This window comes from Clostridium sp. CTA-6 (assembly GCF_054768115.1).
Genome location: NZ_BAAAAU010000010.1, coordinates 1 through 57,671, shown reverse-complemented (window position 1 = coordinate 57,671; position 57,671 = coordinate 1). Strand labels below are relative to the sequence as shown.

Annotated in this window: 51 protein-coding genes; 42 read left to right on the top strand and 9 right to left on the bottom strand. The window is 27.8% G+C overall.

Translation table 11 applies throughout. The features are described 5' to 3' along the window. The first annotated feature begins 165 nt into the window (after positions 1–165). The 4 genes from ACYUDJ_RS15910 to ACYUDJ_RS15895 all read left to right on the top strand — a co-directional run bounded on the left by ACYUDJ_RS15910 (position 166) and on the right by ACYUDJ_RS15895 (position 3,399). The gene (locus tag ACYUDJ_RS15910) at positions 166–582 is read left to right on the top strand and encodes a flavodoxin (protein WP_003484293.1); all 417 of its coding nucleotides are present in this window, start codon (positions 166–168) and stop codon (positions 580–582) included. A 363-nt stretch (positions 583–945) separates the two neighbouring features. Beyond that, positions 946–1,926, top strand: coding sequence for a UDP-glucose 4-epimerase GalE (gene galE / locus ACYUDJ_RS15905; protein WP_003484295.1), 981 nt, complete (start codon positions 946–948; stop codon positions 1,924–1,926). 37 nt (positions 1,927–1,963) lie between these two features. Next, entirely contained in the window at positions 1,964–3,253 is a 1,290-nt protein-coding gene (locus ACYUDJ_RS15900; RefSeq protein ID WP_003484297.1) for a DUF5050 domain-containing protein, read from the top strand. A gap of 20 nt (positions 3,254–3,273) precedes the next feature. After that, positions 3,274–3,399, top strand: coding sequence for a hypothetical protein (locus tag ACYUDJ_RS15895; RefSeq protein WP_265203001.1), 126 nt, complete (start codon positions 3,274–3,276; stop codon positions 3,397–3,399). A 66-nt stretch (positions 3,400–3,465) separates the two neighbouring features. On the opposite strand, the gene ACYUDJ_RS15890 is transcribed toward ACYUDJ_RS15895, so the two are convergent. The 4 genes from ACYUDJ_RS15890 to ACYUDJ_RS15875 all read right to left on the bottom strand — a co-directional run bounded on the left by ACYUDJ_RS15890 (position 3,466) and on the right by ACYUDJ_RS15875 (position 6,414). Then, complete coding sequence (locus tag ACYUDJ_RS15890; protein ID WP_003484301.1) at positions 3,466–4,359, bottom strand: polysaccharide deacetylase family protein; 894 nt, start codon at positions 4,357–4,359, stop codon at positions 3,466–3,468. A gap of 19 nt (positions 4,360–4,378) precedes the next feature. After that, complete coding sequence (locus tag ACYUDJ_RS15885) at positions 4,379–4,615, bottom strand: hypothetical protein (protein ID WP_042384512.1); 237 nt, start codon at positions 4,613–4,615, stop codon at positions 4,379–4,381. 263 nt (positions 4,616–4,878) lie between these two features. Further along, entirely contained in the window at positions 4,879–5,229 is a 351-nt protein-coding gene (locus tag ACYUDJ_RS15880) for a hypothetical protein (protein WP_003484304.1), read from the bottom strand. A gap of 12 nt (positions 5,230–5,241) precedes the next feature. Then, positions 5,242–6,414, bottom strand: coding sequence for a cation:proton antiporter (locus tag ACYUDJ_RS15875; RefSeq protein ID WP_043032223.1), 1,173 nt, complete (start codon positions 6,412–6,414; stop codon positions 5,242–5,244). 186 nt (positions 6,415–6,600) lie between these two features. Here ACYUDJ_RS15875 and ACYUDJ_RS15870 point away from each other — a divergent pair, with 186 nt between their 5' ends. From ACYUDJ_RS15870 to ACYUDJ_RS15855, 4 genes are all read left to right on the top strand, one after another. After that, a complete protein-coding gene (locus ACYUDJ_RS15870; RefSeq protein ID WP_042384513.1) occupies positions 6,601–6,978 on the top strand; it encodes a hypothetical protein in 378 nt (125 codons plus the stop codon). A gap of 612 nt (positions 6,979–7,590) precedes the next feature. Next, a complete protein-coding gene (locus ACYUDJ_RS15865; RefSeq protein ID WP_043032222.1) occupies positions 7,591–9,546 on the top strand; it encodes a DNA gyrase/topoisomerase IV subunit B in 1,956 nt (651 codons plus the stop codon). Positions 9,547–9,621: 75 nt separating this feature from the next. Continuing rightward, on the top strand, positions 9,622–12,492 hold the full coding sequence (locus tag ACYUDJ_RS15860; RefSeq protein WP_043032221.1) for a DNA topoisomerase IV subunit A: 2,871 nt from the start codon (positions 9,622–9,624) through the stop codon (positions 12,490–12,492). 48 nt (positions 12,493–12,540) lie between these two features. Then, positions 12,541–13,104, top strand: a complete 564-nt coding sequence (locus ACYUDJ_RS15855; RefSeq protein WP_003484313.1) for a glycerol-3-phosphate responsive antiterminator — start codon at positions 12,541–12,543, stop codon at positions 13,102–13,104. Positions 13,105–13,386: 282 nt separating this feature from the next. Here the strand turns inward: ACYUDJ_RS15855 and ACYUDJ_RS15850 are convergent, their stop codons facing one another. Beyond that, complete coding sequence (locus ACYUDJ_RS15850) at positions 13,387–13,938, bottom strand: DJ-1 family glyoxalase III (protein WP_043032220.1); 552 nt, start codon at positions 13,936–13,938, stop codon at positions 13,387–13,389. 67 nt (positions 13,939–14,005) lie between these two features. Next, complete coding sequence (locus ACYUDJ_RS15845) at positions 14,006–14,416, bottom strand: GtrA family protein (RefSeq protein ID WP_043032219.1); 411 nt, start codon at positions 14,414–14,416, stop codon at positions 14,006–14,008. Positions 14,417–14,841: 425 nt separating this feature from the next. Between ACYUDJ_RS15845 and ACYUDJ_RS15840 the strand changes: the two genes are divergently transcribed. Continuing rightward, positions 14,842–16,059 (top strand): M16 family metallopeptidase, encoded by a 1,218-nt coding sequence (locus ACYUDJ_RS15840; protein WP_043032218.1) that lies wholly within the window; start codon positions 14,842–14,844, stop codon positions 16,057–16,059. A gap of 143 nt (positions 16,060–16,202) precedes the next feature. Here ACYUDJ_RS15840 and uvsE read toward each other — a convergent pair whose 3' ends face one another. Continuing rightward, positions 16,203–17,474 carry a UV DNA damage repair endonuclease UvsE gene (uvsE, locus tag ACYUDJ_RS15835; protein ID WP_043032217.1) on the bottom strand — a complete coding sequence of 424 codons (1,272 nt, stop codon included), beginning with the start codon at positions 17,472–17,474 and terminating at the stop codon, positions 16,203–16,205. Positions 17,475–17,960: 486 nt separating this feature from the next. Here uvsE and ACYUDJ_RS15830 point away from each other — a divergent pair, with 486 nt between their 5' ends. Beyond that, on the top strand, positions 17,961–19,364 hold the full coding sequence (locus ACYUDJ_RS15830; RefSeq protein WP_003484318.1) for a thioredoxin-like domain-containing protein: 1,404 nt from the start codon (positions 17,961–17,963) through the stop codon (positions 19,362–19,364). A 21-nt stretch (positions 19,365–19,385) separates the two neighbouring features. On the opposite strand, the gene ACYUDJ_RS15825 is transcribed toward ACYUDJ_RS15830, so the two are convergent. Next, a complete protein-coding gene (locus ACYUDJ_RS15825; protein WP_042384514.1) occupies positions 19,386–20,204 on the bottom strand; it encodes a TIM barrel protein in 819 nt (272 codons plus the stop codon). Between the two features lie 190 nt (positions 20,205–20,394). Between ACYUDJ_RS15825 and recJ the strand changes: the two genes are divergently transcribed. Together recJ and ACYUDJ_RS15815 are read left to right on the top strand one after the other, a co-directional pair. Further along, positions 20,395–22,176, top strand: coding sequence for a single-stranded-DNA-specific exonuclease RecJ (gene recJ / locus ACYUDJ_RS15820; RefSeq protein WP_043032216.1), 1,782 nt, complete (start codon positions 20,395–20,397; stop codon positions 22,174–22,176). Between the two features lie 808 nt (positions 22,177–22,984). Next, a complete protein-coding gene (locus ACYUDJ_RS15815; protein WP_043032215.1) occupies positions 22,985–25,093 on the top strand; it encodes an ATP-binding protein in 2,109 nt (702 codons plus the stop codon). A gap of 113 nt (positions 25,094–25,206) precedes the next feature. Here the strand turns inward: ACYUDJ_RS15815 and ACYUDJ_RS15810 are convergent, their stop codons facing one another. Next, positions 25,207–25,371 (bottom strand): hypothetical protein, encoded by a 165-nt coding sequence (locus tag ACYUDJ_RS15810; RefSeq protein ID WP_003484322.1) that lies wholly within the window; start codon positions 25,369–25,371, stop codon positions 25,207–25,209. 328 nt (positions 25,372–25,699) lie between these two features. On the opposite strand from ACYUDJ_RS15810, the gene ACYUDJ_RS15805 reads away from it, so the two are divergent. The 30 genes from ACYUDJ_RS15805 to ACYUDJ_RS15660 all read left to right on the top strand — a co-directional run. Beyond that, entirely contained in the window at positions 25,700–26,764 is a 1,065-nt protein-coding gene (locus tag ACYUDJ_RS15805) for an undecaprenyldiphospho-muramoylpentapeptide beta-N-acetylglucosaminyltransferase (RefSeq protein WP_042384517.1), read from the top strand. A gap of 631 nt (positions 26,765–27,395) precedes the next feature. After that, entirely contained in the window at positions 27,396–30,974 is a 3,579-nt protein-coding gene (gene nifJ, locus ACYUDJ_RS15800; protein ID WP_043032214.1) for a pyruvate:ferredoxin (flavodoxin) oxidoreductase, read from the top strand. A 639-nt stretch (positions 30,975–31,613) separates the two neighbouring features. Next, a complete protein-coding gene (locus tag ACYUDJ_RS15795) occupies positions 31,614–32,015 on the top strand; it encodes a DUF1292 domain-containing protein (RefSeq protein ID WP_003484330.1) in 402 nt (133 codons plus the stop codon). 159 nt (positions 32,016–32,174) lie between these two features. Next, the gene (locus ACYUDJ_RS15790; RefSeq protein WP_043032213.1) at positions 32,175–32,816 is read left to right on the top strand and encodes an HAD-IB family hydrolase; all 642 of its coding nucleotides are present in this window, start codon (positions 32,175–32,177) and stop codon (positions 32,814–32,816) included. 124 nt (positions 32,817–32,940) lie between these two features. Continuing rightward, complete coding sequence (locus ACYUDJ_RS15785) at positions 32,941–33,774, top strand: aminotransferase class IV (RefSeq protein WP_003484334.1); 834 nt, start codon at positions 32,941–32,943, stop codon at positions 33,772–33,774. A gap of 254 nt (positions 33,775–34,028) precedes the next feature. Further along, positions 34,029–34,856: a PRD domain-containing protein gene (locus ACYUDJ_RS15780; RefSeq protein WP_003484336.1), complete on the top strand. Its 828-nt coding sequence runs from the start codon at positions 34,029–34,031 to the stop codon at positions 34,854–34,856. A gap of 82 nt (positions 34,857–34,938) precedes the next feature. Then, a complete protein-coding gene (locus ACYUDJ_RS15775; RefSeq protein WP_460289663.1) occupies positions 34,939–36,894 on the top strand; it encodes a glucose PTS transporter subunit IIA in 1,956 nt (651 codons plus the stop codon). Positions 36,895–37,137: 243 nt separating this feature from the next. After that, positions 37,138–39,171 (top strand): flagellar assembly protein A, encoded by a 2,034-nt coding sequence (locus tag ACYUDJ_RS15770; RefSeq protein ID WP_003484339.1) that lies wholly within the window; start codon positions 37,138–37,140, stop codon positions 39,169–39,171. A gap of 15 nt (positions 39,172–39,186) precedes the next feature. Continuing rightward, the gene (locus ACYUDJ_RS15765; protein ID WP_003484341.1) at positions 39,187–39,633 is read left to right on the top strand and encodes a chemotaxis protein CheW; all 447 of its coding nucleotides are present in this window, start codon (positions 39,187–39,189) and stop codon (positions 39,631–39,633) included. 16 nt (positions 39,634–39,649) lie between these two features. Then, a complete protein-coding gene (locus ACYUDJ_RS15760; protein WP_003484344.1) occupies positions 39,650–40,138 on the top strand; it encodes a chemoreceptor glutamine deamidase CheD in 489 nt (162 codons plus the stop codon). 22 nt (positions 40,139–40,160) lie between these two features. Continuing rightward, entirely contained in the window at positions 40,161–41,225 is a 1,065-nt protein-coding gene (locus tag ACYUDJ_RS15755) for a protein-glutamate methylesterase/protein-glutamine glutaminase (protein WP_042384520.1), read from the top strand. A 14-nt stretch (positions 41,226–41,239) separates the two neighbouring features. Then, the gene (locus ACYUDJ_RS15750) at positions 41,240–42,010 is read left to right on the top strand and encodes a CheR family methyltransferase (protein WP_043032211.1); all 771 of its coding nucleotides are present in this window, start codon (positions 41,240–41,242) and stop codon (positions 42,008–42,010) included. Positions 42,011–42,022: 12 nt separating this feature from the next. After that, positions 42,023–44,098: a chemotaxis protein CheA gene (locus tag ACYUDJ_RS15745; RefSeq protein WP_043032210.1), complete on the top strand. Its 2,076-nt coding sequence runs from the start codon at positions 42,023–42,025 to the stop codon at positions 44,096–44,098. A gap of 25 nt (positions 44,099–44,123) precedes the next feature. Further along, positions 44,124–44,723, top strand: coding sequence for a chemotaxis protein CheC (locus tag ACYUDJ_RS15740; protein ID WP_003484353.1), 600 nt, complete (start codon positions 44,124–44,126; stop codon positions 44,721–44,723). A 27-nt stretch (positions 44,724–44,750) separates the two neighbouring features. After that, entirely contained in the window at positions 44,751–45,110 is a 360-nt protein-coding gene (locus tag ACYUDJ_RS15735; RefSeq protein ID WP_003359271.1) for a response regulator, read from the top strand. 99 nt (positions 45,111–45,209) lie between these two features. Next, positions 45,210–45,605, top strand: a complete 396-nt coding sequence (locus ACYUDJ_RS15730; RefSeq protein WP_003494998.1) for a chemotaxis protein CheW — start codon at positions 45,210–45,212, stop codon at positions 45,603–45,605. Between the two features lie 27 nt (positions 45,606–45,632). After that, positions 45,633–46,628, top strand: a complete 996-nt coding sequence (fliM, locus tag ACYUDJ_RS15725; RefSeq protein WP_003484358.1) for a flagellar motor switch protein FliM — start codon at positions 45,633–45,635, stop codon at positions 46,626–46,628. Continuing rightward, on the top strand, positions 46,621–47,781 hold the full coding sequence (gene fliY, locus ACYUDJ_RS15720) for a flagellar motor switch phosphatase FliY (protein ID WP_030036053.1): 1,161 nt from the start codon (positions 46,621–46,623) through the stop codon (positions 47,779–47,781). Before fliM ends, fliY begins: the two co-directional genes overlap by 8 nt. Before the next feature lie 594 nt (positions 47,782–48,375). Next, entirely contained in the window at positions 48,376–48,657 is a 282-nt protein-coding gene (flgM, locus tag ACYUDJ_RS15715; protein ID WP_043032209.1) for a flagellar biosynthesis anti-sigma factor FlgM, read from the top strand. After that, positions 48,657–49,061, top strand: a complete 405-nt coding sequence (locus tag ACYUDJ_RS15710; RefSeq protein ID WP_043032208.1) for a flagellar protein FlgN — start codon at positions 48,657–48,659, stop codon at positions 49,059–49,061. Before flgM ends, ACYUDJ_RS15710 begins: the two co-directional genes overlap by 1 nt. Before the next feature lie 194 nt (positions 49,062–49,255). Continuing rightward, positions 49,256–51,148: a flagellar hook-associated protein FlgK gene (flgK, locus tag ACYUDJ_RS15705; RefSeq protein ID WP_043032207.1), complete on the top strand. Its 1,893-nt coding sequence runs from the start codon at positions 49,256–49,258 to the stop codon at positions 51,146–51,148. Between the two features lie 86 nt (positions 51,149–51,234). Then, positions 51,235–52,392 (top strand): flagellar hook-associated protein FlgL, encoded by a 1,158-nt coding sequence (gene flgL, locus ACYUDJ_RS15700; protein WP_043032206.1) that lies wholly within the window; start codon positions 51,235–51,237, stop codon positions 52,390–52,392. A 132-nt stretch (positions 52,393–52,524) separates the two neighbouring features. Further along, a complete protein-coding gene (gene fliW / locus ACYUDJ_RS15695; protein WP_043032205.1) occupies positions 52,525–52,956 on the top strand; it encodes a flagellar assembly protein FliW in 432 nt (143 codons plus the stop codon). Continuing rightward, positions 52,956–53,174, top strand: coding sequence for a carbon storage regulator CsrA (gene csrA, locus ACYUDJ_RS15690; protein ID WP_043032204.1), 219 nt, complete (start codon positions 52,956–52,958; stop codon positions 53,172–53,174). Before fliW ends, csrA begins: the two co-directional genes overlap by 1 nt. Positions 53,175–53,189: 15 nt before the next feature. Further along, on the top strand, positions 53,190–53,546 hold the full coding sequence (locus ACYUDJ_RS15685) for a flagellar protein FlaG (RefSeq protein ID WP_043032203.1): 357 nt from the start codon (positions 53,190–53,192) through the stop codon (positions 53,544–53,546). A 55-nt stretch (positions 53,547–53,601) separates the two neighbouring features. Then, on the top strand, positions 53,602–53,901 hold the full coding sequence (locus ACYUDJ_RS15680; RefSeq protein WP_043032202.1) for a hypothetical protein: 300 nt from the start codon (positions 53,602–53,604) through the stop codon (positions 53,899–53,901). A gap of 36 nt (positions 53,902–53,937) precedes the next feature. Next, entirely contained in the window at positions 53,938–54,327 is a 390-nt protein-coding gene (fliS, locus tag ACYUDJ_RS15675) for a flagellar export chaperone FliS (RefSeq protein WP_043032201.1), read from the top strand. A gap of 53 nt (positions 54,328–54,380) precedes the next feature. Continuing rightward, positions 54,381–56,819 carry a flagellar filament capping protein FliD gene (fliD, locus tag ACYUDJ_RS15670; protein ID WP_043032200.1) on the top strand — a complete coding sequence of 813 codons (2,439 nt, stop codon included), beginning with the start codon at positions 54,381–54,383 and terminating at the stop codon, positions 56,817–56,819. A gap of 26 nt (positions 56,820–56,845) precedes the next feature. Beyond that, positions 56,846–57,187 (top strand): flagellar protein FliT, encoded by a 342-nt coding sequence (locus ACYUDJ_RS15665; RefSeq protein ID WP_043032199.1) that lies wholly within the window; start codon positions 56,846–56,848, stop codon positions 57,185–57,187. A gap of 260 nt (positions 57,188–57,447) precedes the next feature. After that, positions 57,448–57,671, top strand: a 224-nt coding sequence (locus tag ACYUDJ_RS15660) for a flagellin N-terminal helical domain-containing protein (protein ID WP_460289662.1), incomplete at its 3' end; no start/stop codon positions are given.

Sequence of the window (57,671 nt, the reverse complement as noted above, 5' to 3'; positions counted from 1 at the left end):
AATAGATAGTTATAAAAACAAAGTATTTTAAATATTTTTATAACTATTTATTTTATTTAAAAATACTTTTTATTTTTTTTATATTATCTGTTGACAAAAAATGAAAATGATATATAATATTAATTGTAAATGAAAATCGTTTTCGTTAAATAAGGGAGTGATATAATGGCAAAGGTAAATATAATTTATTGGAGCGGTACTGGTAACACAGAAAAAATGGCTGAAGCTATCAAAGAAGGACTAGCATCAGCAGAAGTAAAATTATTATCCGTATCTGATGCAACTACAAAGGATGTAGAAGAAACAGAAGTAGTAGTTTTAGGTTGCCCATCTATGGGAGACGAGGTATTAGAAGAAGGAGAAATGGAGCCTTTTGTAGATTCTATAAGCAATATAGTTAAAGGTAAAAAAGTAGCTTTATTTGGATCCTATGGCTGGGGAGATGGTCAATGGATGAGAGATTGGGAAGAAAGAATGGAAAGCTACGGTGCAGAAATAAAAGCTGAAAGTTTAATACATCAAGGGGAACCAGATGATTCAACAATAGAAGAATGCAAAGCTTTTGCACAAAAGTTAGTATAACAATACACAATAGGTAAAATTAATATTATTATATAAATAGTTTTTAATTAGTTGTTAAAACTAACATATATAACATATAGTTAAAATAAGTTAATAGTTCATAATTAAATTACACATAAAGTTTAAAACAGTGCATATTTTAATATTTTATATAGGATAACTGTCCTCCAGACAGAGTGTTGTATAGTTGAAAAATAGTTATCAAAATAACCCCTATATAAATATTAAAAATGCACTGATTTTTATTTTTTGTCAATAATTTTTAACTAATAAGTTACTTTTATTTAATAGAGTAATATTAAAATAATGTGTATAATTAATAATATATACTTTATTGTTAAATTTAGATTGGAGGGATATTAGGTGGCTGTATTAGTATGCGGAGGAGCAGGATATATAGGAAGCCATGCTGTGGCAGCTTTAATTGAGAAAAATGAAGAAGTAGTTATTGTAGATAATTTAGTTACAGGTCATGAACAAGCCATATGTGGTGGTAAATTTTATAAAGGTGATTTAAGAGATAAAGAATTTTTAAATAAGGTTTTTGTCCAAAATAAAATAGATGCAGTTATTCATTTCGCAGCTTTTTCTTTGGTTGGAGAAAGTATGGAGGAACCTTTTAAATATTATAATAATAATGTATGTGGAACATTAAGCCTATTAGAAACAATGAAAGAACATAATGTACAGAAAATAGTATTTTCATCTACAGCAGCAACTTATGGAGAGCCAGAAAATATACCCATATTAGAAGAAGATCTTACAGGACCTACTAATGCTTATGGTGAAACTAAACTTGCAGTAGAAAAAATGCTTAAATGGGCAGAAATGGCTTATAATATAAAATATGTTGTATTAAGATATTTTAATGTAGCAGGAGCTCACGAAAGCGGTAATATAGGGGAGGCTCATAAAGTAGAAAGTCATCTGATACCTATAATACTTCAAGTAGCATTAGGACGAAGAGAAAAAATAATGATATATGGAGATGATTATAATACTAAAGATGGTAGTTGTGTAAGAGATTATATTCATGTAATGGATTTAGTAGAAGCTCATATTCTAGCACTAGAAAAATTAAGAAGAGATAATACTAGTGCTACATATAATTTAGGTAATGGAGAGGGATTTAGTGTTAAAGAAGTTATAGAGATATGTAGGAAAGTTACAGGACATATTATACCATCAGAAATAGCTGCAAGAAGATCAGGAGATCCGGCTATACTTATAGCATCATCTGAAAAAATAATAAAAGAACTAGGTTGGAAGCCTAAGAAAGCTTCTTTAGAAAGGATAATTGATAGTGCTTGGAACTGGCATAAATCCCATCCAAATGGATATTAAAATATTAAAGAAATATAAGGGAGTGTAGTTTGAAATTATGGAAGATAAATTTGTAGATTTGAATTTAAAGTTTAATGAAGAAATAGATGAAAAATCCATACATTCAAATATTTTAGTTGTAAAAGACACTAGGGGAAATATAGTAACATCTCATATAAAAGTAGAACAAAAGAATATACTTAATATAAAGATAAAAGCAGATAAAGAGTATATTGATAATGAATATATGTTGGAATTTAAAGATTGTATATATTCAAAAAATGGAAATGCTTTTAAAGAATTAGATAATATAAAATTTTGTTTAAATAAAGGTAAAATCGAAAATAATGGTACAAGGGTAGTAAAAGAAGACAATTGGATTTATTATAGTGGCAATGAAAAAATTTATACTTACATGGATTATAATCCTCATGGAGAAATAAGAAAAGTTAATCTTGATGGGTCTTTAAATATAAAACTTTGTGATGACTTTGCAAGTAATATTTGGATAAATGGGCAGTGGCTGTATTACATAAATCATAGAGGAGGCAATGAAGAAAATTGTCTTTATAGAATAAAAAAGGATGGAAGTTCAAGAGAAAGGTTAACAGATACTACTGTATATTCTTTAGTCTTTTCAGATAATTATATTTTTTATTCACAATATATAAGTTCGTCTAGTAAGGATAATTATAAAATATACAGAATAAAAAAGGACGGATCTAATAAAATAGCTTTAAGTAATGTAAGAGGCACAAATCTTATAATACAAGGGCCTTTTTTATATTATTTAAATATAGAGGATAACTATTCTATATACAGAATTAGAGTAGACGGATTAGATATGAAGAAAATAAATAATTATTCTAGTAGAAATTTTATGAAAATAAAGGATGGATGGATATATTATATTAACGAAGAACTAGGAAATAATTTATATAGAATAACTTTAGATGGAAATTACGAAGAAAAATTAAATGATGATAGTTGTATAAATGCTGTGATGGACAATAGACATATTTATTATGGAAAGGATATAGATAGTTATAAAACTTATTTATATAGAATAAATATAGATGGATTAGAAAGAAAAAAAATATGTGAAGAAGACTGTTCAAGAGCTATAGTACTCACAAGAGATAACATATATTTTTCAGGAAATAGTAAGGAAGGAATATATAAAATAAGAAAAGAAGGAGGAGAGTTGTGTATTATAACAAAGGATAATGCTCTAGGATTAGATATAGTAGGGCCTTGGGTTTATTATTACAAACTTAATCTAGAGGAATTAAGTTTAAAGCTACATAGAATAAATTTATATGTTAACAAAAAGCAGGAAGTTTTATAATAATATAATATGTGTGTTGTGTGAAAAAAAGTTGTTTTAAAATTTTTACAGAGGCCTTATTAGAAGCCTTTGTTTTAAATTTACTAGTATACTGGGTAGTAGTACTATCCATCGCAGAAGAGTTAAGTAAATTTGTAATAGGATAAAAGAGACTAAAATCAAATAAATGGATAAGAAATATAACAGTTTAAGGAAAGTGCATAGCACTTTCCTTATTTTGTGAAGCTTATTTGTGGTGTATCTTTAGTTATTACATCAAATATAAAGCCTTGTTCTTTTAAGCCTTTTATTACCTCTGGTAAGGCCTGGACAGTTGTAGTCTTAGGATCAGTATCATGCATTAATATTACAGCCTTATGCTGACCACGACTTTCAGTTAAAACAGAATTTATAATTTTATCTTCTCTTTGACGAAAAGCTGAAGCATCAGTTGAATCTACATTCCAATCAAAATGCATGTAACCTAATTTATTCATATGAGGTATTATTTGTTTCATTACACCAGGTCCACCATAATTATGGCTTACTGTATTATTAGAACCACCAGGATATCTAATAATATGACTTGGTTTTTGTCCCACAGTTTCCTCAATATATTTATCTAATTTTTTTATATCTTTTTCAAAGTTTTCAGGAGACATATAAACTTTTTTATAGTCATGACTATAGGTATGATTAGCTATAACATGTCCATCTTTTGCTATAGCTTTATATAAGTCTTCTAAACCTGGATGTCCATTAACAAAAAATGTAGCCCTAACATTATTTTCTTTTAATATTTTTAATATTTCTCTAGTATTTTTAGATGGCCCATCGTCAAAGGTTAAATATGCTATTTTTATATGCTTCATTTTTTCTTTATATGTTTCATTTTCTTTATCTATATTAGACATAAGTTTTATATTTTCATTTTTGATATTTTTATTTTCTGAAGACATATTAGTAATTTTTTTTGCTAACATATTATTTTGAATTTTAACTTTTAAAAGCCTTCCACCGGTTATAAAAGTGCTTATGATTGAAAAGAATAATAAACATATAGTTACTGTATTTCTTAAATCATGATGTCTTTTTTTACTGTAAATATTTTTTCTAGAATTTCTCATAGCCAACCCCTCGTTTTTATTAAACTCCTTTTAAAGTAGAAACTTTATTTTTTATTTCTTTATGTTTTTTATCTAACTGTTCTTTTTCCGAACTTAATTTTTGGTTTTCTGTTTGTAAGATTTTTAAGTTATTATTTAAATTTTCATTTTTATTTTTATAGGTATTTACTCTGTTTATATTAATAAAAGAAAATATAAATAAAATAACCGTCACAGTTAGTAATAAAATTAGTTTAGATTGAGATTTTTCTCTCAAGGTCATCTCTTCCTTTCAACAAAATTTTTATAAATTAATTGTTTTTTACAACAATATATTCCTTTATTCCTTATATTTTATATTATACATATAAAATTTTGACATTTGTAACAATAAAGTAACAATGTAAAAAAATAAAAGAGGATATATCAAAATTAAATCTATTTTGATATACTCTCTTTTATATATGATATATTAAGTAATTATTTCTTTAAGATAGAGCTACTTTTTAGGAAGTACTTAATGTTAAATACTTTAGTGTATTATTCATAATGGTCAGTTTTAGCACCAAAGCATTCAATTACAGGAAGTATAAACATAAAACCTATACCAGGTTTATTATCTATATCTAAAGTCTTTCTTATTCTGTTAGTTATTATATTTTTCTTTTCCTCAGAGTTTATTACACTTATTATGGTTTTGTTATAAGGAACATCACCTTCTATAAGCTTTCTTAGACCAGCAAAAATAGGTACATCTAAATTGTTTTCTAATAGAATTTTTCCAAGACCTCTACTGTTTATATTAGTTGCTCCACAATTTTCTTCATAAAATATTTCGTTTACTTCGTGTAGTTTTTTTACGTCATTAAGTATTAAAACAAGAGCGTACATAAAAAGCCTCCTTTATACATTTGCTTCTTTAGCTTTTATTATAGCAGTTTTTGTAGATAGTGGTCCTATTATTTCTGTAATAATCGTAGTTGCTAAAAGTATAGTTAAAACTTTTGTATCGAGACCAGTTCCTTTAAATTCTCTACTCACTATAATGGCTAAGCCTACAGCTACACCTATTTGCGAAAATAGACCATAGCCTATGTATTTTTGTACAGGTTTAGGAGCCTTAGAAATTGCAGCACCTAAAGAAGCACCAGATACTTTTCCTATCATCCTAAATATAAGATAACAGATACCTAACATACCTATTTTAGGTATCATTCTTATATCTAATCTAGCACCAGCTAAAACAAAAAATGCTGTTATAACAGGTGAAGCAAAATTTTCTATAGTAGCAAAGACGTCATCACTATGGGTAGATAAGTTTGCCACAGTTATACCTAAACACATAGAAGCCAAAAGAGAAGATAAATTAAATTTTATACATAGTCCTGTAAGTATTATAATAGCGCCTAATGTTAAAGTTTGAATTTCTGAATCTCTGGAGCATTTATTAAGTATATAAATTAAGATTATGCCTAAAACAAAACCCGCTAAAAGAGAAAAGAATATTTCTACAATGGGTGGAACTATTATAGAGTAGGCATTAATAGGTTTATTTGCAATAAAAACCTTTGCCAAAGAAGAGGCTACTGAGTATATCATAAGACATATAGCATCATCTACTGCGACTACTCCAAGTAAAGTAGTAGTTAAAGGCCCTTTAGCTTTAAGTTCCTTAAGTACCATTACTGTAGCTGCTGGAGCTGTTGCAGAGGCTACTGCTCCTAATATTAGTGCAGTATATATTTTTTCACCTAATATTAGTGTAATTATAGTAACTGCAGCAAAGGCTAAAGTAGCTTCGAAAAATGCAATTATAAAAATAGGCTTGCCCAATTTTTTTATGACAGATACTTCTAATTCACTACCTATATTAAAAGCTATAATTCCTAAAGCAAAATCTCCTATAAAGGATAATTTTTCAATCATTATATTATTTTCTAGATTAAAACCCGACACTCCAAGTACTAATCCAGCAATGATATAACCCGCTACTGCTGGAATTTTGAATCGATTCATTATCTTTCCAAAAAGTACACCAACAATAAGAGCAATACCAACTCCTATAAATGGATTCATTGAATATTCCTCCCTAAAATAAAATCTATTAATTTTAAAATTTATATAAAAAATTTAAAATTTTTGTTTTCATATTAAGTATACAACAAATGAATAGAATATATCAAATTTATAAAGAGTCCATATCCAAAAAAAATATGCAGCATATAAAGATAGTAAGAGGATTATTAAAGGAGCGTGGGTATTTTGAGATATATAGTAGCACAATATATATTAATAATTATATTAATAATAGCCATAGGTTATTTTTTATATTTAATTAAAAATAGAAGTGATGATTATTTAGAAAATTATTATGGACTTTCTGATATAATAATAAATACAGATTATGAAGAAGAAAAAAGTAGGGAAAATATAAAAATTATATTAAGAGCTATAGCTTCTTCTGTCTATTATGTAGAAAAGAATTTTAAAAAGGAATCTAACAATATAAAAGAAAATAAAGCTTTAGAAAAGGTAGAGGAGCTACTAAAAGAATATAAATTTAAAGGAAAAATAAATGAGGATACTTTAAGATATTTAATAAGAATAAATTGTGCTTTAATGAATGAATTATATAAATAATTTTATATAATTATAGATGAAATATTTAAAATTATTATTTTTTAATATATAATAACTAGGGTAAATATATATACTATTTTAATATGCAGATATTTATATATCAGCATATTATTTTTTAGGTTTGAAAATAAGAACGTTTGTTTTCAAAATCATTGTTTGTTATAATCAATATAATATTAGCAAGATAAATTTATAAGTTAATATTTTGCTCATATATTATTAAAACTACAATAAGTAGGTTTTTTAAGGTATAATAAACAGTAAAGAATTACATGGAATAAAATGTAAAAATAAGTTAATAACTATTTATGATTAATATAAAATCATGTTTAGACTTAGTAGCAGTTTATTTATCCGATGACTACCAGCTCTAATACTCCCATCTTCTTTAAAGTGGGAGTAAAGAGCGGGTACGTCCCTGGATAACGATTTCTAAACTTCAGATGGAGCAAAAACTCCATCTGAAGCCAAGAACTCTGTTTATGAGGAATACATTTATTAAGCTGAGGTTTACAGATATTTTTATTTAGACAGATAATAGTGGTTATTTCTTATTTAAATAGAAACTGTAAGTAATAAGATAAACATTAAGTATAGATTTGGAGGATAAAAATGGAGGAAAGAATAGATAACACAAAAGATTATGATGTTACCAAGTTAACCTCTTTGGAAAAATTAGAACCTGTAAGGGTAAGACCTGGAATGTATATAGGATCCACAGGAACCAAGGGGCTTCATCACTGTATTTGGGAGATATTAGACAATGCTATCGATGAAATTTCAAATGGATATGGAAATACTGCAGAGGTTATATTAAATAAAGACAAAAGTGTTACAGTTGTAGATAATGGAAGAGGAATTCCTACAGGTATACACCCCATAAAAAAGAAATCTGGTGTGGAGATGGTTTTTACAGAACTTCATACAGGAGGAAAGTTTAATAATTCAATATATAAAACTTCTGGAGGACTTCATGGTGTTGGAGCATCAGTAGTTAATGCTTTATCTGAGTGGACAGAGGTTGAAGTTTTTCAAAATGGTAAAATATACAAACAAAGATTTGAATATGCCATAGATAAAAAATTAAATAAAAAAATGCCAGGAACTCCTGTAACAAAACTTAAAGTTATACAAGATACAGATAAAACTGGTACAAAAGTTACTTTTAAACCAGATAAAGAAGTGTTCTCAACTATAGATTTTAAATTTGATGTTATAGATGAAAGACTACAAGAGTTAGCTTTTCAAAACAAAGGAATAACGTTAAAACTTATAGACAATAGAAAAGAAGAGCCTGAAATAAAAGAATATCATTCTGAAAGAGGACTTTTAGATTTCATAGATTATTTAAATGAAAGTAAGACCCCAATACATAATCCAGCAGTATTATTTGAGGGCGAGAAGGAAATAAATAATTTAAAAATGGAAGGAGAAATATGCTTCCAATTTACAGATTCTTCAACAGAAAATATAGCAAGTTATGTAAATAATATTCCAACCACAGAGGCGGGAACCCATGAAACAGGTTTTAAAACAGGTATGACTAGAGCTTTTAAAGAAGGAGCAAAAAAATTAAATCTTATAAAAGAAAAAGATAAAGAATTTGATGGTGATGATCTTAGAGAAGGAATTACAGCTATAGTTAGAATAAAAATAAGTAATCCTGTATTTGAAGGGCAAACAAAAACTAAGCTTGGCAACAACGAAGCTTATACCATGATGAATGATTTAGCTTATACTAAATTTTTAGAATGGATAGAAGATAATAAAGAAATTTCTACATTGATTATAAATAATGCTTTAGCTGCTGCAGCTAGAAGAGAAAAAATAAAAAAAATAAACGAAGCAGAAAAGAAAAAGATAGGTAAAGGACTAGCGCCATTAGCAGGTAAAATAGCTGTCTGTACTTTAAGAGATTCCAATGTGACAGAATTTATAGTAGTAGAAGGAGATTCTGCGGGAGGTTCCGCAAAACAAGCAAGAGATAGAAGATTTCAGAGCATAATGCCTTCTAAGGGTAAAATAATGAACACAGAAAAACAAAAAATAGAAAATGTATTAGGTAGCGAAGAATTAAAAATATTTAACACGGCTATAGGGACAGGAGTGTTAGATAATTACAAAGAGCAAGATTTAAAATATGATAAAATAATAATATTAAGTGATGCGGATGTAGATGGATATCATATTAGGACTCTATGGATGACTTATATATATAGATATATGAAATCTTTAGTGGCTAATGGACATCTTTATATAGCTATGCCACCTTTGTATAAAGTTTACAAAAAAGATAAAAAAGGTGAAAAATCAATTTACTGTTATAATGATGAAGAATTAGAAAAGGCTAAAAAGCAAATTGGAAAAGGATACTTAATTCAAAGATATAAAGGCTTAGGAGAGATGAATCCAGAACAATTATGGGAAACTACATTAAATCCTGAAACAAGAACTCTTCAAAGAATAACCATAGAAGATGCAGCAAAGGCTGAAAAGATGGTATCTTTACTTATGGGAGACGTAGTAGAACCACGAAAGAATTACTTATATAAATACGCAGAATTTTAGATAAAAGGGCTAAATAATTTATATATTTAGCCTTTGTCATGTAAATAAATATAAAAGCACAGGGAGGACTTTTGTATGGCTAAAAAAATAGTAATACCTAAAGACAACAATATAGTAGCATTTCCATTAGAAGAGGCTATGCCAGAGAATTATTTGCCTTATGCAGTAGAAGTAGCCAAGGAAAGAGCATTACCAGATGTTAGAGATGGATTAAAACCAGTACAAAGAAGAATAGTGTATGGCTCATATATGTTAAAAGCTTTTCCAGATAAACCTTATTATAAATCTGCCAGAATAGTAGGAGATATTTTGGGTAAATATCATCCTCATGGAGATTCTTCTGTTTATGATGCTATGGTAATATTAGCGCAAAGTTTTACCACAAGGATGCCGATTATAGATGGGCACGGAAATTGGGGAAGTCAAGATGGGGATAGTGCAGCAGCCATGCGTTATACAGAAGCAAGGCTTACCCCCATTGCCATGGAAATGATAAGAGATATAGATAAAGATGTAGTAAATATGGTAGATAACTATTCAAATTCAGAAAAAGAACCAGAAGTATTACCAGCAAAATTTCCAAATATACTTGTAAATGGGGCATTTGGAATAGCTGTAGGGCTAGCAACTAACATACCACCTCATAATTTAGGAGAAGTTATAGATGGAACTTTAGCTTACATAGATAAAAATGAAATAACTACTAAGGAGTTATTAAATTACATAAAGGGGCCGGATCTTCCAACAGGAGGAGTAATAATAGGTAAAAATTCCATGTTATCGGCCTATGAAACAGGAGAGGGAAGAGTAACATTAAGAGCTAAAACCACTATAGAAAAATTAGAAAATGGAAGACTAGCCATTGTAATTACAGAATTTCCTTTTAGAAAGAACAAAGCAAAACTTCTTCAATTTATATCAGAAATGACAGCAGATAAAAAACACTCTAAAGCTTTAGAAAATATTACAGATATAAGGGATGAATCTGATAGAAACGGAACAAGAGCTGTAATAGAATTCAAAAAAATAGTTACTGAGGATGTAGTAGAAAAAACTTTAAAATATTTATATAAAAAGACAGATCTACAGAGTAACATATCCTTTAACATGGTAGCCTTAGCAGAGGGAAAACCTAAAACTTTAGGTTTAAAAGCTATGTTAAAATATTATGTAGAACATCAAAAGGAAGTAGTTACAAGAAAAACTAAAAGAGAATTAGAAATAGCAGAAAAAAGATTTCATATAGTAGAAGGATTTATAAAAGCTATAGGAATAATGGATGAAATCATAAAAACCATAAGAGAATCAAAATCTAAAAAAAATGCAAGGGAAAATTTAATGGAAAAGTTCTCTTTTACAGATATTCAGGCAGAGGCTATATTAGAACTGATGTTGTATAAACTTACAGGTCTTGAAATAGTAGCTTTTGAAAAAGAATATAAAGAATTAGAAAAGCTAATAAATAAGCTTAAAAAAATATTAAGCAGCGAAAAAGAACTTTTAAAGGTTATAAAAAAAGAATTAATTGAAGTTAAAGAAACCTATAATGATAAGAGAAGAACATCTATAATAGAAGATGATGAAAAAGCAAAAATAGATATAGAAGAAATAATAGTGGAAGAAGATGTGGTAGTAACTTTATCTAATGAAGGATTTACAAAGAGAATAGCTCTTAAATCCTATAATAGATCTAGTGCTAATGTAGAAGATATAGAGTATAGGGAAGGGGACTTTAATAGGTTTTTAATTCAGTGTAATACAAAGGATACATTGTGTTTAGTAACTAAAGAGGGTAATATGTATCAAATAAAAGTTATAAATATACCAGAATTTAAGTGGAAAGAAAAAGGTGTTAAACTAGATGAAATAATTAAAACTATAGATTTATCTGAAACTATAATAGAAGCTTTTTCAATAGATGATTTTACTGCTCAAAAGGATATGTTATTTATAACAGATAGTGGATATATTAAGAAAACTACATTAGACAAATTTAATACAAATTATACCAAAATAATGGCTTTAAAGCTTAAAAAAGAAGAATCACTTCTTAAAGCCGATTTGGTAGACCGAACTAGAGAAGAGAAATTCTTTAATATAAAAACTCAAAAAGGACTAAGCTTTAATATAGAGGAACCTAGCTTAGAGGCAGTAGATAGAAATATAGTAGGATATAAATTGTTTGATATTTTACCTAATGATAGTATAAAACAGGTGGATTTTTGTGATAACTATGAATATAAGAGCTTTTATGTAAATATATCTAAAGATGGGTTAATAACTATATCAGATTTGAAAGAAAATAAATCACATGTAAGCTTATTTACAGATTCTTCTAAAACCATAGTTTTATTTGATAGTGAGGGTAAAGCATATTATATACCAGCCTTTATGCTTCAAAATATAAAAGAAGAGGGTATAAATATTTCAGCCTTTACTGGGGATAAAATAAGTTTGCTAAATGCAATATCTACTTTTAGATTTGAAGAAGATATTAGTATCTATTTTATATCCAAAAAAGGATTAATAAAAAGAACAGTATTAAGTGAACTAAAGATAGAGGGGAATTCAACTCAAGTTTATAAATTTAAAGATAAAGGGGATGAATTAGTAAGTATACTTATAAAGGAACATGGGGAAGAAAAAAATATAATAATAATAACAGAAAAAGCAATGGTCATAAGATTTAAAAGTGAGGCTGTAAATCCTATGGGAAAAATGGCATCAGGAGTTACAGGTATAAGTTTAAAAGATCTAGATAAAGTAATATTAGCCTTAATAATAGATGAAAATGATACAGGAAAAATAAAAATAAAAACAAAGTCAAAGGATAAAGGAACTGTAGAAATAAATAAAATAAAAGTTCAAAATAGAGCTGGTATAGGAAACAGCTTGATGCCTCTTTTGTTAAATGATTTTGTGGAGGTAGTAGAATTAAAAAAATAATATTATAAAGTAATTATTAAAAAATTAATATAAGAAGGAGCATTATGTATGAATTTAACAGAAGTCTTCATTGAAAATCCTGTAATAGCAGCAGTAAGAGATGAAAAAGATCTAGAAAAAGCATTGGAAAGTAAGGCTAATATAGTATTTGTACTTTTTGGAAACATTATAAATATAAAAAGTAACTGTCATAAACTAAAAGAAAAAGAAAAGAAAATTTTCGTTCATGTGGATATGATAGATGGACTAAAAGGAGACTCAGCTGGGATAGAGTATTTAAAGGAATGTGTAGAATTAGATGGAATAATAAGCACAAAAACTTCTAATATAAAACATGCTACACAAGTAGGATTATATGCAATACAAAGAATTTTTATAATAGACTCATTATCCTTAAAAACAGGAATAAAAAATATATTAGAACATAGACCTACAGCGGTAGAAGTTATGCCTGGAATTGCTAGCAAAATAATAAATAAATTAGAGACTAAAGTAAAAAATATTCCTATAATAGCAGGAGGATTAATAAAAGAAAAAAAGGACGTAATAGAATCTTTATCTGCAGGAGCAGTAGCTATATCTACCACCTCTTGGGATCTTTGGGATCTTTAGATATATAATTTATATGAAGTATAGTAATAGGATAGATTGATCCATTTAATTTAGTTTATAATATATTAGATTTATTTATAGAATAAAACATATATAGAATTTCATAATTTAAATATAACATTATAATTAGAAAGATACAAAAAACATATGTGGTATAAAAGGTAGTTAAATTTGTTAGTATAGCCACATATGTTTTTCCATATTTCATCAAAAGTAAAGATAGCATGAAAATATTTTATTTAATTATTATACTTTTTTATCAGATATAAGATAAAAATAATTTTAAAGAAGGTGTAAAAGCATATCCTCTTTTATTTCTTTTACAGAATCTTTTTTTAAATTTTCTAGTATTCTAAAGGCAAAATACATTGCCGCGGAAGGTCCTCTACTGGTTATTATATTTCCATCTTGAACAACTAAGTCTTCCTTGTAAAGGCCTTCTTTTAAATCCTCTTCAAAACCAGGATAAGAAGTAACCTCTTTTCCTTTTATTATATTTGCCTTACTTAAAACTATTGGACCTGCACAGATAGCGGCTATTAATTTTTTATCTTTATTAAATTCTTTTACTAAATCTATTAATTTATTATTATCTCTTAAATTAGTAGCACCAGGCATACCACCAGGAATAACTAAGGCATTATATTCATCACTTTTGATTTCTTCCAAAGTTTTATCTACGTTAACTAAAATATTATGAGCTCCCTTTATTTTTTTATTAGAAGTAATACTGCACATATCACATTGAATATTAGCTCTTCTTAATACATCTACTACAGTTAGAGCTTCAATTTCTTCAAAGCCCTCTGCTATAAATACTAAAATCTTCGTCATAAATGTTCCTCCTTTAATCTTATTAAGTTACTATACTAATTTTATACAATTTATTAAAACAATAATATTAATTTTTTTTGAATATAAAAAATTTATTTATTAGAAATGACAAAATACCTGTACCCATTGAGGCTATAAGCGCAGATATATTGGACCAAAGAACTTGAGATACATTTAATAAATTGTAAGAAGATAGATTAGATAGTATCATACCATTTAGTATGGCAGCTATACCAATTACAGAGGCATATTGAATATATGAGCTATCTTTTGTTTTAAATGTAAACTTTTTATTTAAAAAATATCCGTTTATAGAGTAAATCGAAAAAGAAATAAGTTTAAATAAATAATTAATATTTCCACTATACATACCAGTAAAAAACCATAACAAATTTAATACTAAAAAATCTATAAGTACATTTAAAGCTCCTATAGAGGCATATTTTATAAATTCTATAAAGCCTTTATTTTTAAACATAAAACCCCTTCTATTCTATATAAAGATAATTAATATTTTAAAATGAATCATATCATAATATTATACTTTAAAGTATAATATTTCAAGTTAATAAGGGAGTTTTATACAAAATAATAAATTTAAAAGGGATAATTCATACAAAATATATAAAACTTAAAATCTTATAAACCAAAGAAGGAAAACTTTCTTGATTAAAAGGTGAGTGAAAAAAGTAAAAATTAATTTAAAATTTTTTATTTTTTAGTATAATAGAATATATTATTTGTATTTATAGCGTACAAGCTATAATATGTAAATTTAAAATATTCATTTAAGGTAGAGTTATAAAATCTAATTAATTAAATAAAAAGTTAGGTATATTTACTGAAATTAATATAAAATTAAAAGAGGTGAGAATATTTTAATTTTTGATTAAAATATAAATTATGGAAAAACTAAAATTAGAAAACGGAATAAAGGTAGTTTATGAAAAAACTTTAAGTAATATAAGCTCTATATCTATAGGTTTTAATGCAGGGGCTTTAGAAGAAAAAGATGAGTTCCCTTTTGGTACAGCTCATGCTGTGGAGCACATGGTGTCTAAGGGAACTTTTAATAGAACAGAGAAAGAAATAAATATTTTAGCAGATAGTATCTTTGGGTTTGAAAATGCTATGACTAATTATCCTTATGTAGTGTATTATGGATGTTTTTTGAAGGAGGATTTAAAAAAAGCCTTAGATTTTTATAGTGATATATTATTAAATCCAAAGTTTGAAGAAAAAGCTTTTCAGGAAGAAAAATCTATTATATTAGAGGAATTAAAAGAATGGAGAGAGGATCCTTATCAATTTTGTGAGGATCAAATGCTAAAAAATTCTTTTAGAGAAAGAAGAATAAAAGAATTGATTATAGGGAATGAGAAAAGTATTAGAAATATTACTTTAAATCATCTAAAAGATTTTTATAATGCCTACTATACCCCTGGAAATTGTGTAATTACCATAGTAACATCAATGGATAAAGAAGAAATTATAAAAAGTGTAAAGAAATTTTTTGAAAACTTTAATAAGCCCTACAGAAAAACAGAAAAAGTAAGATATGAAAATAGAAAAGAAAATATTTATACTAATTATAAAGAGGGGATGGAAGGAGCTAAAATAATATATAGCTATGATATTCATAGTCTAAATAAAGAAGAAATAATAGCTCTTAAAATATTTAATGAGATATTTGCGGAAGGTACAAGTAGCATTTTGTTCCATAATATTAGGACTAAAAATTCCTTAGCCTATGATGTAGGGAGCAATTTTAAAAATGAAAGAGGTATAAAGTTATTTGATTTTTATATGGGTACATCCAAAGAAAAAGTAAGTAAAGCTATTAATATAATGGACAAAATTTTAGAAGAAATAATAGATAACGAAGAATATTTTACAAAAGAAAATATACGTAGAGCCTTAAAAAGTATAAAGCTTAAAAAAGCTATACGCCATGAAATGTCTATAAGACTAGCTTTAGATATTACCACTTCTGAACTTATGTATAAGGACAGTTTAAATATAGATTATTCTATAGAAGATTTAAGTTTAATAAAAGAAGAAAATATAAAAAAAGTATTAAAAAAGGTTTTTAAAAATAAAGTCATACAAATATTACAATAATTATTAATATAAATTTATGTTAAAGTAAAGTTCTTCTAAGATCAGTTAAAGCTTTTTTAGCTTGAAATAGCTTTTTATTATTTTAGAAGGATCTATTAAAACTTGTAATTTGCTAAGAATTCTATAATCTTAATATTTTAATTTTAGTAAATAAAATAATAGGAATCCAGAATATAGTTCACACTATACTTTTTACATAATCTATATAAAAGTTTTTTGATTTTTTCGCCTAATTCTATGTTAGAATCTTTTTCAAAGTCTTTATATAGAGAATAAAAGTTAGCTTTTTCTTTTTCATTGACTTCATCTTTTACATAGCTATAAACATGAAGAAGGGTATTTTTATAATTTTTTTTATCAAAATCATTAAGTAAACTTTTATCTATAAAGTTATAAAATCTTATAGCTTTGTTTTCTATATTAGAATTAACTAAGTTGCTGCACTCTTTATAAAGAGTGTAGTTTTTCTCCATAACAGAATATTTATATTTAGCCCATTCATCATAAATAAAACTTTTTTTATGATTCTCTTTTAATGAATTTATGCATTTTATAGCAGATATTTCTTTATCTTTAACCTCCAGCATACTATCCGCATCAAACTTTTTTAAAAGATTATAGTATTTTAAGAAGTCATCTAAAAATATAAATTGAGAGTGAGCACCAGGTTTTTTGTAAGGATTTTGATTAGAATAATGAATCTTCATATTTCCGTCTTTTTTCATCCAAGTGAATCTAACCTGTTTTAGTATTTCTTTTATTTCTTCTAATTCATCAAAATTTTTATTCATTTTTACTCTATGATGAAGGTTATCAAAAACAGCAGGAACATGTATATTATTACACATAGAGAGTATGTCTTTTATATCATAATTTCTTTCATCATTTTCTAGTACCAATCTTTTTTTAGCTGAGTCTGAGAGATATTTAAAATTATTTTCGAATCGTTTCATAGCTTCTAGTTTATTATTATAAACTCCACCTAAATGAATAACTATTTTATTTGAATAATCTACTCCTAAAGAATCTAAAAATTTAGTGTGATATTCTATGTCTTTAATACTTTTTTTTACTATATCCTCTGAGGTTGAATTTAATACAGTGTATTGACCAGGATGCATAGATACTCTTATATTATTTTTCTTTATAAAATTACCACATTTATAAAACTCTTCTTTAAATAAATTCCACCACTCTATATTGTTAATAGAATGACTACCAAATGGAATAATATCAGAACTTATTCTAAACATGGAAATATCTTTAGAAATATTATAATTTAATATAGAATAAAGATCCTGTAAATTTAGTTTGCAGACTTCATAAAATTTTTCATAAGAAAACTTTTTAAGTATAAAACTTCTAGAATTTTTAGCATCTATAGTTATTGGAATACAAGCGTAACCTATTCTCATTTTTAATCTCCTTTTTATATAAGTAATTTAAAAAATAAATGGGTACGGTTCATATAAAAATACTTTAAAGAGAGGATCGTTTTATATATTATAGTGCCAAGCTTAAATAGGATGAACTATAACCCAATAATATATTTGTACATAGTATATACTAAACATTAAAATTAAATTTATATTTATATATTTTCGGAATATAATATTATAATATGTAAAAATTTGCGTATATTTAATGCTTATAATAAAATTTTTTGTTACTATCCTTGTAAAAAAGTCGGAAAATTACTATAATTAAAAAGTATGTGGATAGTTTTTAATTATAATAATTTTTTCACAACTAAAATAAACATAAATAAGAAGATAGTTTTATTAATATATAAAATTTAAAGAATATAAAAATGAATTTATATATATATAATAGTATACTATATAATAAAAATGAGGAAATTTGAGAGGAGGGAATAAGGATATAATTATCCTTATAAATATATGAGTAATTTGTATGAAAAGTATAAAAATGCTAGAGTTCATGCCCCTAATTTCCCAATGACTATTGAATGGATAGGTGCCAAAAAGACAAATTTGGATAAACTAAAAAATAGAGTTATAGTTTTAGATTTTTGGACTTTTTGTTGTATAAATTGCATACATGTAATAGAGGATCTAAAATATTTAGAAGAAAAATATAAGAATAAGTTACAGGTTATAGGAGTACATTCTCCTAAATTTAAATATGAAAAAAACAGTAAAGCTATATTAAATGCTATGAAAAAATATGGAATAAGTCATCCGGTAGTGAATGATAAAAATAAAAGTATATGGGATAGTTATACAGTAAATGCATGGCCAACATTTGTATTAATAGATCCAGAAGGATATGCCTTTGCTATGGTATCAGGAGAAGGTAATAGAGAATTATTGGATCAAATAATAGGTGACACAATAGAATACTTTGATAATATACATTGGTCAGAAGAAAACATAGTTTTGCAAAAGAAATGTGAAAAAGAAGAATATATATATCCATCAAAAATATCTATAAATGAAAATGGATTAATAGCCTTTTCAGAAAAAGGTAGGAATAGAATAGTAATATTAGATCAAAACTTAGAAAAAATAAAAACAATAGGTAGTAGTGAATATGGATTAAAGGATGGAGATTTTAAAGAAGCTCAATTTAAAGCTCCAGAAGGGCTAAGATTTATAGAAAATAAGATCTATGTTGCAGACACTGAAAACCATTCCATAAGAGAATGTGATTTAGAAAAGGAAATGGTTAAAACTATAGCAGGTAATGGACAAAAGGAATATAGTCCTATGGCAAAGGGAGATGCTTTGAATGTAAGTTTAAATTCTCCTTGGGATTTAGAAATATTAGAAGACTGTATATATATAGCTATGGCAGGAAATCATCAAATTTGGAAATATAATATGAAAGATAAAAGTATAGAAAGTCATATAGGTACAGGAGGAGAAAACATAAGAGATGGAAGCTTTGATAAATGTTTATTAGCGCAGACATCAGCTCTATGTTACGATGGAAAAAAAAGACTATACTTTGTAGATTCAGAAACCAGTTCTATAAGATATGCAGATTTAGAAGAACATAAAGTTCATACACTTATAGGAAAAGGATTGTTTTATTTTGGAAGCAAAGTAGGAAGTTTTGAAAATACCATGCTTCAGCATCCTTTAGACTTAAAATATAAAGACAATGTATTATATATAGCGGACACATATAACAATAGAATAATAAAAGCAGATATTTTAAATGAAAAAGTAGAAATAATAAAAAAAGGATTAAATGAGCCAAATGGAATAGCTATATATGAAGATAGTATATATATGTGTAATACAAATAATGGCAAAATTGAAAAAATAAACATGAAATAAGGAAAGTGCATAGCACTTTCCTTAAAGTTCGTAATAGGAATTTTTAAGAAGAAGGGCATCCTTTTCAAGTATTGGACTTTCACATATTATACAACCATTGATATTAAAATCTTTAAAAGCTTTAAGGCAAGCAATATAGTTAAAGTCGCTTTCCTCAAAAGGAAGATGGTTTCTTTCACCTTTTTCACTATAATGTATTCCAGAAAGATGGATATGCATATCATCTAAAGCAGATCTTCCTAGATTTTTTTCTACATAACTTAATATATTATAAAAATCCTTATAGGTTTTTAAACCACCATTAGACCTAGCATGTATATGAGAAAAGTCTATACATAATTTGCAAGTGGCAACTTCTTTACATAGGGCTACATTTTCTTCTAAAGAACCAAATTGAGTTCCTTTCCCAGTGGTTTCCAATCTATAATCTACTCCTAAATCTGGTAATTTTTTTAAGTTTTCTAAAATAGTTTTAAAAGTTTCTTCTTTGGAGTCCTTAAGATAAAATCCAGGATGAAATATTAAACTTCTTCCCTGAACTTTTTTTAAGCCCTCAGCACCTTTTATTATTCTTTCCAATGATTTTTCTTGCTTTTCTATTTCATCTGCGTTTAGATTTATAAAATAGGAACCATGGGCAGATAAATAAAAATTACTATTATTTTTTTCCTCTAATATGCCTTCTTTGTTTTTATCTGTAACATTAACAGATCTTACAAAGGGTAATTCCATGGCATCTAAGCCTATATTGTTTAAATATGTTATACCAGATTTATAATTAAATTTAGTAGTTCCATCACCTATGGGTAGGCCGGATATTCCAAAAAGTAATCTGTCCATAAATAAAACCTCCATTGCGTTAATTTAATATACATATTATTATGAAAAATATAATTTAAAACTAATTTGATAATGATTATTATATAATATTTATAAGAGTATGTAAAATCAGAATTAAAATTGAGATAAATAAAATGAATACAAAAGTATTAACCGTAATGGTATAATTAGCAAGGAAGAGGTGTGTGGCTTGAAGAAAAAGTGGATGTTAAGAAGAAGTAAATTGAATATAAAAGATATAGCCCATAAGTCAGGTATAAGTGAAACTTTATGTACTATATTAGTTAATAGAGAAATATATAATTTAGAAGATATAGAGAGTTTTTTGAATCCTTCTTTAAAAAAACTATATAATCCTTTATTAATGAAAGATATGGACAAAGGTACAGAAATAATAAAAAAGGCAATAATAGATAAAAAGAAAATAGCCATTTATGGAGATTATGATGCAGATGGTGTTACTAGTACCGTAATATTATATACTGCTTTAAAGGAATGCGAAGCTAATGTGACTTATTACATACCAGATAGAGAAACAGAAGGATACGGTATGTGTACAGACAGAGTTGAAAAATTAAAAGAAGAGGGTGTAGAGGTTATAATTACCTGTGATAATGGTATAGCTGCATTAGAGCAAGTGGAACGAGCAAAAGAGTTAGGTATGACAGTGGTAATTACAGACCATCATGAATTACCTTTTATAGAAAACGAAAATGGTGAAAGAGAATATGTAGTACCAAAAGCAGATGCTATCATAAATCCAAAACAAAAGGATTGTTATTATCCCTTTAAAATGCTTTGTGGAGCAGGCATAGCTTTTAAATTTTCAAAACTTTTATATGAAAAACTAAATATGAATCCTAATAAATATAAAGAATTATTAGAATTTGCAGCTATAGGAACCATATGTGATGTAGTAGATTTAAAGGATGAAAATAGAATAATAGCTAAATTGGGATTAAAAAACATAAATAATACAAATAACCTAGGGCTAAGAGCACTTATAAAAGAGACTTCATTAAATGGAAAAAATATAACTTCTTATAATGTAGGATTTATAATAGGGCCTTGTATAAATGCTACAGGAAGATTAGATACAGCGGCTCTTTCCGTGGAGTTATTTTTGACCAAAGATATAAAAAGAGCAGAGGAACTAGCAAAAGAGTTAAGAAACTTAAATGCCGAGAGACAAGAAATAACTATGGAAGGTGTAGAGGAAATAACATATACCATAGAAAATTCATCATTAAAGAATGATAAAGTATTAGTTATTTATAAAGAAGATATACACGAAAGTATAGCAGGTATAGTATCAGGAAGAATAAAGGATGCATATAATCGCCCAACAATAGTTTTAACTAAAGGAAAAGAAATGCCTAAAGGATCTGGAAGATCTATAGATGGATACAATCTTTTTGAAGAACTTATGAAATGCAAGGAATACATATATAAATTTGGTGGCCATCCAATGGCTGCAGGCCTTACTATAGAAGAAAAAAACATAGATAAAATAAGAGAAGAATTAAACAAAAATTGCAATTTAAAAGATGAAGATTTTATACCTAAAATAAGAATAGATAAAAGACTACCTTTAAAAGAAGTAAACTTAGAGTTAATAGATAGCTTACAGTGTTTAGAACCTTTTGGTAAAGGAAATAGTTCACCAATACTAGCAGAAAAAAATATAAAGATAGAAGGAATAAGAATACTAGGCAAAGATCAAAACACATTAAAATTAACTTGTAGAATAGAAGATACAAATAGAAGAATAGATGCAATAGCCTTTGGAAAAGTGGATGAATTTAAAAGAGATTTAGAAAATATATATGGAGATGAAAGTATAGAAAATATTATAACTAACCCACTTATGGCAGGTTTAAAATTAGATTTAATATACTATCCAATGATTAATGAATACAACGGAAATGTGTACACCCAATTAAGAATAATAGACTACAGAATAAATAGATAAAATAAGGAAAGTGCGACGTATTTTCCTTAAAGAACAGAGTATAGATAATAGAGAACAGATATGGATGATTTTTCTCCGCTTTGCTACGTAAAATGTAAAATTATATTTTCTTTTTTTATAAAAAAGATTTAAGACCTCAAAAAAAATTTCGATAGAAAATTAATGCGTAGCATGGCCAAAGATTGAACTTTTCATAATCTTTATACGAATCTAAATTGCATTCAAAACTATTTGCGTTAGCAAACAAATTTAATATATAAAGCCACTAATTTCAGCTAGTTTTTATATAAACTTAATGTAATCAGTGGCTTTTATATATTTTTTTAGTTATACTCCTCTAATGAAGAAAATTTTTAATATTACTCTATATAAAATTCTTATAAATGTTTAGCTACAAAACTTCTGACTAAGCCGATAATTGTAAATCAAGCTTCTGCTTAATTCTTTGCATAAGTAAGCACCCATGTAAAAATTATAGGTTTGGGATATTTACTTAAATTTTTTATATTAATCTAAATATTAATTGCTATAGAAAGCCTGCGGACGCGCTATCACTTTTCTTAAAATATCTATATATGAAATGAAAATTTAATTTTATAATATTTAAACTACTTAATAATTTTAGTAAAAATATTTAAATTAAAGATTTTGTGTAGAGGCGCGGAACAAAATCATCTACAGCTGTTCTCTGTTCATTATACTCTGTACTCTACATAAGAAAAGTGAGTGGCACTTTCCTTAGAAGTTGACTAAGGGCGTAGAAAAAGAGTAAACTATATAAAGTGATATATAATAATAGGGGGGAAATATGGGACCAATAGGAAGTGTTTTTTTGGAAGATAAAAATACAATAAAAAGTATAATGAATAGCATTCCTTATTCATGTTATATTGTAAACGATAAATATGAATTGCTTTATGTAAATAGTATAGCTCTAAAGTTAAGCAAAGAACTAAAAAGAAAATCTAGTTCTAAGCTACGGCCTGGAGAAGAAAAAACATTGATGGATTGTTTAGATGAATACGAAATAAATTTTATCGATGGTGAACCTGTTACAGAAAAAAACTTTCCTGTTTTTATAGCTCTTAAAGAACAAAAGAAGATAAAAGAAGTTTCATTAATATTTACAAAAAACAATTGTGAAAAGGTATGTTTTAGTTTAACTGTAATACCTATAAATTTAGAAGGAACCAAAAAGGGAGCTTTAGTAAATTTAATGGATATTAGTCAAGAGCACACCTATAAAGAAACCATAGAAAAAGATAAGGAAGAAATTTTAAATATTTCAGAACAAATAAAAAATAAGAGTGAAATTATAGACATATTAAGAAAAAAAGAATTGGATTACATAAAATATCTTAATAATGTAATTAATAATGTATCTGAAGGAATATTGGTTTTTGATAAGCATTCAAAATTAATTTTATGGAATAAAGCTATTGAACAAATAGGTGGAATGAAAATTAAAAAAATATTGGGCATTAAAGAAATAATTAATGAGTATGATATATACATACTAGATAATCATAAAAATATGAAATATAAAATTAAAAAAGTAAATCCAGATTATAATAGTAGTGTAAAAGACCTATTATTGAAATTGGTAAAAAAAGATAGTAATGAGATTAAGTATATAGAATATAATAGTAATCCTATTATAGATGAAAATAATGAGATACTATATACTATATCAAGTATAAAGAATGTTACAGATTTAATAGAAAGTCAAATAATATCTGAAGAAAGAGCAGAATTTATAAAATATGTAGTAGATTGTATAGAGCTACCATTAGCAGTATTAGATTATCCTGATTTAACATATAAATTAGTTAACGAAAGATATGAGGAATTAGTAGAACGATTATATACTAAAAAAATAAAGGGTAATTTACTTGGAAATACAGTGGAAGATGTTTTTAGAAAAGAAGAATTTAAAGAGCAGTTAGAAGTATTACAGAAAATGAAAGAGGGAACTATTAAAGAGTATACATTTTCACCTGAAAAATTTGTTCTACAGTCAGGAGAAGAAAGATTCTTTAAAGTAAAATATATTTATCATGAAACTAAAAATAAAAAAAGAGTTCATATACATGGTTCTGATGTAACAGAAGAATTTAAAAATAATTTGGAACTAGAAAAGGTAAATAAGCTTAAAGATGAGTTTTTTACTATAATATCTCATGAATTAAGAACTCCGTTGACCATAATATATTCTTCCCTACAATTAGCTTATGATATTTATTCAAAGGATATAAACCCAAGTATCGATAAGATTTTAAAAAGAATAAATCAAAATACAGCTAGACTTTTAAAACTTATAAATAATATACTAGATATATCAAAAGCAGAAGCGGGATTTTTAGCTTTAAATAATGAATATTTTGATGTAGTATGGGAAACAGAAAATATAGTTAATTCAATAACAAATTATGCTAATTCTAAAAATATAAATTTAATATTTGATACTACAAAAGAAGAAGAAAAGGTTTGGATTGATAAAGATAAATATGAAAGAATATTATTAAATTTATTATCTAATGCTGTAAAATTTACACCAGAAAACAAATCTATATATGTTACTCTTAAAATATATAAAAATAATTTTAAATTAATAGTAAAGGATGAAGGGGCAGGAATACCTAAAGAAAAAATAGATTGCATTTTTAATAGATTTGCCCAAGTGAATAGTTCATTATCAAGAAATGCAGAAGGAACAGGTATAGGACTTTCATTAGTTAAGAAAATTGTGGATCTTATGGGTGGAGAAATAAAAGTAAATAGTACTCTAGGAAAGGGAACTACATTTACTGTTAAAATAAATAAAAATATGGATAAATGTTATGAAAAGATAGAGAAAACTGTTATACACAATGATATTTCTAAAAAAATACATATAGAGTTTTCAGATATAAACTAGAAAATATATAAAGCCCTATTTAGGTAAATAAAATTTACAATTAAATAGGGCTTTTATTATTAATCTATAATAGAGTTTTAAAGAAATATTGTGAATTTTATATCATTATTCGTTTAAAATTTATATGGATTAAAAGATTCATCTGAATTAAGTTTTACTTTATTAGAAAAATTTTTAGGATTATTAAAATTTGTAGAACCTATTTCCATATCTTTTGAGCTTTCTATTCTAAATCTATTTAAAGCTTCTTTTACTTCTGGCACTAAATTTTTTGTCATTATTAGCACCTCCTAATATAATATAGAATATTTAAATATATAGAATTAATAATATATTAACCAATAATAATTTATATATATTATAATATTAAAGGTAAAAAATATAAATTATACATAGAATGAAAAAGTATTTAAAAAAATAATATTTATAGTATTATTAATAATGAACTTCATATGTGTATAATAAATATGATGAAAAACCTTAGAAGTTTTGGATTAAGTGCATATTTTTTTCTTTTGAATAAACTTTATTAAAAGTAACAATAATTTTACAAAAAAATAAAAACTAGATTATATACATAATGAATTAAAGAAAGGGGATATAATTTTGAAAAAGATTATAATGACAGGTGGAGGAACAGCAGGCCATGTTACACCAAATTTAGCTTTAGTTCCAGAATTGAAGAAATTAGGATATGAAATTAAGTATATAGGGAGCATAGAAGGAATAGAAAGAAAAATTATAAAAAAAGAGGGTATAGAATACTTCCCTATTTCTAGTGGAAAATTAAGAAGATATTTTGACTTAAAAAATTTCTCTGATCCATTTAAAGTGTTAAAGGGAGTGTTTCAAGCAAAAAAAATAATTAAAAGAGAAAAACCAGATATAATTTTTTCTAAGGGAGGATTTGTAACTGTACCAGTGGTTATAGCAGCTCATTTAAATAAAATACCAGTTATAGCTCATGAGTCAGATATAACTCCTGGTCTTGCAAATAAATTAGCTACTCCTTATTGTACAAAAGTATGCGTTACTTTCCCGGAGTCAATAAAACATATAAAAGGAGACAAAGCTGTATTAACAGGTACACCTATAAGAAAAGAATTGTTAGAAGGAAGCAAAGTTAAAGGCATAGAATTATGTGGATTTAAAGATGATAAACCTATTCTTTTAATAATTGGAGGAAGTTTAGGTTCAAAAATTATAAACGAAATAGTCAGAAAAAATTTGGATGATATACTTTTAAAATTCAATATAATACACATTTGTGGAAAGTCTAACTTAGATGAAAATTTAGAAAATAGAAAGGGATATGCGCAATTTGAGTATGTAAATGAAGAATTACCTGATTTAATGAAAGCGTCAGACTTGGTAATATCAAGAGCTGGAGCAAATGTAATATATGAACTGTTAGCGCTTAAAAAGCCAAATCTTTTAATACCCTTATCTAAAAAATCTAGTAGAGGAGACCAAATTTTAAATGCAGGTTCCTTCGAAAAAAGTGGATATAGTTTAGTTTTAAAGGAGGAGGAGCTATCAGATAAAACTTTAATGGAAAAGTTAAGTTACTTGTATGAAAACAGAAATGTATATATAAATAATATGTCCAAAAGTAAAATGGATAATGGCGTTAAAAATATAACAGAATTGATAAAAAAATATACAAAATAAACATATGATATTAAAATTAAAGTTAAATTAAATTAATCCTGCATAGTTTAATAAATTCAAAAAAATATATATATTAAGTTAAATTATAGAATAATAATTCTATAAAATTATTAAATGTTAATGTATATATATTATTTTTTTATTTTAATGTTAAATGGGAAGATCTTTAAAAATATACCATTGAATTTATTTATTTAAGTATTATAATAAAAATAAGCAACAAATTTTTGAAGCTTATAAAAAACCTTATAAATAAGCCTTTAAAAATTTGTTTCTTAGTCATCTGCTTTATGGTCTTACCAGTACTGGTAAGAACGTAGTAAGACAAAATATATACAATTTTATAATAAAATTTATATGTTTTTAATTCTGTATATGCTGGAATAAAAATGTATTAGTGCTATAATGTGCTTTGTAGGAAAGCTATGAATTTTTCGCAATTTAAAATGATTTTTATGCTTTAAAGTGTTATTTTATGCATAAACACTGAAAAGGATTTTACAGATAAAAATTTTTGGTGTATATTAATAATGGGCTTTGAAGAAAAAGGTCAAATTTTACAAATGTTAATTATTTTGCGGATTTATTCCGTAAATTTTATATAAATTAAAGGGAAAGAAGGGAATTTTCTATGAGAAGAATGAAAACTATGGATGGTAATACTGCTGCAGCATATATATCATATGCATTTACAGACGTAGCAGCTATTTATCCAATAACACCTTCATCACCAATGGCAGAACACGTTGATGAATGGGTAGCTCAAGGAAAGAAAAATATATTTGGACAACCAGTAAAAGTTATGGAAATGCAATCTGAAGCTGGTGCAGCAGGTGCTGTTCACGGTTCTCTACAAGCAGGTGCATTAACAACAACTTATACAGCATCTCAAGGTTTATTACTTATGATCCCTAATATGTACAAAATCGCTGGAGAACTTTTACCAGGAGTATTCCACGTAAGTGCAAGAGCATTAGCAGCCAATTCTCTAAACATATTTGGAGACCATCAAGATGTTATGGCAGCTAGACAAACAGGACTAGCTCTATTAGCTGAAAGCAGTGTACAACAAGTTATGGATTTATCAGCAGTTGCACATTTATCAGCTATAGAAGGAAGAGTACCTTTCATAAACTTCTTTGATGGATTTAGAACATCTCATGAAATTCAAAAAGTAGAAGTTTTAGAATATGATGAATTAGAAAATTTAGTTGATATGGATGGGGTAAAAGCTTTCAGAAGAAGAGCTTTAAATCCAGATCACCCAGTTATAAGAGGTACAGCTCAAAACCCTGATATTTATTTCCAAGAAAGAGAAGTATCTAACAACTACTATGAAAGACTTCCTGAAATAGTTGAAAAATACATGGGAGAAATCTCAAAATTAACAGGAAGAGAATATCACCTATTCAACTACTATGGTGCAGAAGATGCAGAAAGATTAATAATAGCTATGGGATCAGCATGTGATACTATAGAAGAAGTTGTTGATTACTTAATGGCTAAAGGAGAAAAAGTTGGTTTATTAACAGTACATTTATATAGACCATTCTCATTAGAACACTTCTTTAAATATATACCAAAAACAGTTAAAAACATTGCTGTTTTAGATAGAACTAAAGAACCAGGCGCTTTAGCAGAACCATTATACTTAGACGTTAAAAATGCGTTCTACGGAAAAGAATGGCAACCAACAATAGTTGGAGGAAGATACGGATTAGGTTCAAAAGAAGTTTATCCATCACACATATTAAGTGTATATGAAAACTTAAAGAAAGATGAACCAAAAGATGGATTTACTATAGGTATAGTTGATGATGTTACAAATACATCATTAGAAGAAGCAGAAGCTATCAACACAACTCCAGCTGGAACTACAGCATGTAAGTTCTGGGGATTAGGTTCAGATGGTACTGTTGGAGCTAACAAGAGTGCTATAAAAATCATAGGTGACCATACAGATATGTATGCACAAGGATACTTTGCATATGATTCTAAAAAATCTGGTGGTATAACAATTTCTCACTTAAGATTTGGTAAATCACCTATACAATCACCATACCTAATAAACCAAGCTGACTTTGTAGCTTGTCACAATCAATCTTATGTATATAAATACAATGTATTAGAAGGATTGAAAAAAGGTGGTAGATTCTTATTAAATACTATCTGGACTCCAGAAGAAGTAGAAACACATTTACCAGCTTCAATGAAAAAATACATTGCTGAAAATGATATAGAATTCTATACATTAAACGCTGTTAAAATAGCACAAGAAATAGGATTAGGCGGAAGAATCAACATGATTTGTCAGGCTGCTTTCTTTAAGATTGCAAACATTATATCAGTAGAAGATGCAGTTAAATACTTAAAAGATGCCGTTGTAACTAACTACGGTAAAAAAGGTCAAAAAATCATTGATATGAATAACGCTGCTATAGACAAAGGTGTTAATGCTATAGTTAAAATAGAAGTTCCAGCTTCATGGAAAGATGCTAAATGCGAAGGTGCATGTGAAGTTAAAGAAAATCCAGAATTTATCAAAAATATTGTTGAACCAATGAACAGACAAGAAGGAGATAAACTTCCTGTAAGTGCATTCAAAGGAATGGAAGATGGTACATTCCCATCAGGAACAGCTGCTTACGAAAAAAGAGGAATTGCTATAAATGTTCCAGAATGGCAATTAGATAAATGTATTCAATGTAACCAATGTTCATATGTTTGTCCACATGCGGTTATAAGACCAGTACTTTTATCTGATGAAGAAGTTAAAAATGCTCCAGAAGGATTCAAATCAAAACCAGCTGTAGGAGCAAAAGGATTAAACTTCACAATGGCTATAAGCCCATATGATTGTACAGGATGCGGAAACTGTGCAGATGTATGTCCAGCTAAAGAAAAAGCATTAATAATGAAACCATTTGATACTCAAATTGAACAAGATAAGAATTGGGAATATGCAATTAAAGTATCTCCAAAATCTAACCCAATGAAGAAAAATTCAGTTAAAGGTAGCCAATTTGAACAACCATTATTAGAGTTCTCAGGTGCCTGTGCAGGTTGTGGAGAAACTCCATATGCTAAACTTGTAACTCAATTATTCGGAGATAGAATGATGATAGCTAATGCTACAGGTTGTTCATCAATTTGGGGAGCATCAGCACCATCAACTCCATATACTACAAACCATAAAGGATACGGTCCAGCTTGGGCTAACTCATTATTCGAAGATAATGCTGAATTTGGAATGGGTATGTATCTTGGAGTAAAACAAATAAGAGATAAAGTTACAGAAGATGTAAAAGCTGTATTAGGATTTAAATCAGCAGAAGAACTTCAAAGCTGTGCAATAGGAACAGAAGATTGTTCAGAGAAAGATATGACAGGAACAGTTATATCAGGAGAATTAAGAGCTGCTCTAGAAGATTGGTTAGACAATAAAGATCTAGGAGAAGCTACTAGAGAAAGAGCAGACAAAGTTATAGAATTAGTAGGAAAAGAAAAAGGAAGCGACAAATTCCTAAATGAAATCTATGAAAACAAAGATTTCTTAGTTAAGAGATCACACTGGATATTCGGTGGAGATGGTTGGGCTTATGACATCGGATATGGTGGAGTAGACCACGTACTTGCTTCAGGAGAAGACGTAAATATCCTTGTATTTGATACAGAAGTTTACTCAAACACAGGTGGTCAATCTTCAAAAGCAACACCAACTGCAGCTATAGCTAAGTTTGCAGCATCTGGTAAAAAGACTAAGAAAAAAGACTTAGGTGCAATGGCTATGACTTATGGTTATGTTTACGTAGCACAAATCGCTATGGGAGCAGACAAAAACCAAACATTAAAAGCAATAGCTGAAGCTGAAGCATATCCAGGTCCATCATTAATAATAGCTTATGCTCCATGCATAAACCATGGATTAAAAGCAGGAATGGGCTGTAGCCAATTAGAAGAAAAGAAAGCTGTTGATTGTGGATATTGGGGATTATACAGATTCAACCCAGAATTAAAAGAAGCAGGAAAGAATCCATTCTCATTAGATTCAAAAGAACCAACAGCAAACTTCAAAGACTTCTTAATGGGAGAAGTAAGATATGCATCACTTGCTAAACAATTCCCAGAAGATGCTGAAGCATTATTTGCGAAAACAGAACAAGATGCTAAAGAAAGATTAGAAAACTACAAAAAATTAGCTGAACAATAATAAAAAGAGCCGCAAGGCTCTTTTTTATTAAGTATAAAGAGCGATATTACTTTAAAATTTATAGCTATATTACAAAAAACTAGCATGAGTGTAAGTTCAATACAAACAATAAGTTTTTTTAATTTCCTATTTAATATAGTATTAATGATTTTAGCTATAATTATTTGTGTAAAATTAATAGAAAACAGGCAAATATTTATAAAGTTCAAATAGCATATAAAAAAAGAAAATACATAAAATAAAGCTATAACTTCTTCTGAAGGGAGATGAAAGTTATGGGAAGAAAAATGAAAAAAAGAAGAGTAGAAAAAACAGTAAACAACATGTTAGATAACGTAGAAAAGGGTTTTAAAAAAATTGCTAAAGAAATGAACAAAAAATAAATAAAAAATTAAATACTACAAAAAGTAAATAAAAATATTTCATTACCAAGTAAATAGTTAATATCAATTATTTACTTGGTATATTTTTATCATAAAATATTTTTTGAATTTATAAATATACAAAGAAAATGATAATGATTATTAAATAATTTTATGAAAAAGCAAAAAAACCCTTTTAAAAAACTCTGTTTAAGGGTACAATTAGAACATAGGAAAAAAGGAGGTGAAGATCCTGGTAATATTATCAGGAGATTTTATGAAAGATGAAAAAATAAATAGTTGCGGTTGCGGTTGTGGCTGCGAAGAAGAAATAGAAAAAGATACTTGCGGTTGCGGTGAAGTAGAAGAAAACTGCGGTTGTGGTTGTGGTGATAACCATGAAGAGCATCATCATGAACATTGCGGTTGTGGCTGCGAAGATGAAGAATGCGGTGAAACAATTCTTGTGGATTTACAAGATGAAAACGGAAATGCTGTTACTTGTGAAGTAATAGAAGAATTTGAATATAAAGATAATGTATATGCATTAGTACAAAACCCAGAAAATAATTCAGTATACTTATTTAGAGAAGAAGGTCAAGGGGACGAAGTTGAACTTGTTAACCCAGATGAAAAAGAATTTGAAGAAGTAACTGCTTACTACGAAAATTTACAATAGTATTATAAAAAGAGTCTCTGATTTGTCAGGGGCTCTTTTAGTTTAATAGGAAATATTAGGATTAAAAAGTTTAGTATAAATAAAAAAGTGAATATATTATAAAAAATCACAAAATATATAGTATAATATAAGAATACAACTTATAGAAGAGGTGGTATTTTGGAAAAATTGGCAATATTTGATGTAGATTATACACTTACCAAAAAAGAAACACTTATACAATTTTATAAATTTATGCTTAAAAAGAAACCTTCTCTTATATTTCATGCTCCTAAAATAGTTATATCTGGGCTTTTGTATGCTCTAAAAATATTTCAAGCAGGAAAAGCTAAAGAAATATTTATAGGATTTATAGATGGTATCACAGAGGATGAAATGCAAAGTTATGTAAAAGAATTCTATGATAAAAAATTAAGCAAAATATTATACAAAGATGCTATAGATACTATGAGAAAATTGAAAAGTGAAGGCTATAAAGTATACCTTATATCTGCTTCTGCAGAATTTTATTTAAAAGAACTTTATAATATAAAAGAAGTAGATAAAGTAATAGGAACTATATTTACATTAAAAGAAGGGTCATATAAGAGAAAAATAATAGGAGAAAACTGTAAAGGTGAAGAAAAGGTAAGAAGGCTTATGGAAGTTTTAAAAGAAGAGAATATAGAAGTAGATTTTAAGGAATCCTATATGTTTTCAGATTCCTTAGCAGATTTACCTTTATTTAAATTAGTAGGAAAGCCGTATCTTATAAATGCGAAAAAGAAGTACAATAATATAGAAGTACTTAATTGGAAGTAGAGTAAAATTTAATTCATATTGAATTTACTAACTGTAAGTTTAAATTGAAACTAATTTAAGCATTTATAATATTAATACACAATATAAGAATTGTGATGTTTACAGTAAATGGGGGGATATGTTAATGGAATGTTTTAACGAATTTTTTATAGAAAATGAGAAAATAAAAGAAAGAGGTTCATTTGAGGAAAGTTTCCTTAAAGAGGGAAAATCTCTATATGAAGTTATAAGGATAATAGATGGAGCGCCTTTATTTTTAAAAAGCCATTTAGAAAGATTTTATAACTCTGCAAAATTAGAAGGACTAAATTTATGGTTAGATGAAGAAGAAATAAAAGAAAATATAAATAGACTTATAGAAATAAATAAAGTATCTATAGGCAATATAAAACTAGTATTTAATTTTAATAAGGGAAAGAATAATAACTTTTTATGCTATTTTTTAAAACATAATTATCCAGAGGACATAGAGTATAAAAGGGGAGTAAAAACTATACTTTATCATGGAGAGAGAGAGAATCCAAATGCAAAGGTTATAAATATGGATTTTAGAAAAATTGTAGGAGAAAAGATAAAGGAAGAGAAAGCTTATGAAGCAATACTAGTAGACAGAAATGGATACATAACAGAGGGTAGTAAATCTAACATATTTATGATAAAAGATGGTAAAGTAATAACAGCACCTATAGAAAAGGTATTACCAGGAATAACAAGACAAAATATAATAGATGTATGTAAAAATCTAAATTTGAAGGTTGGAGAAGAAAAAGTACATTATAAAGAAATATACAAATTAGAGGGATTATTTATATCAGGTACATCACCAAAGGTTTTACCAATAAAATCTGTAGATGAAATAGAATTTAAATCTTCAGAGAATAAATTGATACTAAGTATTATGGAAGGCTATAATAAAGCCATAGAGGAAGATGTAAAAGGTTATAAAAATAAAGAATAACTACTTTAAAAATCAAATCAATATTGTGGTGTGATTTTATAAGGTAGATAGCGTAGCAGGATTTGTTAATACATTGACAAAATATTGGATAAAAAATATAATTTTATATTATGATATAAAAATCAGTTCATTTCTAAAGACTTTGTAATAGAAAAATTAATAAATTTTATAATTATAACATAGAGGTAGGAGTAGAAGATTTAATATTATGTTAAATATAAGTTTGGAAAGAAAAAGGTTTGGAGTGTTAAGATTTGGAGAACTATACAGTAAAAAAGGTTCTTAATAATAATGTAATAATAGCTAATTGGCAAGAAGAGGATGCAATATTAGTCGGGAAAGGTATAGGATTTAATTCTAAAAAAGGAGAAACTCTTTCTAAGGATAAAATAGAAAAAGTATATATAAAGACCACCTCAAAAATGTCAGAAAACTATAATAAAGTTTTAGATAATATAGATAATAGAATAGTAGGTATTTCCGAAGAAATAATAAATTTTTCAGAAAAGGCTTTAAATACAAAATTAAATGAAGGAGTTCATATTTCTTTGCCAGACCATATAAATTTTGCATTAAGAAGAATAGAAAAGGGGATAAATATAGAAAACCCTTTTTTAGAAGAACTAGGCATAATTTATCCAAAGGAATATGAAATAGCTATGAAGGCTCTTAATATGATAAATGATAGATTAAAGGTTAACCTTCCAAAGGATGAAGCGGGATTTATATGTCTTCATATAAGAGCAGGTATTACAAAGCAGCAGGTTTCAGAATCCCTAGCCTATACTAAAAAGATAAGCAAAGTAATGGAACTTATATCTAAATTAAAAGGAAAGCCTTTAGATAAAAATTCTCTTTCTTATGTAAGAACTTTGACTCATTTAAATTTTATGATAGAAAGAGTTAAAGAAAATAAAACTATAAAAAATGAGCTATTAGATAGTATAAAAGAAGAAATGAAAAGTGAGTTTGGTATTGCCATTAAAGTAGCCATGCTTATAGAAAAATTATTTGAAATAAAAATACCAGAGGACGAAATAGGATATATCGCATTACATTTAAAAAGGATAGGGCAATATTAAGGTATATTAAATATATAAACTAAAGAACCTTGCTTTTGCAAGGTTTTTAAAGTATAAGCTAGCTTAAAGGTGGTGTGTAAAATTGAAAAATATTTTAACTGTTCTTCAGAGGGTAGGAAAATCTTTAATGTTACCTGTATCCGTATTACCTGCAGCAGCTCTACTTTTAAGATTAGGGTATCCAGATCTTTTAAATAATATATATATGTTAAAAGCGGGAGATGCTATATTTAGTAATCTTCCATTAATATTTGCTATAGGAGTGGCTATAGGCCTTTCAGAGGGGGAAGGAATAGCAGCTTTAGCTGCTATAGTAGGGCAATTAATATTGCAAGGCATATTGGATGTTGGAAGTTCAAAGGCTGCTAAAGAAGCGGCTATAAAAATAGCTGCCCAAAGAAATATGACATTAGAAAATTTTATGAATAGTAAATTTTATGATGATATATTAAGAAGTACCAATATAGATTTAGGTGTTTTTGGTGGAATAATAATAGGAATTATAGCTGCAATTATATACAATAAGTATAAAAACATAAAGCTACCAAGTACCATAGGCTTTTTTGGAGGAAAACGTTTTGTGCTCATTCTTACAGCTATAATTTCCTTCATGTTTGGAATGATTAATGTGGCAATATGGCCAGAAGTACAAAAAAATATTGATACTTTTGCTAGATTTGCAAGCACATCTCCTTTAGGGCCAGGTTTTTATGCAGCAGGAAAAAGACTTTTAATTCCACTGGGACTTCACCATATATACTATCCACCTTTTTTATATCAATTTGGTAGTTATGTAGATCCTAGTGGAATTAAATATTTTGGGGATTTCTCAAGGTATTTTCATGGAGATCCTACAGCAGGAGTTTTTATGGCTTCAGAGTTTCCTATATTAATGTTTGGCCTTCCAGGAGCAGCTATAGCTATGATTTGTGCTGCAGAAAAAAACAATAGAAAGAAAGTTCTTAGCATAATGTTGTCTGCAGCTTTAGTGTCTTTTTTTACAGGGATTACAGAGCCTATAGAATTTGCTTTTATATTTGTAGCTCCTATACTTTTTATTTTTCATGTTTTAGCAGCATTTACATCAGGTATAGTAACTAGTATTTTTAATATAAGACTTGGATATACTTTTTCAGCCTCCTTTATAGATTATATTTTAGGATATAAATTTTCAGGTAATGGGTTGTTAATATTTCCCATAGGTATTTTTTATTTTTTATTATATTTTATAGTTTTTTACTATTTAATAGTAAAAAAGGATATAAAAACTCTAGGTAGAGAAGGTACAGTACTGAAGGAGAATAAAGAAATAAAAAGTAATGAAAAAGCAGCTTTAATATTAGAAGCTCTAGGAAGAGAAAAAAATATAACAAATTTAGATTGTTGTATAACCAGGCTTAGGGTAGCTTTAAAGGACGAAAAAAAATTAGATAGGGTGTATTTAGAAAAAATAAATTTATTAGGTATAGTACAGACAGGAAAGGTAGTACAGATAATATTAGGTACAGAAGCAGAAAATATAAAATATAGTATAGAACAAATAATTAAAAAAGGAATGAATCCAAAGGAAATAATAGAATATGAAAGATCATTAAAATTAATGAATCCTATGGAAGGAGAAATAGTTTTATTAGAACAGGTACCAGATGAGGTTTTTTCAGAAAAACTATTAGGAGATGGATTTGCTATAAAGCCCTATAGAAATAAGGTATATTCCCCTATTGACGGAACTATAAAATTTTTATTTCCTAGTAATCATGCCTTAGCTATAGAAACTAAAGAAGGTTTAGAGATTTTAATACATATAGGTATAGATACTGTAAAACTTAATGGGGAAGGATTTAAAGTTTATATAAAAGAAAAAGAAAAGGTTAAAAAGGGGCAACTTTTAGTAAGCTATGATAAAGAATTTTTAGAGGGGAAAGTTAAAAGCTTAATATCACCTATAGTAATAACGAATTTAAAAGAAGATTCAGAAATAAAAATAGAATATGGTTATAAAAAAGAAAAAGAAATAGTAGCCTATATTAAGAATTAATATGAAAATTGTTAAAATTATAATAATTATTTTATAATTAGTCTCTACATTATTTATTAAGAATTACGAAAATAATAAAAGAGTATGTTTAATTTATTAAGTATGATATTTCCTTTGTAAATAATTGAAATAAATTGTAATAAATTATTATATGATATAAAATATAGTTATATATATCTATATTTAGAATTTATATATTCCTCAAAATAGGGGGCGGGATAATATAATTTAAGGGGGATTAATATGAAAAAGACAATTTATAGTTGCTCTACATTAGATAAATGTATAAATAAGGCTTGTAAAGAATTAGGAGTAAAAGAAGAGGAATTAAATTATGAAATTATAGAAGAGAAACAAGGCTTTTTCATGAAAAAGACCACAATATTAGTTAATGCAGAAGAAAAATTAATGAACATGAAAGAAGATAAAGTTAGTATAGAAGATAGTGTAGAAGAAAATATAGAACATAATGATGAAAAAATAGAAATAGAAAAGGAGTCAATAGCTAAAGAAAGTATAGCAGCTAATGATGGAAAAGTAAAAATAGTAAAAAACCAAGTAATAGTTACAAATCCTAAAGAGGGTGGAAAACCAGCAGCTATAGCTCCAGGAGATAATATAACAATACTAGTAGATGGAGACAGAATAAAATCTAGAAAAGAAGTCTTTGAAGAAAATAAAATAGAAGTTATTTTTGAAGAAGTTAAGGCTCATAGAGAGTTAAATGTTAAAACGGATCAAAATAATATGGAAGCTTATATTTCAGTAATATATAAGCCAGAAATAAAGTATGGATCGAAAGATATAGAAGATAAAAATTATTTAATACTAAATTCTTGTAAAATAGAAGAAAAAGATCCTCCTTATTATACTGAAGAAGAAATTATAGAAGCTTTGAAAAAGATGGGCATAGTTTATGGAATAGTAAAAGAAAATCTAGAGCAGTGTACAAAAAATAACTGTATAGAATTGTTAATAGCTAAAGGAAAGGAAACTATTAACGAAGAGGATGAAAGTATAGAGATTAAATTTACAACAGATAATCAAGAATTAAAATTAACAGAGGATAAAACAGGAAATGTAGACTTTAAAAGTATAGGTTCCATAGAATCTGTGAAGCCAGGAGAAGTATTAGCTGTAAGAAAAAAAGGTAAAGAGGGACAAGATGGAATCGATATAAAAGGTATAGTAAAAAAACATAAACAAGGAAAGAAAATTATATTAAAACCAGGTCAAGGAACAGTTTTAAGGGATGAAGATACCATAGAAGCTGCTATGGAAGGAAAGCCCTGCGTAAAATCCAATATATTTTATGTATATCAAGTCCATGAAGTTAAAAGTGATGTGGATATAAGTACAGGGAATATAACATTTGTAGGGGATGTAGTAGTGCAAGGTTCTGTAAAGGAAGGTATGAAAGTAGAAGCAGGAAACTCTGTAGAAATAAAAAAACACGTAGAGAGATCAGAAATAATTTCAAAAAGTAATTTGAATATAGATGGCAATATAATAAACTCTGATATATACGGTGGTGGAGAAGATACTTTAAAGGTAATGGTGTTAAATAAATTAGAAAAATTAAAGGATACTCTTACAGAACTAATTTCTGCTGTAGAAGAAATAAAAAGATTTAATTTACTTGGAGAAGGTAAAAAAGACGGAGAAATAATAAAGATTTTAATAGAGAATAAGTTTAGAAGTTTGACCAAAATATGTATAGCTATAATGGCTAATATAAATATGTGTAGAAGTGATGACGAAGAAGATGAATTAGTAGGAATTATAAGGAAAAAATTAATAGGATTAGGTCCTGTTCATATAAAAAATTACAGAGAATTAGAGCAAATAGTAAATCTTATAGAAGAAAAAATGAAAATGTGTAAGGACGGATTATCACTGCCTGTTAATGTTAATATTAGTTATTGTCAAGATTCTAAAATACAAAGTACAGGAGATATTTATATAACGGGTAAAGGTGAATATATATCAAAATTAACAAGCAATAATAATGTTTACTTTACTAAAGATGGTAGTGTAGCAAGAGGTGGGCACATAACAGCTAAAAATGAAATAAGGTGTAAAGAGGTAGGAAGTGAAGCAGGAGTTATTACTAAACTACAAATTTTACAAAAGGGAGATATATATGTAGATGTAGCCTATCAAAATACAGTATTTATTATAGGTGATAGAGAATATTTATTGGAAACACCAAGTAAAGATATACATGCTTATTTAGATAAAAAAGGAGAGATTACCGTAGAAAAGTTTGTATTATAGGAGGTTAATTTAGTAATGGATATAAGTGAAGCTAAAGTATTAATATTTAAAATAAATGGAGAATACTATGCCGCAGATATCATGGAAATAGAAAGAATACTAGGTTATGAAGAACCTACAAATTTACCGGATGCACCAAGTTTTGTTCAAGGAGTTATAAACTATCAGGGTAAAATATTACCTGTAGTTTCTCTTTCTAGAAAATTTAATTTAAAAGAAGAAGAAATTAAAAATGAAGCTAAAATAATAGTAGTTAAAGAGGAAGAAAATAAATTAGGTATAATAGTTGATGTGGTTTCAGAGGTTAAAGACGTAAAATTAGATAATATAGAACAGCCACCAGAAATTGTAGCAGGTATATCCAAAAGATATATAAAAGGATTAATAAAAATAGAAAATAAAATAATAATATTTTTAAATTTATCAACTATACTAACAGAAGAAGAAAAATCAATGATATAGTTGAGGGAGTAATTATATGGATATAAAAGAGATAAAAGTGGGTATTGCAGATTTAAATGTAGGTAAAAATCCTGACAAGATAATAACAGTAGGACTAGGCTCATGTATAGGAATAGCATTATATGATGGAATAAAATGTGTAGGAGGGCTTTCACATATAATGCTACCAGATAGCACTCAATTTAGTAAGGTTACAAACCCCATGAAGTTTGCAGATTTAGCTATACCTATATTAGTAGAAAAAATGGAAAAATTGGGAGCAAGAAAAAATGGATTAAAGGCTAAAATATGTGGCGGAGCATCTATGTTTAATTTTTCGGATAAAAGTATGGTAATGGATATAGGAAATAGAAATGGAAAAGCAGTAAAGGAAAAATTAAAGGAACTATCTATACCGTTGCTTGCAGAAGATATAGGTGGAAACAAAGGAAGAACTATGATATTTGATACCTCTACAGGAAAAGTATATATAAAAACTGTAGGCTTAGGAACTAAAGAAATATAGATAAGTTATTGGAGTGATTCATTTGAATAAAATTAAAGTTTTAGTAGTAGATGACTCGGCTTTAATGAGAAAAATAGTATCAGATATGATAAATGAAGAAAATGATTTAGAAGTAATAGATACAGCTAGAAATGGAGAAGATCTCTTAGAAAAATTAAAAAAGATAAAGCCAGATGTAATAACTTTAGATGTAGAAATGCCTAAAATGGATGGAATAGAAGCTTTAATAAATATTAAAAGGCTTTACAGGGAGATACCAGTTATTATGCTTAGCAGTTTATCTAAAAAAGGTGCAGGGTTAACTATGGATTGTCTTCAAAAGGGAGCCTTTGATTTTGTGCCTAAGCCATCAGGGGCTATATCATTAGATATAAATAAAGTAAGAGAAGAGTTAGTAGAAAAAATAAGAGCAGCTACCAATGTTATAAAAAATAATTACACTTCAGATATTTTAAAAACAGACGAAAAAATTAATGTTAAAAAAGTGGAAGAAAAAAAATACCCTATAAAAAATACTATTTCTTCAAAACAAATAGAAGCTGTGGTTATAGGAGCCTCAACAGGAGGTCCTAAAGCATTATACTCTGTGATAACAGCTTTCCCAGAAAGAATAGGTGTGCCAGTATTTGTAGTTCAACATATGCCAAAGGGATTTACAAAAGCTTTTTCAGAAAGATTAAATGCTAATAGTAAATTAAAAGTTGTAGAAGGGCAAGATGGACAAACTGTAGAGAAGGATACTGTCTATGTAGCTCCAGGAGGATTCCATATGGAGGTAGGAAAGGACAGAAAAATACATCTAAACATAGAACCAACCCTGTGGGGAGTAAGGCCAGCTGTAGATAAGTTATTTAAATCAGCATCTGAAGTTTATGGCAGCAACTTAATAAGTGTTGTATTAACTGGTATGGGAAGAGATGGAGCAGATGGAACAGCTTATATAAAAGATAGAGGTGGCATAACCATATCAGAAGATGAATCTACCTGTACTATATATGGTATGCCAAAAGCAACTTACGAAACAGGAAAGGTGGATTTTGTAGTACCACTTTATAATGTTACAGATACAATACTGAAAAATATTTAATTTTGGAGGTAATTATGGATTTAGAGTATTTCGAGGAGTGGGTATTAAAGGATTTTGGAATAAATTTAAAAGCCTATAAACAAAATCAGCTTCAAAGAAGAATATTAAGTTTGATGTCAAGGGTTGGCGTAAATTCAGTAGAAGAATATATTAACTTATTAAAGAAAGATAAGGACCAAAGGATAAAATTTCTAGATTTTATTACTATAAATGTATCTGAGTTTTTTAGAAATCCAGAAATATTTGATGAATTGGAGAAAAAAATAAAAGTAGAGCTTTTAAATAATACATCAGGGTCCCTAAAAATTTGGAGTGCAGCCTGTTCAATAGGGGCAGAACCCTATTCTTTATCTATAATAATGGATGAAATATCACCTAATAAAAAACATAAAATAATAGCTACAGATTTAGATATGACCATATTACAAAGGGCTAAAGAAGGTATATATGCACAGGCAGAAATTAAAAATGTAAAAAAAGAAAGACTCGAAAAATACTTCACAAAAGAGGTAGAAAAATATAAAATAAAATCATCTATTAAAAATGTAGTTACATTTAAAAAACATGATTTAATATTAGATAATTATGAAAAAGATTTTGATCTTATAGTTTGCAGAAATGTGGTTATATACTTTAATCAAGACATAAAGGACAATATATATAAGAAATTTTCAGAGTCACTAAAAAAAGGGGGCTTACTTTTTGTAGGAGCTACAGAAAGTATTTATAATTATAAAGATTATGGTTTTGAAAAGGTGTCTACATTTATATATAGAAAAATATAAGGGGGAAATAACATGGATACATCACAATACATGTCAATGTTCCTAGAAGAATCTATGGACAATTTACAAACATTAAATGACTCCTTACTTCAATTAGAACAAGAGCCAGATGATATAGATAAACTAAATGAAATATTTAGAGTTGCCCATACCATAAAGGGAATGGCAGCTACTATGGGCTTTAATGAGATGGCAGAGCTAACTCATAAAATGGAAGACGTACTTTCTAATTTTAGAGAAGGAGATTTAAAAGTAACACAGAATGTAGTTACTGTACTTTTTAAATGTCTAGATACTCTAGAACAAATGGTAAATAATATATCAGAAGAAGTAGACGAAAAAGTTCCAATAGACCACATAATAGAAGAACTAGAAAAGGCAGCAAAGGGAGATATAAGTTCAGAAGATCAAAAGGAAGAGTCTATAGAAACTATAGAGGAAAATAGAAGTGAAGGAAATTCTACTATACCACTAAATGAGTATGATTTAAATGTTATAAAACAAGCAGAAGATAAAGGATTTAATGCTTATGAGATAAAAATAATATTAAGTGAAAATACTTTATTAAAATCTGCAAGAGCTTTTTTAATATTTAAAAACTTAGAAGAGTATGGTGAAATAATAAAATCTTTACCTATAGCAGAAGATATAGAAAATGAAAATTTTGATTTCGAAATAGATTTAATATATTTAACTACTAAAGGTAAAGAGGAAATTTATGATATTTTGGCAAATATATCTGAAGTAGATAATGTTATGGTCGATAATGTAGATGTACAGTTAAAAAGGGAAGAAAAAATAGAAAGTAAAGAAGTAAAAGAAAAAGTAAAAGAGCAAATAAATAATATAGATACAAAAAAACCGGAGGAAGAAAATACAGATAAAGAAACTAAAGTAGAAGAAACTAAACCAAAGTCTAATAAAAGGGTAGCGAAACCAAAGGATAATAATCATAAAAAAGCTCACCAATCCGTAAGAGTAGATCTAGAAAGACTAGATAAATTTATGAATATGGTTTCAGAGCTTGTAATTCACAGAACTAGATTAGAACAAATAAGTACTAATCACAAGCTGACAGATTTAAATGAAACTTTGGAGCAAGTAGCAAGAACTACCTCTGACTTACAAGATTTGGTTATGAAAATAAGAATGCTTCCTTTAGACATAGTATTTAACAGATTCCCAAGAATGGTTAGAGACCTTTCTGTAGAATTAGATAAAGAAATGGAACTTATAGTACAGGGGGCAGACACAGAATTAGATAGAACAGTAATAGACGAAATTGGAGAACCTCTAATCCATTTAATAAGAAATGCAGCAGACCATGGTGTAGAACCGAGGGAGGAAAGAGTAAAAAAAGGCAAAGATCCTATAGGTAAGATAAGATTAATAGCTTATCAAGAAGGAACAAAAGCTGTTATAAAAGTAGAAGACGATGGTGGCGGTGTACCTGTTGACAAAGTAAAAGCTAAAGCAGAAAGAATAGGTATAAATACCGAGGGAATGTCAGATAATGATATAAGAAATTTAATATTTGCTCAAGGATTTAGTACTAATGAAAAAGTAACAGACATATCTGGTAGAGGGGTAGGTATGGATGTAGTAAAAACTAAAATCACTGCATTAGGTGGTACTGTAGATCTTATAAGCGAAGAAGGAAAGGGCTCCTCTTTTATAATAAGACTTCCGTTGACGCTACAAATAATACAAGCTCTTTTAGTTGAAGTTGGAAGTGAAACTATGGCTATATCCTTAGGCTATATAGATAGAGTAATAGATTATGAAAAAGATATAGTAAAGAAAACTAATAATAAAGAAGTTATAATATATAGAGGTAATGTAATACCATTTGTTAGAGTAAATGAAAAACTAGGACTTAAAGAATCAGAAAATGATAAAAAATATATAGTAATAGTTAAATCTGGTGAAAAAACTGTAGGACTTTTAGTAGATGGTCTTTTAGGTCAAAAGGAGATAGTTATAAAACCATTTGGTAAAACACTACAAGGACTAAAAGAATATATAGGAGCAACCATATTAGGAGATGGACTTGTAACATTAATCTTAGACGTGGCAGCTTTAGTATGATAAAATCATAGGAGGGCTTATATATATGGATTACAATAATATGACACCTCTTCAGCTAGATGCACTTAAAGAAGTATCTAACATAGGGACAGGAAATGCGGCTACAGCATTATCACAACTTTTAGGTAGAAAAATAGATATGAATGTACCGGATATAAACATAGTTCCTTTTGAAGAGGTAATGGCAGAAATAGGAGAGGAAAAAGTAGCTGTAGGAGTATTAGTAAGGGTACTAGGAGATACTCCGGGGAATATATTGTTTGTATTTGAAAAAAGTACAGCATTAGATTTGGTTCATAGATTAACTGGCATGCAAGAGGAAGAATTAAGTGAGATGGGAAATTCAGTAATGTGTGAAATAGGAAATATAATATCCGCTTCATATATGAATGCTATAGCCAGATTCACTAATTTAACCATAACACCATCCGTTCCAGCAGTATCCTATGATATGTTAGGGGCAATATTGTCTACTACATTTATAGAAGCAGGACAATATAATGAACATGTTTTGGATATTGAAACTGTATTCAAAGAGGATGGATCAGAAATAAGTGGGCATTTTTATTACATACCAATGCCTGGTTCATTAGAAAAAATATTAAATACATTAGGAGTAAGTTAATTTGTATTAATTTGGAGGGAAAGAAAAATGGCAAAAGTATTAATCGTTGATGACGCTGCATTTATGAGAATGATGATAAAAGATATATTAGAGAAAAATGGATTTGAAGTTGTAGGAGAAGCTAATAATGGATTAAAAGCTGTAGAACTATATAAAAAGGAGCAACCAGATGTAGTAACTATGGATATAACTATGCCAGATATGGATGGAATAGAAGCGGTAAAAGCCATAAGAGAATTTGATGCTGCTGCAAAAATAATAATGTGTAGTGCTATGGGACAACAAACTATGGTTATGGATGCTATAAAGGCAGGAGCAAAAGATTTTATCGTAAAACCATTCCAAGCAGATAGAGTTTTAGAAGCTATCAAAAAGGTTATAGGATAAAGTATAAAAGAAATTTAATTTCTTAAAGTTTAAAACTTATAGGTGCATTAGGTAAATTTCTTAATGCACTAATGGTTTATTTTGAGAGGAGGCTTTCCTTTGCAAGTTGTAATATTTAAATTAAATAATGAACAGTTTGCGGTTCAAACTGATAAAATACAAAGTATAAACGATGCTATGGAAATAACTAAGGTTCCAAAAGCACCAACTCATATAAAAGGACTTATAAATTTAAGAGGAAACATTATCTCACTTTTAGATATAAATCTTTTATTAGACATACCAAAGGGAGATAAAAGCCAAAATAATATAATAATATTAGAAATGGAAGATGAACTAGTAGGAATAGCTGTAGATGATGTATATGAAGTTTTAGATGTAGAAGAAAAATTAATAGAAAGATCCTCAGATGAAAGAAGAAAAGAATATATAGAAGGAATAATTAATTTTCAAGATAGAATAGTAACATTAATAGACATAGATAAATTATTATAATTCTCAAAAAGGAAATGAGGGAAATATATGGCAGAAATATTATCCCAGGGTGAAATAGATGCCCTTTTATCTGCTCTATCTTCAGGAGAAATAACACCAGATGAGGTTCCCAAAGAAGAGGAAAAACAAAAAGTAAAACCCTATGATTTTAAAAGACCTCAAAAGTTTTCAAAGGATCACATAAGAACCTTAGAGCTTATACACGATAATTATGCAAGAATAATATCAAATTATTTAACAGCTCAAGTTAGAAGTAATGTGAAAGTTAAGATAGAATCAGTTCAGCAGATAACTTATGAAGAATTTATTCACTCTGTGCCAAATCCAACAATTTTAACTATATTTAAAATGCCACCTTTAAACGGGTCCGTATTATTTGAAACAAATCCTCAATTTGTATTTCAAATGATAGATGTACTTTTAGGTGGTAATGGCAATGGAAACTACAAAATGAGAGAGTTTACAGATATAGATAAAAATATAATGAAACAAATAAACACAGGACTTATAACAAATTTAAAATTAGCATGGGAAGATGTAATGGAAGTGGATGTTGAAATAGAAAGCTTAGAAACTAACCCAGCTTTAAATCAAACCCTAGCTCCAACAGAACCTGTAGCTTTAATAACTTTCTCTGTAGAAATGGGAAAAAGTAATACTTTTATAAATATTTGTATACCATATTTAAGCATAGAAAAAGTTTTAGAGAAACTAGTAGTTCAATACTGGTTTAGAGAAAATGATGAGGAATCCATAGAAGAATCTTCATCTAAGATAAAGGAAAGAATAAATATAGTTAGCATGGAGCTAACTGCTGAATTAGGAAGAACTTCAGTTACAGTAGAAGATTTTTTAAGATTGTCTGTAGGGGATGTGGTAGCCTTAGATACTAAAACTGAGGAACCTGTCCATTTATTAATAGAAAAAGAACCAGGTTATTATGCTAAACCAGGAGTTATAGGCAAGAATATAGGGTTACAGATACTAGATCAAATAGATAAGGATGTGGAAAGTTATGAGTAACGGGTTTCTTTCACAGGAAGAAATAAATGCTCTTCTAAATGGAGAGGGAAGCCAAGAGGAGGAAGAAAAAAAAGAAGCAACAGATACTGAATTACCAGAATTGCCTGATCTTACAGATCTTGAAAAAGATCTTTTAGGAGAAGTAGGAAATATATCTATGGGTTCAGCCTCCACAGCGCTTTCAACTATAATAAATCAGCAGGTTAATATAACAACGCCTGTGGTAAGTGTTACAACTTTAGAAAGATTAAAAGATTCTTTTGAAATTCCTAATATAGCTTTAGAGGTAAAATATACTAGCGGTATAGTAGGAGAAAACCTATTAGTTATGAAAATTGACGATGCCGCTGTAATATCAAACCTAATGATGGGTGGAAATGGAATTGTTGAAGGAGAAATAAAAGAATTATCAGAAATAGAAATAAGTGCCGTATCAGAAGCTATGAATCAAATGATAGGTTCAGCAGCTACATCTATGGCCACTATGTTTGCAAGAGAAGTAAATATATCACCACCACTATCAAAGATTTGGTCAGATTTAACAGCACCACTAGCTGAGGGAATAAGTGATGATGAACCAGTGGTTCTAGTATCCTTTTCTTTAAATATAGGTGAGTTAGTAGATAGTAATATAATGCAGCTTTTACCTATGAAGACAGCTAAAAAAATAGTTGCTATTATGATGGGAGAGGAAAGTATGGATGAACCATCAGTAGAAAATAATTCAACTCCAGCACCAATTGTAGAGGAGAAAAAGTCTGCTAAAGCAGTAGAAGCACCAAAACAAGAAATCGTATATGAGAAACCAATAGAAAGAGAAGCTCCAAAGGTAGAAGTAAAGCAAGCTTCCTTTGAACCATTATCTGTAAGGGAATCTGCAACTACTATGCCTAATAATATAGATCTAATATTAGATGTACCACTTCAAATATCCGTAGTATTAGGAAGAACAAAAATGAACGTAAAAGATATATTAAACTTAGGAAATGGTTCTTTAATAGAATTAGATAAATTAGCAGAAGAACCAGTAGAAATACAAGTAAATGGCAAAAAAGTAGCCTATGGAGAAGTGGTTGTAGTAGATGAAAACTTTGGAGTAAGGATAACTAATATAGTTAGCAGCCAAGAAAGAATAAAATCCTTAGGAAAGTAAAAATAGGTATATAATAATGAGGTTGCCTCAGAATAAACTAAATTTAATTTTAACACTGCAAAGATAAAAAATACATTTACAAACTAATTTAGTTAACTAATAAATTTATTACATATATTTTTATATTTGCTATATTGAAATCAAATTTATTTTGAGATGTCCTTATTTAATAGTTGAAAGTAAAAGCTATGAATTTAAAAGTATAATATTTTAAATTCATAGCTTTTAAATTTAAAAAGAAAATGTATATTTTATTAAATTTTAGGTTTTTTATAAATTAATATATACTTTATTACTAAGAATATAATATAATAAACTAGGCTTCTATGGATATTTTAATAAAAATAAATTTATAAATAATGGTAATAATATAAATGGATATTAAATGAGCTATATTGCAACTATATTATAAGAAATTTAATATAATTAACTTTACAATTAAAGCAGAAAAATAGAGGGACATTGAAAGATAAAAAGCTATTTTATCACTACTAAAGGGTATAAACCTTAATATAAGCTTTTCGATAATAGTAGTACAACAGCGCAAAACCACAGTTAATTGTAGGTTAAAAATATATTTGGGAGTGTATATATATGAAGATAAATGGAGTAGGTATAACAAATAGTATAAATGCTTACAATGCTAACAAAAAAATAACAGAAAAAGAAGAAGTAAAAAGCTTAAAGGACAAAATAGAAATATCTCATTTAGGTAAAAGCTTAACTACTTATTCTTTAGATGATAAGTTTTTAAATGAAAAAGAAAGATTAGATAGAGTAAATGATATAAAAGATAAAATAGAAAAGGGTACTTATAAAGTTGATTCAAAATTAGTAGCAGAAAAACTATTAAATAATATTAAGGAGAATTTTTAATGGAAGAAAAAATAAAACAATCATTAAAAGAAGAAATAAAAGTACTAAAAGAACTTTTAAGCCTTCTAGATGATCAACATGAGTTTATTTCCTTTAAAAAAACCTTTGAGTTAGATAAAATAGCCATAGACATAGAAGAAAAATGTAAAGAGTTAGCCCAAAAAGAAATGGCTAGACGTAAACTAATAGGAGATACTTCTATGAAAGAATTCATAGATAACGCAAAGGATGAAGAACTTAAGTCTGTATATAAAGAAGCTACAAATTTACTGGAAGAAATAAAACTTCAAAAGGATAGTAATGATATGTTAATAAAACAGGTAATATCATTAACTACTAATATGCTGAGCATATTAAATCCAGATAGGACACCTAAAACCTATGGACCCTATGGAAGGCGATAAAACAGGCAAGACAAAAGGCTATATAGCCTTATACGGTCTTTGCCTATTTTTATACAAAATAATAATTTACAATTATACTTAATACTACCAATACACAAGACATTAATTAATTATAAACAAGCTATATTATTAAAGCTTTTATAGTATAACTACGAAAATAGACATATAAACAAATAGATAGGGAGATGAGAGAGATGTCCGGATTATTCGGAACTTTGAATATAGGTAAAAGTGGTATGTTTGCACAACAGGGAGCTATAAATACCACATCCCATAACATAGCTAATGCAAATACCGAAGGATATTCAAGACAAAGAGTAGAACTTCAAACCACAAGACCTTACTGTAAGCCGAGCATGAATAGCGCTGCAGGCCCAGGACAGGTGGGAACAGGAGTTCAAATAGTAGCTATAAATAGGGTTAGAGATAGTTTCTTAGATTATCAAACAAGGGTAGAATTAGGGGTACAAGGTCATTTTTCTAGTAGACATAAATTTTTATCTCAAATAGAAAATATATTAAATGAACCTACAGATGTGGGAATATCAAAATTATTTGGAAAATTTTTTGATGCTTGGCATGATTTATCTTTAAATGCTCAAGGTTCTAATGCCAAATCAGTGGTAATGGAACAATCTTCAGCTTTAGCAGATGAATTAAATCATACATTTAATGAGCTTTCAAAATTAAAAGAAAATACGCAAGGAGAGATACAACAAACAGTATTTGAAGTAAATAGTATACTAAATCAAATAAACCAATTAAACCAAGAAATTATACAGGTAAAGGTAGCAGGACAACAACCAAATGACTTAATGGATAGAAGAGACTTATTGTTAGATAAGTTAAGTGGAAAATTCGGTATAGAAATCGATAAAGAAAATTTTGAAGGAATAAATTTAAGTACATCTAACCATGCAAAGAATTATCAAGATAAAACTTCACCTTTTGGAGGAGAACCGCCTATAGTAGGAGGAAAAGATGCAAATTTGGTTCAGAGAGTAAATCCAGAAGATGTATATAGATTTTCATATATAAAAGGAATAAAAGCTCCAGCAGGAAAAAAACCAGGACAGCCTGGAGAATATGAAGTAACTTATTATGTAGGAGGAGATACAAAATCTGAAAGTAATAAGAGAACAATTACAGTTACAATAGGTAACCCAAAAGATCCAAACAATCCAACACCTGAAGAGCTTAAAGAGGCAGAGGAACAATTCAAAAGATTAGATGAAGGTAGAGTTTTATGGACAGATAAAAATGGAGATGTAGTAAAAATTGCTGATAATAGTTCTGCTGATGAAAATGCTAATAAAAGTACTGGAACTATAGGTAGTGGAAGTTGTGATTTTAAAAATTTAAAATTATTTGAACCTCCATCAGGAGAGTTAAGAGGACAAATGTCTGTACAGGAGGAAATAGATAATTATCAAGAGCAATTAAATAAATTGGCTAAGGCGTTAGCTTTCTCTGTAAATGCTATTCATACACAGAGTTTAGATCCTGCAAATCCTAAAGATGGAGCGCTAAATTTCTTCATTAATGGTAAAGATCCAGATAAGGAATTGGAAATAACCGCAGGAAATATAGCGATAAATGCAGATATAAAAAAGAATCCTATGAAAATAATTGCGGGAGTAGTTCCAAACTCAGGTGAAGGAGATGGGAAAAGAGCTTTAGCTATATCTCAAATAAAAGACGTATTTATGAGTATACAGGATATAGATAAAAATACAGATAGGGAAACATTTTTAAAAGAATTCTTTAAGCCAAATGATGAGTTCGAATTTAATGGTACTAAGTTAAATACCATAGGAAAAGATACGAATGGTATGACTATGAATACTTATTTTAATGATATTATAGGTGGTCTTGGTGTAGATGAGGCAGAGGCTCAAAGGATGGTTAAAAATCAAGCTACACTTTTGAAAGGATTTCAACAATCTAGAGATTCTGTATCAGGAGTATCTTTAGATGAAGAATTTGCAAACTTAGTGCAATTTAATCATTGTTACCAAGCCAATGCAAAAATAATAAGTACTGTAGATCAATTATTAGATGTAGTAATAAATGGACTTAAGAAATAGTTGAACAGAGAACAATTGATGAAGAATAATAAATGGAGAAAGTTTTTATTATAGACTATTATGTAAAAAGTTGAAAGGGGAAGACTATGAGAATTACAAATAATATGATGGCAAACTCATTTATGTCAGATATGAATAATAATTTGGAAAATTTAAATAGGATTAATCAGCAGCTAACTTCAGGTAAAAATTTTTCTAAACCGTCTCATGATCCAGCTGGCGTTATAAGAAGTATGCAACTTTATACAGGTATAGATGCAAATAAACAGTATAACAAAAATATAAGCAATGTAATAAACTGGTTAGATGTTACAGATACAGCTTTGGATCAAGTAGGAAAGCAATTAGGAAAGATAAGAGATAAATTAGAGGAGGCAGGAAATCCAGGCTTTGGTGAAACAGAAAGAAAAGCTTTAAAGGATGAGGTAAATGGAATCATAGCTAGCGTGTCCCAAACTCTAAATACTACTTTCGATGGTAAATATATATTTTCTGGTACAAGAGTTACTTCAAAGCCAACAGGAATAGAAAAGAATGGTAAAAACAATGAACTTGTTTATCTAAAAAATGATCAGAGTGTATTATCACTAGATGATACTTTAAAGGCTATAAGTGCTGCAGAAAAATTATCAGGAAAAAGTATAAATGAGGTAAAGGATTCAGAATTATTAGATTTCAAAAGTTTAGTAAGCAAAGATCCAAGCACACTAACACCGGAAGAAAAAATTAAGGTAGATAAGTTAAGCAGTGAAGAAATAGATGCGTTAAAAAATTTATCCGATGAGGATTTAAAGCACTTAGGAGAATATAATCAAATGAATGCCAAATTGAAGGCAGAAGTATCTGAAGGAGTAGTTATGGAATACAACGTAACTGCTACAGAAATTTTACAAGGTGGAGGAGACTTAAGGCAGCTTCTAGAAAATATAGTAAAGCATTTGGATAGTGATAACCCAGAAGAAATAAATAAATTATATGGTGAGGACTTAGGAAATATAGATAAGGTTTTAGATAATGTACTTAGAATAAGATCAGAAGTGGGAGCTAAACAAAATAGAATGGATGCAGCAAAGGAAATGAATAAGGAAACAAATTTCAATATGACAGAAATCTTATCTAATATAGAAGATGTGAATTTAGTAGAAAAAAATATGGAATTTGCTATACTTCAATCTGTTTATATATCTTCTCTTCAAACAAGTGCAAAAGTTTTACAGCCAACACTTATGGATTACTTAAGATAGAGGGTAGGACAGAGTACAGAGGATAGATAGAGAGCACAGATAACAACAGGGTAAAGAGTACAGAGGACAATATAGAAAACAAAGTACACAGGATAGAAGATAAATAATTTTAGTATAGAGAGTGGGGTAAATATGAATTTAAATACGAAATATCATGGATGTATAGAGTATGAAGAAAAGGATGTAATTTATTTTGAAAAGGGTATACCAGGATTTGAAGAATTAAAGAAATTCATAATATTTCCTGTGGAAGATAATGAAGTGTTTTCAGTTTTTCATTCTATAGAAAAGGAAGATATGGGTATTATAGTTACTTCTCCTTTTAATATAGAAAAGAATTATGAAATACAATTGGAGGAAGAGCAAATAAAAAATCTTAAACTACAGTATGAAAAAGATGCATTAGTTTTAAATACAGTTACCTTAAATTCAGATATAGATAAAATAACAGCAAATTTAAGAGCTCCAATTATTATAAATATAAAAGAAAGAATAGGGGAACAAATAATAATAAATAGTGATAAATATTCTATAAAACACCCATTATTTAAGGAGGAAGCTTAATGCTAGTTATAACTAGAAAAAAAGGAGAGTCTCTTTTAATAGGAGATGATATAGAGATAACTGTAGTTAAATTAGATGATGGTTCTGTAAAATTAGCCATAGATGCCCCTAAAAAATTAACTATACTAAGAAAAGAACTTTATAATGAGGTTCAGGAAGAAAACAAAAAGGCTATTAATTTCAATCCTTCTATTTTAAAAAATATAAAAAGTAAATAAAAGGAAGTGTAATACATGGAAGTAAAAGCTATGAGTCAAGGAAGACATCAAGCGTATAATTCTGAAATTGTAAATAGTGGTATAGATTTAGATAAAAATATTGAAAAAATTAAATTAAATGAAAAACATACTACTTTAGATAAAGAAAATATAAAAGAAGTTAAAAATTCTGTAGATAAACTAAATAAGCTATTAGAAGGACAGGATATACAGTTAGAATACGAAATATATGGTAAGTTTAGAGATTTGACTATAAGATTAATAGATACAAAAACCAAGGAAGTAATAAAAGAAATACCACCTAGAAAAATAATAGATATGGTAGCCAAACTATGTGAAATGGCGGGAGTTTTAGTAGACGAAAAGGCATAGTATTGGGAAATAAAAAACATTTCAACCATTTTAAATTTTATAGGGTGGTGTGGTTATGGAATTTAGATTAAATAAAATAGATTTAGAGGTAAGAGATAAAATAAAAGAGCAAACAAAAGAAGGAAAGGTTCATTCTAAGCAAAATATAACCATAAATAAACAGAATAAAGATAATAATTCAAAGGATAGAGGATTTTATGAACAATTAAAAAAGCAACAGAAAAATAAGAATAAGAACATAAAAGTAAAGGCAGTAAAATATGTTAAAGGTGAAAATCTGGATATAGAAGCTACAAAAGAAGAAATAGAAGGAAAAGATAATATAGTAGGAACTATATTAGATACTAAAAAATAATTTTAAATTTTCCAATATAAGAGGAAGGTGTATTTAATGTATACAGCTAATGCATACAATACTTATAAAAATAACAGTGTTAATTTTGCTTCAAAGGATCAACTGCTTTTGATGTTAATGGATGGTGCAGTAAAATTTTCAAAGATAGCAAGACAAGCTATAATAGATAAAGATGTACCAAGAGCTCATGAGAACCTAGTAAAAACTCAAGATATATTTTATGAATTAATGGCAACATTAGATGTGAATCAAGGTGGACATTGGGCAAAAAATTTATTGAGTTTATATGATTTCATAGTAAGAAAATTAGCAGAAGCTAATATGAAAAAAGATGTGAATATAATAGATGAAGCGATACCTTTAATAGAAGAAATAAGAGATATATGGAATGAGGCATATAAACTTTCAAAGGCATCAAATTATTAATAAAGTAACAAATTTATTTTAAATATAAGGTAAATAAATGTGGAGGTGTTTTTATGAGAATAGGTGGACTTTCGGGTCTAGATACTGATAATATGATAAAAAATATGATGAAACCCTATACTATGCGTGTAGACAAAATGAAACAAAATGCTCAAATTGTAAAATGGCAACAGGATGCATATAGAAGTGTAATAAGTGGTATATCAGATATGACAAAAAAATATTTTGATGTATTAAATGGAGATAACTATATGTTATCTTCAAAGAATTTTTCTAGTTTAAAGCCATCAGGAATACCAGATACATCAACTATTAAAATAAACACAGGAAGTGGTGCTATATCAGGAAGTTATTCTTTAAAGGTTATAGAATTAGCATCAAAGGCTGAAGCTATAAGTGATAAAGCCATAAATATAAAAACATTAACTGAAGGTGATTATGGCATAAAAATAGATGCTTCTAATAACAAAATAGTTATAGATAGCAAGGAAATAACATTAAGTAAAAGCAAATACAATAATGCATCAGATATAGCAGCTGAAATAAATAGTAAAATAAATGAAGATGGATCTGGTTTAAAAGATATAGTTAAAGCAGTAGTTAAAAAAGATGGAAGTATAAAGATAGAAAATTTATTTAAAATAGATGATGCAAATAAAGAATTAAAAGTAACGGTAGATGGAAAAGAGTATACTGCAGAATTAACTAAAGGAAACTTTACTTTAGAAGAATTAACAAATGCTATAAATAGTAAATTGGAAGTTGCTAAAGATGCTGATGGAAATGTGCTGGCAGAGGATAAAGGTGCTAAAGCGTCTTTATCAGCAGATGGTAAGAGCATAGAATTTGCAGGAACAACAGCACAACCTAATTATTCTGTGGCTGGAGTTAATTTGGGAGGAATAACAGGTGGAACCGGAATTACAGGTACAGATGTAACAGTAGCTGGTAATTCTATAACCTATGCAAAGGAAATAATAGAAGGATTTAATGATACATTTAATGTGCAAATAGGTACTGATCCTTCAAAAACAGTAAAATTGGCAGCAGGAACTATAAATACAGTAGCAGATCTAGCAACAAAACTTAATGATGCCTTTACTGATTCAGCACTAGATACTACTCTAACTGCAACAGTAAAAGATGGAAGGATAGTTTTGTCATCTAATTCAGATAAACAAGTAATAATTACAGGCGAATCAGGCAAGAGTGCTACTTCTTTACTTGGATTATCAGATAGATATGAAATGTCTATGAGCACTAATGAAAAAATGTCCAATATCGTAAATGAAGCAGTTGAATTTGAAATAAATGGTGTAAATTTCAAATATGATTTTACTAGCACGGGATCAGAAAAAGATAAAACTATATCACAAATATTAGCGGATATATCAGATAAAGCTAATGTGGAAGCTTCATATAGTGAAATTACAAAAAGTTTTGTATTAAGATCAAAGGAAGAAGGAGCTACTCAAAATATCAAGTGTGAAGATAAATCAGGAAGCTTCATATCAAGCATATTAGGTAGCAGCACAACAGCAAAGGGTAAAGATGCCAAGATTGAACTTAAGACTCCTAATAATTCCACAGCAACAACAATAATAAAACCTTCTAATAATTTTACTATAGATGGAGTAAATTACAATATAGCAGGAGCTAAAAAAGACGAAGAAATAAGTTTTTCACTAGATGGTAATGTAGAGGATTCTTTTAATAAGATAAAAGGTTTTATTGATGATTATAATAAATTAATAGATGAATTGCAGAAGAAAACTTCAGAAAAAAAATATAGAAAATATGAACCATTAACAGAAGAGCAGAAAAAAGACATGAAAGAAAATGATATAAAACTTTGGGAAGAAAAAGCTAAATCTGGTATACTAAGAAATGATTCAAATATACAAAATATGCTTTCAACTTTAAGAAGAGCTTTCTTCGATTCAGTAGAAGGGGCAGGACTTAGTTTAAAGGAATTAGGTTTAAGTACTTCTAAAGATTACAAAGAAGGTGGTAAAATAGTATTTGATCAAATCTTGGATAAAAATGGGAATAATGGAGAAGCTAGGCTTAAGAAGCTTTTAAAAGAAGAACCAGATAAAGTGTTTAAGATATTTTCACAAGAATCCTCAAGCTATCCAAGTTATAGTCCAGATTTAACACTTACAGAAAGACAAATTAGAAATAAAGAAGAGGGTATATTTCAAAGAATAAATGATATATTTAAAGATTATACAAGAACATCAAGAAGTACAAGTGGTAATAGAGGTATATTAGTAGATAAGGCTGGTATAGAGGGAACTATATCTGAAATAGATAATATACTTTATAAAGATTTGGAAAAGAGAGAAAAATCTATAAAAGAAATGGAAGATAGGCTTACAGAAAGAGAAAATAAGTATTATATTCAATTTGCGCAGTTGGAAAAATATGTAAATCAAGCTAATTCTCAAGCTAGTTGGCTTGCACAACAATTAGGTGGAGGCAGGGGATAAAAATAAATTTAAGTAGAGTGATATAGATGAATAAATTAAAAGAAGAGTTAATAAAATATAAAAATTTAACGTTAAGTATAATAGAAGCTTTAGAAAGGGAAGATTATGATGATCCAGAAAAACTTTTAGATAAAAGACAAAATACAATAAATAAAATAAATAATCTATCCTACACAAAAGAAGAGTTTAAAAATATAAATAATGAATTGGACTTAATATTGCTAGAAAAAAAACTTCAAACTATTATGTTAAAGAAAAAAGTAGAATTGAAACAAAAAATAAATAATGCTTTAGAAAGCAGAGAAGCTACTAAATCTTATAATATGAAACAATTGAATTCTCAATATATTTTAAATAAAACTATTTAAAATTAACTATAAAGAATATTAAGTTAAAGCGCGATAATGTAAATGTATTAACTTTATACACTAAATAAAATTTTTTATTCAATTGAAGATTAATAATTATAAAATAAAAAATAAAAAAAATATATGAAGGTATAAAGTAAAAAATAAATATAACGAATTAATATAATGTAAGCGGTATGGTGCTTATAACCTATAAGGGTTAAAATAAAAAATAATGGATGAACAAGGATGTTCACCACAAAAACAGGGAGGAATATAAAATGATAATCAATCACAATTTAAACGCTATGAATGCTCATAGACAAATGGCAATCAATACAGGAAGCAATGGTAAAGCAATTGAAAAATTAAGCTCAGGTTTAAGAATAAACAGAGCAGGAGATGACGCTGCAGGATTAGCAATCTCTGAAAAAATGAGAGGACAAATCAGAGGATTAAACCAAGCATCAAGAAACTCACAAGATGCTATATCATTAATCCAAAC

Coding starts and splice junctions, on each gene's coding strand:
- ACYUDJ_RS15910 (WP_003484293.1), top strand. CDS start 166: ATGGCAAAGGTAAATATAATTTATTGGAGCGGTACTGGTAACACAGAA.
- ACYUDJ_RS15900 (WP_003484297.1), top strand. CDS start 1,964: ATGGAAGATAAATTTGTAGATTTGAATTTAAAGTTTAATGAAGAAATA.
- ACYUDJ_RS15890 (WP_003484301.1), bottom strand. CDS start 4,359: ATGAGAAATTCTAGAAAAAATATTTACAGTAAAAAAAGACATCATGAT.
- ACYUDJ_RS15880 (WP_003484304.1), bottom strand. CDS start 5,229: ATGTACGCTCTTGTTTTAATACTTAATGACGTAAAAAAACTACACGAA.
- ACYUDJ_RS15875 (WP_043032223.1), bottom strand. CDS start 6,414: ATGAATCCATTTATAGGAGTTGGTATTGCTCTTATTGTTGGTGTACTT.
- ACYUDJ_RS15865 (WP_043032222.1), top strand. CDS start 7,591: ATGGAGGAAAGAATAGATAACACAAAAGATTATGATGTTACCAAGTTA.
- ACYUDJ_RS15860 (WP_043032221.1), top strand. CDS start 9,622: ATGGCTAAAAAAATAGTAATACCTAAAGACAACAATATAGTAGCATTT.
- ACYUDJ_RS15855 (WP_003484313.1), top strand. CDS start 12,541: ATGAATTTAACAGAAGTCTTCATTGAAAATCCTGTAATAGCAGCAGTA.
- ACYUDJ_RS15850 (WP_043032220.1), bottom strand. CDS start 13,938: ATGACGAAGATTTTAGTATTTATAGCAGAGGGCTTTGAAGAAATTGAA.
- ACYUDJ_RS15845 (WP_043032219.1), bottom strand. CDS start 14,416: ATGTTTAAAAATAAAGGCTTTATAGAATTTATAAAATATGCCTCTATA.
- ACYUDJ_RS15840 (WP_043032218.1), top strand. CDS start 14,842: ATGGAAAAACTAAAATTAGAAAACGGAATAAAGGTAGTTTATGAAAAA.
- uvsE (WP_043032217.1), bottom strand. CDS start 17,474: ATGAGAATAGGTTACGCTTGTATTCCAATAACTATAGATGCTAAAAAT.
- ACYUDJ_RS15830 (WP_003484318.1), top strand. CDS start 17,961: ATGAGTAATTTGTATGAAAAGTATAAAAATGCTAGAGTTCATGCCCCT.
- ACYUDJ_RS15825 (WP_042384514.1), bottom strand. CDS start 20,204: ATGGACAGATTACTTTTTGGAATATCCGGCCTACCCATAGGTGATGGA.
- ACYUDJ_RS15815 (WP_043032215.1), top strand. CDS start 22,985: ATGGGACCAATAGGAAGTGTTTTTTTGGAAGATAAAAATACAATAAAA.
- ACYUDJ_RS15810 (WP_003484322.1), bottom strand. CDS start 25,371: ATGACAAAAAATTTAGTGCCAGAAGTAAAAGAAGCTTTAAATAGATTT.
- nifJ (WP_043032214.1), top strand. CDS start 27,396: ATGAGAAGAATGAAAACTATGGATGGTAATACTGCTGCAGCATATATA.
- ACYUDJ_RS15795 (WP_003484330.1), top strand. CDS start 31,614: ATGAAAGATGAAAAAATAAATAGTTGCGGTTGCGGTTGTGGCTGCGAA.
- ACYUDJ_RS15785 (WP_003484334.1), top strand. CDS start 32,941: ATGGAATGTTTTAACGAATTTTTTATAGAAAATGAGAAAATAAAAGAA.
- ACYUDJ_RS15770 (WP_003484339.1), top strand. CDS start 37,138: ATGAAAAAGACAATTTATAGTTGCTCTACATTAGATAAATGTATAAAT.
- ACYUDJ_RS15765 (WP_003484341.1), top strand. CDS start 39,187: ATGGATATAAGTGAAGCTAAAGTATTAATATTTAAAATAAATGGAGAA.
- ACYUDJ_RS15760 (WP_003484344.1), top strand. CDS start 39,650: ATGGATATAAAAGAGATAAAAGTGGGTATTGCAGATTTAAATGTAGGT.
- ACYUDJ_RS15750 (WP_043032211.1), top strand. CDS start 41,240: ATGGATTTAGAGTATTTCGAGGAGTGGGTATTAAAGGATTTTGGAATA.
- ACYUDJ_RS15745 (WP_043032210.1), top strand. CDS start 42,023: ATGGATACATCACAATACATGTCAATGTTCCTAGAAGAATCTATGGAC.
- ACYUDJ_RS15740 (WP_003484353.1), top strand. CDS start 44,124: ATGGATTACAATAATATGACACCTCTTCAGCTAGATGCACTTAAAGAA.
- ACYUDJ_RS15735 (WP_003359271.1), top strand. CDS start 44,751: ATGGCAAAAGTATTAATCGTTGATGACGCTGCATTTATGAGAATGATG.
- fliM (WP_003484358.1), top strand. CDS start 45,633: ATGGCAGAAATATTATCCCAGGGTGAAATAGATGCCCTTTTATCTGCT.
- fliY (WP_030036053.1), top strand. CDS start 46,621: ATGAGTAACGGGTTTCTTTCACAGGAAGAAATAAATGCTCTTCTAAAT.
- flgM (WP_043032209.1), top strand. CDS start 48,376: ATGAAGATAAATGGAGTAGGTATAACAAATAGTATAAATGCTTACAAT.
- ACYUDJ_RS15710 (WP_043032208.1), top strand. CDS start 48,657: ATGGAAGAAAAAATAAAACAATCATTAAAAGAAGAAATAAAAGTACTA.
- flgK (WP_043032207.1), top strand. CDS start 49,256: ATGTCCGGATTATTCGGAACTTTGAATATAGGTAAAAGTGGTATGTTT.
- flgL (WP_043032206.1), top strand. CDS start 51,235: ATGAGAATTACAAATAATATGATGGCAAACTCATTTATGTCAGATATG.
- fliW (WP_043032205.1), top strand. CDS start 52,525: ATGAATTTAAATACGAAATATCATGGATGTATAGAGTATGAAGAAAAG.
- csrA (WP_043032204.1), top strand. CDS start 52,956: ATGCTAGTTATAACTAGAAAAAAAGGAGAGTCTCTTTTAATAGGAGAT.
- ACYUDJ_RS15685 (WP_043032203.1), top strand. CDS start 53,190: ATGGAAGTAAAAGCTATGAGTCAAGGAAGACATCAAGCGTATAATTCT.
- ACYUDJ_RS15680 (WP_043032202.1), top strand. CDS start 53,602: ATGGAATTTAGATTAAATAAAATAGATTTAGAGGTAAGAGATAAAATA.
- fliS (WP_043032201.1), top strand. CDS start 53,938: ATGTATACAGCTAATGCATACAATACTTATAAAAATAACAGTGTTAAT.
- fliD (WP_043032200.1), top strand. CDS start 54,381: ATGAGAATAGGTGGACTTTCGGGTCTAGATACTGATAATATGATAAAA.
- ACYUDJ_RS15665 (WP_043032199.1), top strand. CDS start 56,846: ATGAATAAATTAAAAGAAGAGTTAATAAAATATAAAAATTTAACGTTA.